This window comes from Prochlorococcus marinus str. MIT 9211, from assembly GCF_000018585.1.
Taxonomy (GTDB): Bacteria; Cyanobacteriota; Cyanobacteriia; order PCC-6307; family Cyanobiaceae; genus Prochlorococcus_D; species Prochlorococcus_D marinus_B.
This window is the reverse complement of record NC_009976.1, coordinates 172,364-229,519: the sequence shown is the minus strand read 5'-3', so window position 1 is coordinate 229,519 and position 57,156 is coordinate 172,364. Positions and strand designations below refer to the sequence as shown.

The window sequence follows — 57,156 nt, the reverse complement described above, 5'->3', positions numbered from 1 at the left end:
TCCTGCAGAATACTCCTTCTTCCTATCCGTAAATCCTGCAAATGACGACGAAGCTGAGAGAGTTGATTGCTTGCTCTATCTGCGACTCTACCTCCTTCTTCTATCCCAAACAAAAGAACTTTTTCAAGTTCATGGTGAGTGGCAAGATCAATGAATAAAGAGGTTGTATAAGGGCGAGATACTGGATCCTCGAAAATTTTTTTTAGGCGTCTCACCGCTCTAAGGGTCTCAGCAATGCTTAACAATTCCTCCCCGGATGCAATTCCACCCTTTGAACAATGCAAAATCACACCATCCAATTCATTGACGCCTTGAAAACTTATGCCCGCTTCAAGATTTTTATCTAAAGTACCGATTTCTAGAGTTTCAGATAATCTTTTTCTTGTTGTTTCAATATCTTGTGGAATCTCAATATTCTTGCACTCACGCTTACCTTTCGCAGTCGGTGCAAAGGTTGAGAGATGATTACACAGTATTCGCCAATCCAATAACTCCAATGTTTCTTCGAAAGCGGTGGCTGAGCTTCGCAATACGGAATTGTTTAACAAATCATCCATTCAAACCATTAACTCGTCTGATTAGAGGGAATCCCTTCAGGGGGCAAATAAAGCATTTCCAACCAGTTTCCCTCAGGGTCTTTCAAGTAAAACGAAGCTGTTCCATCCCGGTGATCATGAAGAGGGCCAACCTCTACTCCCGATTCCTTTAATTGAGTATGAGCAACTTTTACTTCCTGTTTATCCGTAAAATGAAATGCAAAGTGTGGGCCTGCAGCTTTATAGCCGGGTCCCAATAAAGCAAGTCCATCTTTGCCAGGTCCTGCTTCTAAATAACACCAATCAGGATCATCCCACACCAGTTTCATCCCTAGATTACTATAAAATTTTTTTGCACGATCCACATTTTCAACTCTTATAGCTATGTGACCAAGTCTTTGAACATTTGTAGTCATCATTCTTTAGTAGTTATTGAGACTGGTTAGGCGATAACCGATAGGGAATCTACTACTCTGATTAGTCAAATAATCCATCTCTCAACCAATGTGCAGCATCACATGCATGATAAGTAAGTATTAAGTCTGCACCTGCTCTTTTAAAACTCAATAGCGTTTCAAGAACTACCGATTTCTCATCTATCCATGATTTTTCCGCAGCAGCCTTAACCATTGCATACTCTCCACTAACGTTGTAAGCAGCAATTGGCAATTCAGATTCTTGTCGTAAACGATAGATAATGTCCAGATACGCTAAGCCTGGCTTCACCATCAAAATATCAGCCCCTTCTTGCTCATCAAGTTGAGCTTCTGTAATTGCTTCACGTGAGTTAGCAGGATCCATTTGATAACTATTTTTATTTTTAGGAATAGGTTTTTTATTAATTACCTTTGGGGCCGAATCTAATGCCTCACGAAAAGGCCCGTAATAAGCGGAAGAATATTTAGCCGTATAACTAATAATTCCTACATGCTCAAAACCCTCATCATCTAAAGATTCACGAATAGCACCAACACGGCCATCCATCATATCGCTGGGACCAATTAGATCAGCACCTGCTTGAGCCTGTACAATTGCTTGCTTGCAAAGACTATCAACAGTTTCATCATTTAATACAACTCCATCAGAACTAACGATCCCATCGTGGCCATCACTTGAATATGGATCCAGTGCAACATCAGTCATTATCGTCATCTCAGGAAGCTCTTGCTTTAAACGGCTAATCGCTTTGGGGATTAAGCCATTTGCATTAAAACACTCAGCGCCATCCTCAGATTTAAGTTCTTCAGACACTTTTGGGAAAAGCACTACACATTTAACACCTAGTTCCCAAGCCCTTTCTACCTCGCCAACAAGAGCATCTAAACTCCAACGATTGGCTCCTGGCATCGCACCAATTGGCTGAACATCTTGACCTTCATGAATAAATAGAGGGTAGATAAAATCAGATGCAGTTAAAATATTTTCCCTAACCAAGCTTCTTAACGAAGCTGTTCTACGCAGACGTCGAGGACGATAAGTTAACTCCATACTCAGAAGACGTGATAATAAGGATCGTATATGGGCAACGCTATAAGCGTGCCAACCTCAACCAATCCTTACGTGGGTTAGTAGTCCGCTGTTCCTTGAGTTCATTAAAAAGCTCAAGCTCCTTAGGACTCCATTGTTCAGGCAGTTCCATTTTAATAGTAAGCAACAAATCCCCTCGATCATTTTTCACTGGCCACCCCTTACCTTTCAGTTTCAAAGTTTTACCTGGCAAGGTACCTGGCGGTATAAATATTTGAGCTTGTCCATCGGGAGTCATTACTATAACTGTTCCTCCTAACAAAAGTTCATCTAAAGCAAGAGGTAAATCTGCAACAAGTTGATTGTGCTCTAGTTTCCAAATCGGATGCTGTGCAACTTTCAAAGTAATAATCAAATCGCCTCGTCTCCCCATTCCTGGTTGAAAATTCCCTTTGCCTTTAACTCTAAGTTTTGTTCCTGTACAAACACCCCTAGGAATCCTTATCTGAACTCGCTCATCATTAACTTTAAGCCTGCGATCTGTCCCTCTAAAAGCCTCGAGAAAAGTGATTTGCATATTTATTTCAGCATCTAAATTGACAGGAGTATTAGCGCCAGTTCTGTACAAGGGTGATCTTCGTGGGAACCCATTACTTGCTTGAAAACCTCCTAATCTTTCTAAAAGATCATTTATAAAATCATCAAAATTGCCATGCCATTCAAAATCAGCGTGGAATCCAGAGCCTTTGGAACTCATATCTGAAGATTTTTTCCAATTTTGTAAATACTCCTCATAAAGTTTTCTTTTCTTAGCGTCAGAGAGCACTGCATAAGCCTCATTTATTTCCTTAAATTTTGCTTCTGCATTCTTATCTCCAGGATTCACGTCAGGGTGATACTTCCTAGCAAGATTTCTAAAAGCAGCCTTGATTTCACTGGTTTTGGCATTTCGCTCAATACCAAGCAAATTAAAATAATCTCGAAATCCCCCTTTTGTCATATTAAATATTTGATTTGACCTGGAAGGCCCTTCTCTATTAAGTTTCCCAGCTCAGTCTGATTGTTGGGTCACTCCAAATGGAGGGAACTCCGTACGAAAGTACGGTCAACGATCTAATCTGGTTCAACTTGGATCCTAAATGGAGTTTTTCCACAGTGACCCTAATTAATGGTTTTCATCTAAAGAATATTAGAGGTGACATATTAGGTGGCCTCACAGCTGCTGTAGTTGCATTACCACTTGCACTTGCCTTTGGTAATGCAGCCCTAGGCCCTGGAGGGGCAATATATGGCTTATATGGTGCTGTTGTAGTTGGTTTTTTGGCAGCTTTATTCGGCGGTACCCCTGCTCAAGTAAGTGGACCTACTGGACCAATGAGTGTCACTGTGGCAGGAGTAGTCGCTAGCCTGGCTGCTGTAGGTGTTCCTAGGGATCTATCTGCTCAACAAATTCTGCCGCTCGTAATGGCTGCAGTAGTTATTGGCGGTTTATTTCAAGTTTTATTTGGTGTTTTAAAGCTTGGGAAATACATAACTCTTGTTCCCTACTCGGTTGTTTCAGGTTTTATGTCTGGTATTGGTGTAATTATTATTGCATTACAAATTGGACCCCTACTTGGAATTAGTACAAGAGGAGGCGTCGTTGAATCTTTAACAACAGTTGCATCAAATTTTGAACCAAATGGTGCAGCAATAGGGGTTGCAATAATGACTCTTGGAATAGTGTTTTTAACCCCCCGTAAAGTTAGTCAATGGGTCCCATCCCCTCTTATGGCTTTACTAATAGTCACTCCTATTTCTATTATTCTTTTTGGAGATAGTGGTTTAGATCGTATAGGGGAAATACCAAGAGGGGTACCATCTCTTAGCCTTCCAAGTTTTAATCAATACCTTCCAATAATCTTAAAAGCAGGACTGGTACTTGCTGTATTAGGTGCAATTGATTCTCTACTAACATCGCTCGTAGCGGACAATATTTCACAAACCAGACATAACTCTGATAGGGAACTAATTGGTCAAGGAATAGGTAATGCAGTAGCTGGATTGTTTTCTGGTCTGCCAGGAGCAGGCGCAACGATGCGAACAGTCATAAATGTCAAGTCCGGCGGGTCTACTCCTTTATCTGGAATGGTCCATTCAATAGTCCTATTAATAGTTTTAGTTGGTGCTGGGCCGCTTGCTGAGCAAATCCCTACTGCACTTCTTGCAGGCATTCTTATAAAGGTTGGCCTAGATATTATCGATTGGGGATTTTTACGCAGAGCTCATCGTCTTTCACTTAAGACAGCCACTGTTATGTATGGCGTCTTATTAATGACTGTCTTTTGGGATCTAATATGGGCTGTTTTAGTTGGTGTTTTTATAGCAAATATGCTCACAATTGACTCAATTACTCAAACACAATTAGAGGGAATGGAAGCAGATAACCCTCTTCAAGGAAGTGATGACGATCTACCATCATTGCCAGCCGATGAGCAATCATTACTAGAGAGTTGCTCAGGCGAGGTAATGCTTTTTAGGCTCAAAGGTCCTTTGAGTTTTGGTGCTGCAAAAGGAATTACTGAGCGAATGATGCTTGTCAGAAACTATAAAGTCTTAATCTTAGATATCACGGATGTGCCTCGACTTGGTGTGACTGCAACCTTAGCTATAGAGGATATGATTCAAGAAGCAAAAATTAATTCTAGAAAAGCTTATGTAGCTGGAGCAAGTGGCAAAGTACAAGAAAGACTATCCAAATTTGGAGTCGAAGGAGTAGTCTCAACGAGAAAAGAAGCTTTAGAAGCTGCTGTCAGTTTAATCAAAAATTAATACAATCAATACTGAAAAATCATTAAGCCTATGCAAAACCAATAACTCACTTAAGGAGATAAGAAAATTATGGAAACCAATCTGATTCTTCAAAATGTATTAACACCTCCAGTACTATTTTTCTTTTTAGGAATTGTAGCTGTAGTAGTACGTTCTGATCTGGAAATACCTGCACCTTTACCCAAACTTTTTTCTCTATATCTTCTACTAGCAATTGGTTTTAAAGGGGGACTAGCGCTTGAAAAGAGTGGTTTTGGAGGTCAAGTTTTTCCAACACTTATTGCAGCGATATTAATGTCTTTACTTATACCACTAGTATGTTTTGTAATTTTGCGATTAAAGCTTGATGTTTTTAATTCAGCAGCAATTGCAGCTGCCTATGGATCGATAAGTGCAGTAACTTTCATAACAGCAGAAAGTTTTTTAGAGAGTCAAAACATACCATTTGATGGCTTTATGGTTGCGGCTTTAGCATTAATGGAATCGCCCGCAATAATTGTTGGTCTTTTACTTGTAAAGCTAGGCGCTCCAAAAAATCGGCCAAATATACAAGAAATGAAATGGAGGTCTATTTTGCATGAATCAATGCTAAATGGATCAGTCTATTTACTTTTGGGTAGTCTAGTTATTGGATTCCTCACTGCTGCTCATAATCCAGTTGGAGTCGATAAAATGCAACCTTTTACTGGCAAGTTGTTTTATGGAGCGGAATGTTTCTTTCTATTGGATATGGGAATAGTTGCTGCTCAGAGACTGCCTAGTCTTAAGAAAGCAGGGTCATTCCTAATTATTTTTGCGGTACTGATTCCTCTTTTGAATGCATGTTTAGGAATTTTTGTTGCAAAAGCATTATTACTAGGTCCTGGTAATTCACTCTTATTTGCAATTCTATGTGCCAGTGCTTCATATCTTGCAGTTCCAGCTGCAATGAGAATGACGGTGCCTGAAGCTAAATCAAGCTATTACATTTCAACCACCCTAGGGTTAACTTTCCCTTTTAATATTGTAATTGGAATACCTCTATATATGGGTCTGGTAAACAAACTCATTCCTTCTATTGGATAAATAAATGAAACGACTGGATCTCATTTTTGGAGAAAGAGAGCTAGATGCAATACTTACTGCTCTCGAAGCTGCAGAGGTACCTGGGTATACCGTCTTAAAACATGCAACAGGTAAAGGTCCTCAAACGGTTGTTTCAGAAGATATGGAATTTACTGGTCTTGGCGCAAATGCCCACGTAATAGTCTTTTGCGAATTGGAGACTATAGATAAAGTAAGGGAAAATATAAGGTCTATACTTAGTTATTATGGAGGAGTTGCTTATGTATCAGAAGCAACTGAGCTTTAGGTTTTGATGGAATTTAATGAGTTCAATATTAAGAATGAACCCAATCAACTCTAATTGATTTTCTGCTATTTAAATATCTATCAATAGCCATTGCCGCAATACAGCCATCCGAAGCTGCTACAACAGCTTGCTTAAAAGGTGTATTTCGTATATCGCCTATAGCCCAAACACCTTCAGAAGTGGTGGACATAAAATCATCGACAACTACACCTCCATTTTCATTTAATGCAATTTGATCCCCAAGGAAATCGGTAATTGGCTTTGAACCACTCATATATACAAAAACACCTTCTAGAGTCAAAGATTGATTGCTTTCCTGAGAACGATTTTTAACAAGCACACCTGTCACACCACCATCATCACCTTCAATTTGCATTAATCTTGTGCGACTCCAATGCTTCACATTGGGCTGGTTCATTAAATCTTGGGCATGCATATCATCGTCTTTAGGGTCACTAGAGGTTATCCAATGAACCGTTGAAGCAAACTTAGTCAGAACATTTGCTTCTTCTATAGCCTCCTTGTTAGTACCAACTACTGCAACCTCTCGTCCTTTATAAAAAGCCCCATCGCAGGTTGCACAATAACTTACACCCCTTCCCAAGAAATCTGCCTCTCCTTTAAAAGAAGCCGGTCTACCCATAGCACCGCTTGCCAGTACAAGTGCTTTGGCTTTAAAAGTACCTTCAGGAGTAAAAACTGTTTTCCATTCTCCATTAACATCAACTCCAAATACTTGTGCCCTTCGATAATCAGTCCCATATTGAATTGCCTGATCACGCATCAAAGTTAATAAATCATCTCCACTGATATCTGTAGGAACTCCTGGATAATTAGCTATTTGATGGGTAATTGCCAAAGCACCTACAGAAGGATTCTTGTCTAGTATTACTGTTTTCAAATCAGCGCGAGAGGTATATAGAGCACAGCTACATCCTGCAGGCCCACCCCCAACTATTACTACATCAGTTTCAATAGTTTCCAAAATAGCTTTGTCTCCGTTGAGGGTTTAACTTCTGTTATTAGCAGAATATAAAGCTTGTGATGCTGAGAAAGAACATCATCAAGCTAATCATTCGAGAGCTGTGATCTATTGAATGATTATGGATCGCATTGTAGAAATAGAGAGCCTTTTAAATAGAATTGGTAAAAACTGATAAAAGCAAGACCTCCCAAAAGCGAAAGTGCGCGAGAACTCATTTAACTCATCCTCCTTCAAATCATAAATATGGAAAGGAAAGAAAACCTGAGAAAACTTTCACAATTTTGGCTGATTCCACTATTTATAGGAAGCTTATTGGCTACTGGATACAAAATTACTAACCAAGCATTTGTTCATAGAAACCAATTACTGGAAAGCAAAAATAGACTATTGCTTAAAAAAATGATTCCGCAGGAAGACTTAGAAGAGTCTTATCAAGGAATCCACATTAAACAGAACGGCCCTACTCAGAGTCTTGAAAAAGATATCGTCATAAAAAACTCTTCAAACAAAACAAATCTGAAAGCCACTCAAAAAACTCTGCTATTAGATTCGAAAAACCTTGAGTCAAAAGACAAAGTATCTACACCCTTATCCGCGACTGAAGAAATCAACGGGTCTTCAGAAAAGCTAACAAGAAAACATCCGACTTCATTTCTTAAAGATGAAGCTCCTAATATTGAATCAAATTTAGAAAAGGAGAAAAGAATATTCCAAAAACTATTCAAATCACTCCCAGATCCATAATCGAATGCAATCTTATAAAGTCTAGTTTGATGAATTAAGCCATGAGTTCATCCGAGAACCTACTAAAAGCAACCCTTAATCGCCTGACTGTTCGAATAGGGAGCAAAATTGTCAATGCCGCTGCTGAACTTGCAGTTATTGCTCAAGAGGGACCTGAGCGGCTAAAAGAAGAATGGCAAATTTTAAAAGATGAAATTATTACTGAAGCAAATCGATTAGATACTGATTCCAATGGTAAAGATGTCAGCCAAGAATCTGATGCCAAAGATAAAGAACCTAATAGTACAAAAGCAAAAATTGATCTAATTAGAGTCAAGGTCTCTGAACTCACAAGAGAGCTCGAGGACAAAATTTGAGGTATCTAAAAAAATTACTGCAATCTTTTCGCAGAAATTTGCGTGCAGTGAAAATATGGCGATCTGTTCTAGCTTTAATGACATTTCTTTGGTGGGACAACCAAGGGTGGACTTATCTAGGTGGTTATAACAAAAGAAAGAAAGATAGAAGACAAACCCTTAGAGCTAAGTGGCTGACCCAAGAACTCCTTCATCTTGGATCTGCATTTATTAAACTTGGCCAACTGCTTTCAGCCCGTCCAGATGTATTACCAAAAGGTTGGATAGTTGAACTAGCTTCACTCCAAGACAAAGTTCCGCCATTTGACTTTGTAAAAGCTCAAGAAATACTTGAGAAGGAATTAGGCCCTCGTTGCAAAGAAATCATAGATATCCAACAAACCCCTCTAGGAGCAGCTTCCTTAGCACAAGTACATAGAGGATGTCTTAAAAGTGGAAGACAGGTTGTATTCAAGATTCAACGTCCAGGATTAGAAACTTTTTTTCGCCTAGACCTTGAGATAATGCAAGAGGTGGCTTCATTATTTCAAAAAAACAAATCTTGGAGCGAAGGAAGAGATTGGATAGGCATGGCAAAAGAATGTCAAAGAGTATTGCTCCGGGAATTGGACTTTCAAATAGAGGCTGAATTTGCAGCAAGGTTTCGGCAGCAATTTCTAGAAGATCCCGCAATTCAAATACCTGGTGTGGTTTGGGAACTAACAACAAAAAAAGTCATTTGTCTGGACTATTTACCAGGTATAAAAATCAATGATCAAAAAGCACTCGCTCAACAAGGAATCAATCCTTCCAAAATTGCTGAAATAGGGGCTTCCAGTTATTTAAAACAACTTATTGAATTTGGTTTTTTTCATGCAGATCCACACCCTGGAAATCTTGCAGTTAGTGCTGATGGATCTCTTATTTATTATGACTTTGGAATGATGGGGACTATTTCTCAACGCTTGAGAGAAAGGCTTGGTGAAATGGTTCGCTTGGCTGCAATTAAAGATGCATCAGCATTAGTTGAGCAATTACAAGAAGCTGGCTTAATTGCTAAAGGGATAGATGCTGGCCCTGTAAGAAGGTTAGTCAGAGTAATGCTCCAAGAAATGCTAACTCCTCCATTCTCAGCAAATATTATGGACAAACTGTCTGGAGATTTGTATGAATTGGTTTATGGCAAACCTTTCAGACTTCCTGTTGAGTTAATTTTTGTTATGAGAGCTCTCTCAACCTTTGAAGGGGTAGGAAGAACTCTTGATCCTAGCTTTAATTTAATTTCAATAACAAAGCCATACTTAATTTCACTTATGAGCTCAACTAATTCAAATCCAAATGATTTAATCAATGAGATAGGTCGCCAAATGGGAGAGTTAGGTAGTAAAGCAGTTGGACTTCCTAAACGTTTAGATGAAAGTCTAGAAAGGCTTGAGCAAGGTGATCTTCAATTACAAATCAGGCTTGGCGAATCAGATAGACAACTGCGCCGAATGATCAATGCTCAACAATCAATGGGACAATCGATTTTAATTGGTTGCCTTGGTATTGCCGCAGCCTTACTAGGCTCAAGCAATCAACCTAGCTTTGCAATTATTCCAATATTAGGGGCAGTTCCAGTGTCTATGGGATGGATAAAACTGCAACTAAAAATGAGACGGGATGAAAGACTTGAAAGGATACAAGACAGCAATAAATAGTTATCCCAATAGAAATATCCTTATCACTTTTTGCCGCAAAGAGGTCCTAAATCATTAGACCCTGCATAAGTAGCCTCTGATCCCAATTCATCTTCAATTCGAAGTAGTTGATTATATTTTGCTACTCTTTCACTCCTACTTAATGACCCAGTTTTTATTTGACCGGCTCTAGTGGCTACAGAAAGGTCAGCAATAGTCGTATCTTCAGTCTCTCCACTCCTATGACTAATTACTGATGTATATCCTGAACGATTAGCAAGATCTATCGCCTGCAAAGTCTCTGTTAGAGAACCTATCTGATTAACTTTAATCAAGATTGAGTTGGCCACTTTCTGATTTATCCCTCGTTGCAATCTACTGGTATTTGTAACAAACAAATCATCGCCAACCAGTTGGACCTTTTCACCTAATTCTTTAGTTAATAATCCCCAACCTTCCCAATCATCTTCTGCGAGCCCATCTTCAATCGATACTATTGGATAAGCATTAACCAATTTAACTAACTCCTCAATCATTCCTTCGGTCGAATAATTTCTACCTCCAAAGAAATAAGCTCCATCCTTGAAAAACTCTGTACTAGCAACATCTAAAGCTAAAGAAATTTGTTCTCCTGGAATAAACCCTGCCTTCTCTATTGATTTGACAAGCAAATCTCCTGCCGCCTGATTGCTTTGCAAATTTGGTGCGAAACCACCTTCATCTCCAACAGCAGTAGATAAACCTTTTTCAGAAAGAAGTTGCTTAAGAGTATGAAAGACTTCTGCTCCCATGCGAAGAGCCTCCCTAAAAGTATTTGCTCCATGAGGAACAAGCATAAATTCTTGAAAGTCAAGATTATTAGCAGCATGAGCACCACCATTAATCACGTTCATCAATGGCACGGGCAATAGTGAAGCCATAGGGCCACCCAAATACCTATAAAGTGGCATCCCATATCCATTGGCAGCGGATCTCGCAGTAGCAATACTTACCGCCAAAATCGCATTCGCACCTAGTTTAGATTTATTTTCCGTTCCATCCAATTCACTCATTACTCCATCAATTGTTGCCTGATCTGACGCTGACAAACCGCAAATAGTAGGAGCAATCCTCTCCTCAATATTCTCAACCACTTTCAGCACACCTTTACCAAAATACCTATCTCCTGCATCCCTCAACTCGTGTGCTTCATAGGCTCCTGTACTGGCTCCACTTGGGACGATTGCTCGTCCAATAGCTCCTCCCTCAAGTAAAACTTCTGCCTCTACAGTTGGGTTCCCTCTAGAGTCAAGAACCTCTCTAGCTAAAACAGTATCAATAACTAGATCTAGAGAATCAATCACGTTGGTAAGAAATGTTGTTTAGATCTTATGAGTTGCTGGTAGCATTGCCTTTGTAGTTTTTAGTACTTTGTGTAATAGCAAAGCCTTTAAGAAACTCAGTTACCAAGCAAAATAAAGATAACTTCCTTAAAAACATATCACCCAACATGAGAATGCTCCATACGATGCTTCGGGTCGGTGATCTTGAAAAATCACTTTGGTTTTACACCACAATCTTAGGCATGAATCTACTGAGACAAAAAGAATATCCATCAGGTCGTTTCACTCTGGCTTTTGTGGGTTATGGACCAGAAGAAAATAATACGGTTTTAGAATTGACTCATAACTGGGATGTTGACCACTATGAACTTGGCAATGCGTATGGCCACATTGCTTTGGGAGTCAAAAATATCTTTGAAACTTGTGAGTTGATCAAAAAAAATGGTGGAAATATTGTTAGAGAGCCAGGTCCAATGAAACACGGAAAAACTATTATTGCTTTTGTGGAAGATCCTGATGGGTACAAAATTGAATTAATAGATCTCTCATCGAGAACCCTCAAATAATGACTAAATATTTTTTAAAATCCCTGAAATTACAACAATGAAAAAAAGTCTTACAACTAACCCTGATCTCTTTAGCAATTCTGCATGGGAGCTATTAATAGGAAGTGAGCATGAAGCTCGTAGATGGAGACATGAATATCTAGATGTTGAGCATCTTCTTCAAGTGCTATTTACTGATTCTAATTACAAAAATATTGTAGATCCACTGCCAATAAATAATGCCGAACTACTTGATGAAGTGGAAGAATTTCTTGCAAACTTGCCAGCATCTAGTTCAAACAGAATTTTTATAGGTGAAGATCTGGAGGAGTTACTAGACACAGCTGAAAATTTCAGAGCAAGGTGGGGATCTCGTTTAATTGAGATCTCACATATTCTAATTGCCCTAGGTAGAGATAAGCGCATCGGGACGAAGCTATTCACAGAACTCGGACTCCCAAGTGAGATTCTAGAAAGCGAGTTAAGGCGATTACCAAAACCAATAAATAAAAAACGCAGCAGATCCGAAGAATCAATTCTTATAAAAGAATCAATTCCTTATCAGACAACCATTAATGATAAGGAAGAAAACTCTAAAATTTTTGATCAAGAATCTTCTATCCAAAAAACCCAGACAGCCCAAATTCAATTAAAAAATGGTTCAAATATTAATGAAGAAATAAATCCACTGAAGGAATTTGGAAAAGATTTAACCCTAGCAGCCATGAACGGCAAACTAGACCCTGTAATCGGCAGAAATGAAGAAATTCAATTAGTCATCAAAGTCTTATCTCGAAGAGGTAAAAATAATCCTGTGTTAATTGGTGCTCCAGGAGTTGGCAAAACAGCCATTGCTGAATTATTAGCCCAAAAAATAATTTGTAACGAAGTACCAGATTCTTTAAAGGGTCTAAAGCTAATTTCGTTAGATATAGGGGCTTTAATTGCAGGTACAAAGTTTCGTGGTCAATTTGAAGAGCGATTAAGATCGGTATTAGCTAGAGCTAGCAACCCTGATGCGGGGGTCATCTTATTTATTGACGAATTACATACAGTTTTAAGTACAGATCGCTCTAGCGCAGATGCAGGAAGCTTACTAAAGCCTGTTCTTGCAAGCGGTGATCTACGTTGTATTGGTGCTACTACCCCTGAAAGCTTTCAACGCACAATAGAGAAAGACCAGGCTCTTAATCGAAGATTTCAACAAGTCCCAATCAAAGAACCAAATCTTGAAGTAAGCGTAGATATTCTAAGAGGACTTAAAGAGCGCTATGAATTACATCATGGAGTCAAAATTAGTGATGAAGCATTAATTGCTGCCAATCGATTAGCAGATAGATATATTGGTGATCGCTGCCTTCCAGATAAAGCAATTGATCTAATTGATGAAGCTTCTGCTCAGCTAAAGATGGAAGCAACCTCAAAACCATTAGCTTTAGAAGAATTAGAATCAAGCCTTCATAAGTTAAGCGTCGATTTAATTAAAGCCGAAGAAAATTCATTAGAAACAGAAGTAATTAGAATAAAATCGAAACGTGATCTTATAATTCAAGAGTCCAAAAAAATCTCTGCTCAATGGGAAAATGAAAAACTAATGGCTAAAGAACTTAGTGAGTTAGTCAATCAAGAAAATATTATTTGCAATTCAATAGAAGACGCAGAAGAGAAAGGAGATTTAGAAACAGTAGCCAGGTTGAAATATGATGAACTTCACTATTTACATGAAGCAATTAATGACTTAAAAGCTTCGATTGAGAGATTCAAAAGTGATGGAACATCTTTAATAAGAGACCAAGTAGAGCCTGAAGATATAGCTGATGTTGTTTCTAGATGGACTGGGATACCTGTCAATAAAGTTATGGCTGGTGAAAAACAAAAGCTTTTAAATTTAGAAACAGATCTAGGAAATAAAGTAATTGGTCAATCTGAAGCAGTCAAAGCAGTTGCAGAGGCTATAAAACGAGCAAGAGCTGGGATGAAAGATAGTTATAGACCAATTGGATCGTTTCTTTTCTTAGGGCCAACAGGCGTAGGAAAAACAGAGCTTGCAAAAGCCCTTGCTGCTTCACTGTTTGATGAAGAGGAGGCCTTAATCAGATTGGATATGAGTGAATTTATGGAAAGAAATGCAGTTGCAAGATTGCTTGGAGCGCCACCAGGATATGTAGGCTATGAAGAAGGAGGTCAGCTCACTGAGGCAGTAAGACGGCGGCCATATTCAGTACTACTTTTAGACGAAATAGAAAAAGGTCACCCAGATGTATTCAATATTCTTCTTCAAGTTTTGGATGATGGACGTCTTACAGACTCTCAAGGGAGAACAGTAGATTTTCGTCACACAGTTGTTGTTATGACAAGTAATCTTGCAAGTCGCACAATTCTAGAAAACGCTAACTCCTTATCTGCAGAGATAAATGAAACTACTCTTAGCAATGAGAAATTAACCAAAAGTATTGATCAAGCATTAAGGCAGCAGTTCCGACCAGAGTTTCTCAATCGTATAGATGAAATAATCTGTTTCAAGCCACTTTCTATAGATCATCTCCAACGCATTGTGAGATTACAGCTAACTGAGCTGAGAGAATTACTAGCTGAGCAAGGCTTAGAGCTGCGTGTAGATAGTTCAACTATTGAAGCGCTTGCAAAGGAAGGTTATGAGCCTGAATATGGCGCAAGACCTTTAAGACGCATCATCAGAAGGCGCATAGAGAACCCTCTTGCAAACCAATTATTAGAAGATAAATTTTTTGGGGCAAATGCGGTGAGAATAAAAGTTTCTTCAGATAAATCTGAATCATTAGAATTTATTGGAGAGAACTAAAAGAGTGATTATCGATTAATCTAATAACTATAAAGAATTTGAAGGTCAGTGCTGTTGCACAATCTTCAACCTAAAACCCAAAAGTGACAAGCTCATCTTCTAACGAGTCCTCAGATTCCGTTTCACCTCCCAATGAAGAAGACCCTTCACCGAAAAAAGGTTTTCTTGGCTCAACTATTGATGAACTAAAACTAGTTGTTTGGCCAACTCGCCAACAGCTATTTAGTGAATCAATAGCTGTAATATTAATGGTCACCCTATCTGCAGCAGCAATTGCAGCTGTCAGTCGTTTTTATGGTTGGGGTGCATCACATATTTTCCGTTGAAACAGTAATTTTCAACACCCCCTACAAATCTCCTTTACCGATCTATTTCAACAGTGACAGAGCTTGATTCCACACCCCAAGAGTCATCACAATTACTTGACTTGACTTCTCAAAACAGTGGGGAGGAAGGCACTATTCTCGCTAAAACCACCATTGCTCGTTGGTATGCAGTTCAAGTGGCTTCTAGTTGTGAAAAAAAAGTCAAAGCGACCCTTGAGCAAAGAGCGGTGACTCTAGGAGTAAGCAATCGAATCCTGGAAATTGAGATTCCTCAAACTCCTGCAGTCAAATTAAAGAAAGACGGATCCAGACAATCAACAGAAGAAAAAGTATTTCCTGGCTATGTACTTGTACGTATGGTCCTTGATGAAGACACAATGATGGCTGTTAGAAGCACTCCAAATGTAATTAATTTTGTAGGAGCAGAAGATCGTCGCCCTACCGGCAGAGGTAGAGGCCATATCAAGCCAAGGCCATTGAGTCGAGAAGAGGTCAATAGGATCTTTAAACGGACATCAGAGAAGAAAACAGTAGTTAAGCTTGATCTATCTGAAGGGGATCAGATCCTGGTAACTTCTGGACCATTTAAAGACTTCCAAGGAGAGGTGATTGAAGTCTCTGGCGAAAGAAACAAGTTAAAAGCTCTACTATCTATCTTTGGAAGGGAAACTCCTGTTGAGCTTGAATTCTCACAAATCAACAAACAAAACTAACAAACTTCTTTTTCTATTATTAACTTGATAGACCTCAAGGAAGTAAGTTTGCAAAAGCCTTAAAAACCTGTCCTTTAACTCAGAATCAAATTTCCTGAAGATGGCCAAAAAAATTGTAGCTGTGATCAAATTGGCACTCCAAGCTGGTAAAGCCAATCCTGCGCCCCCTGTAGGCCCTGCATTAGGTCAGCATGGTGTAAATATCATGGCGTTCTGCAAGGAATACAACGCAAAGACCCAAGACAAAGCAGGCTTTGTGATTCCTGTTGAAATATCCGTTTTTGAAGATCGAAGTTTTACTTTCATCACAAAAACTCCTCCTGCATCTGTATTAATCACAAAAGCTGCAGGCATTGAAAAAGGCTCTGGTGATTCAGCTAAAGGTCAAGTAGGTACTATTAATCGTGCTCAGCTTGAAGAAATCGCTAAAACGAAATTACCGGATCTCAATTGCAGTAACATTGAGTCGGCAATGCGAGTCATAGAAGGAACAGCCCGAAACATGGGCGTTTCCGTAAAGGACTAAGCTTTGTTTTATCAAATTCAAATTTGAACAATTAACCCATCAAGGGGGAGACCTATTAGTCGCCAGTACCCCAAGTATCTATGACTAAAATTTCAAAAAGAATGGCTAGCCTCTCTTCAAAAATTGAAGACAGAGCATATCCACCACTTGAAGCTATTAATCTTGTAAAAGAAAGCTCAACCGCGAAGTTCGATGAAACTATCGAAGCCCATGTACGTCTAGGAATTGATCCGAAATATACTGATCAGCAAATTAGAACAACAGTCACACTCCCTAATGGGACTGGTCAAACAATACGAATTGCTGTTATAGCAAGGGGCGAAAAAGTTGCTGAAGCCAAATCCGCTGGGGCTGATTTAGCTGGAGAAGAAGAATTAGTAGACTCCATTAGTAAAGGAGAAATGGGCTTTGATCTACTTATTGCCACTCCAGACATGATGCCTAAAGTTGCAAAATTAGGCAGAGTTCTTGGACCTCGTGGTTTAATGCCAAATCCAAAAACTGGAACAGTAACAGCTGACCTTGTAGGAGCCATTAAAGAGTTCAAAGCTGGAAAACTTGAATTCAGGGCAGATAAAGCTGGAATTATTCATGTTCGCTTTGGGAAAGCAAGCTTTAACGCAGACGCGCTATTGGAAAATCTCAAGACACTTCAAGAAACAATTGATAGAAACAAACCCAGTGGGGCAAAAGGTCGTTTCTGGAAAACCCTTTATATAACTTCTACTATGGGGCCTTCGATAGAAGTGGACATCGCTGCATTACAAGATATTTCCCAAGAATAAATAGCCTTTTTGATATTATTTATGTAATTGGCTTATGCCAACGGGCATGCGCCCGGCCAAAGACAGCAGGTTAAATAAACTTTTGCATTTCATGCGAAAGTTTAGATAAATCCTGCCGAGGTAAACGCAACGATTTCCCTTACTTGGATTAATCGATAGCGCCCTCGTCTCTTCAAAGAGATAGTTAGGCCCGTATGTCTAGCTTTTCCCCTGATTGGATCCAATTACTATGGGCCGCACGCTGGAGAGCAAAAAGCAAATTGTCGAAGAGCTCAAAGCTCTCCTCGATCAAGCTGAAATGGCTCTGGTCATTGACTATCAAGGTTTAACCATCAAAGAAATGTCTGATCTGCGGACTCGCTTAGGGCCTAGCAGTGGCATATGCAAGGTGACTAAAAACACCTTAATGCGCAAGGCAATTGATGGTGATACTTCTTGGTCAAGTCTGGAGTCATTATTAAATGGTACCAATGCATTCGTCCTTGTAAAAGGCGATGTAGGTGGTGCCTTGAAAGCAGTTCAAGCTTTCCAAAAGGAAACCAAAAAATCCAAAACAAAAGGCGGTCTTTTTGAAGGCAAGCTCTTATCGCAGGATGAAATCAAGGCAATTGCCAACCTTCCTACAAAAGAAGTTTTAATGGCACAAATTGCAGGTGCATTAAACTCCATAGCCACAAAAATGGCAGTTGGAATTAATGAGGTTCCTTCTGGTCTTGCAAGATCTCTTAAGCAGCATGCTGATAGTGGTGAAAATTAATTTCACCAACTTTTTAATCCTTTTTCTCTCTCAATAATTGATCAATTCAAACCATGTCTAAAAAAACCGACGAAATTCTTGATTCCCTTAAAAGCCTCTCATTGCTTGAAGCTTCTGAGCTTGTCAAGCAAATCGAAGAAGCCTTTGGTGTTTCAGCAGCAGCTTCTGCAGGTGTGGTAATGGCAGCTCCTGGAGCTGGTGGTGGTGCTTCAGCTGCTGGTGAAGCAGCTGAAGAAAAGACTGAATTTGACGTAATACTTGAAAGCTTTGATGCGGCTGCAAAGATCAAAGTTTTAAAGGAAGTACGTAATGCCACAGGGCTAGGTCTTGGAGAAGCAAAAGCAATGGTCGAAGCTGCACCTAAAACAATTAAAGAAGGTGCTAGCAAGGAAGATGCAGAAGCATTGAAAAAAGCTATTGAAGCGGTCGGAGGAAAAGTAACTCTTAAATAATTTTTTTTTCATCACTCCGATCTTTTGGCTATTTTCAAGCCGGTCTCAATGGCCGGCTATTTTTTTCTAATGACTACTAATCATGGGCTGGTTATAGCGGCAGCCACGGATGGTGCCTGTAGTGGCAATCCTGGCCCAGGAGGTTGGGGTGCTCTGATCCGTTTTGAAGATGGCACTACTAAAGAATTTGGTGGATTTGAACAGCAAACCACCAACAATCGAATGGAATTACAAGCAGCTCTTGAAATAATGAGAAGACTAAAAGATCTACCTCTTCACCCAAGGTTAACGATCAGAACAGATAGCAAGTATCTAATAGATGGCCTAGGGAAATGGATTATAGGATGGAAAAAAAAAGGATGGAAAACTTCCTCAGGCAAACCTGTTCTCAACAAAGATCTGTGGGAGACTTTAGACAAAGAGCGTCTCACAGGTGTAAGCCTTGAATATGTTAAAGGTCATAGTGGTGACCATGACAATGACAGAGTAGACAAGATCGCTGTAAGCTTTTCAAAAAATCTTGCGATACAACTCAACTGAGAGAGGTGTGAAAGATGGCACATCCATCAGAGTCTAAATTTCTGTCAATCAAATCCGTATATCAACGATTCCTTTCGCCAATCCTTTCAGAAGATGAAGGGATTGATGCCGAACAACTAACAAACTTTGCACTCAATACGCTTGGACAAGTCTCCATTTATAGACAATGGCCAGGCTTTTCCGGGTTATTAGCTCAAGTAGGCAAAGAACTTCAAAGGAGTGACCCAAGATTAACGCAAAAGTTATTTGGTTGTAATTTTGATAACCCTATAGGCCTAGCAGCAGGTTTTGATAAGAATGCTATTGCAGCGGGTATTTGGCATTATTTTGGTTTTGGGTTTGCAGAACTCGGCACCGTCACTTGGCATCCTCAGCAAGGGAATCCAAAACCACGTTTGTTCCGGCTAGCAAAGGAACAAGCAGCTTTAAATCGCATGGGTTTTAACAATAACGGCGCCATTATCATGCGAAGTACATTAGAAAAGCAAAAGATTTCTGCTCGAGGGCAAAGACCTGCAGTACTTGGAATCAACTTTGGAAAGTCGAAAATCTGCTCACTAGAGCAAGCAGCCGATGACTATGCTGCATCTCTTGAATTACTAGCTCCCTTGGCCGATTATGCTGTCATAAATGTCAGCTCTCCTAATACCCCAGGTCTAAGGAAGTTACAAGACCCGAAACAATTACGACGCTTAATCGAACGTCTACGACGACTACGTAGTTGTCCACCATTACTTGTAAAAATTTCACCGGATCTAGAAGACCATGCAATTAGTGACTTAGCAAAGCTAGCTTACGAAGAAGGTTTAGCAGGGATAATTGCTATCAATACTAGTGTTGATAGATTAGGATTAGGAAATAGAGTTATTTCACAAACTGGATTAACTCTAGGAAATGAAGTCGGTGGTTTGAGTGGGGCTCCACTAAACAAAAGAGCCATAGAGGTTATAAAACTACTTCGAGAGTCAGCTGGTGAAAACCTACCACTTATAGGAGTTGGTGGTATCAACTCTCCACAACATGCTTGGGAACGTATTAGTGCCGGTGCTACTCTTCTTCAGATATATACAGGCTGGATTTTTCAAGGGCCGACACTGGTACCTTTAATTTTAGATGGATTGTCGAGCCAACTAGATCAGCATGGGTTTCGAAATATCACTGAAGCTATAGGGAGTAATGCACCATGGATATAGAAGCTGAGATTGATAATCATCAACAAGTCTCAAATTTCTTTAAACATGGAGGGAATATTGCCCAAGAAGCAAAAAGATTGGGATTCCAGCCAAATGAACTAATAGATGCCAGTGCATCATTAGTTCCCTTCCCTCCTCCTAAAGAAATTAAAAAGTGTATTATCAATGCGCTTAAAGGAATGGATATCACAAGTTATCCAGACCCAAGTCTTACAACTCTAAGAGATGTAATCAGCACTTGGCATGGTATTGATCCCTCCTGTGTATTGCCTGGCAATGGAGCAGCAGAGTTAATTACATGGGCTGCTCGCGATGCTGCGAAGCATGGCCTAAGTATCTTGCCTTCGCCAGGTTTTAGTGACTATAAGCGCGCCTTAAAATGCTGGAACTCCCTTTATAAGCAAACTCCTCTGCCATTGTCATGGGATTCTATCTTCCCTCAATCATTTCCGATTAGTACATCCTCTAACGTGATTTGGGTAACGAATCCACATAATCCAACAGGTCAATTATGGAGTCGAAATTCTCTGGAAAAATTACTTGTATCTAATCGGCTAGTGATCTGTGACGAAGCATTTTTACCGCTAGTTCCTAACGGCGACAAACAATCACTTATACCTCTTATTACTAGTCATTCAAATCTGATTGTCATAAGAAGTCTTACTAAGCTTTTCTCAATAGCTGGTTTAAGAGTTGGGTATGCGATTAGTTCGAGGCACAGATTACATGAATGGGAGAAATGTAGAGATCCATGGCCAATGAATGGCCTTGCAATAGCTGTAGGAACAATGCTAATGAGTAACCAAACATTAATGAACAGGCAAATTCAGAAAGTCCAATCATGGGTATCAAATGAAGGGGCTTGGCTACATTCAAAACTTGAGGGTCTTCATGGCATAAAATCTTACCCATCTTCAACTAACTTCCAATTAATTCATAGTAGCAATTCACTAAGTCTATTACGCGAACAGCTAGCGCAAAGAAAGATTTTACTTAGAGATTGTCAATCTTTTGAAGGTCTAGGAGCTAACTGGCTACGAATTAGCTTAAAAAGTCGACATGAAAATCTGCGCATCTTGGATGCAATGAAGGAAGTAATTAACTAGCTTCCTTTAATAGAGACATCAAATGAATGTGAGCGTCTCTAACTGCCATCTTTGCCATGCCTTTTCTCATCAAATTAAGTAAGTTCTCAACTGTATCTGCTTGAGAAAGATTTTTTTTCAATAGCCTTTCCAGTGCATTTCTTAACGCCTTTCCCTCTGGCTCATGCTGATGCACAATCAATGCAGCACCAAATTGTGATGCATATATAGCATTACATTCTTGATGGTTATCTGCTGCATAGGGATAAGGCACAAGAATCGCTGGGACTTCGCAGACTGCGAATTCACTCAAGGCACCAGCACCAGACCTACTAATGACAAGGTCGGCATTTTGCAACAGCCCTGGGATATCATCAGAAAATGGTTGCTCAACAAGATTCGTATGAATAATTTTTGACTGAGCATTCTTTCCCGTTATATGAACTATTCGACAACCTTGATCAAGTAAAAACGGGAGGACAGCTCTAACCATATCATTTAAACCAACCGCACCCTGACTACCGCCTATTACAACAATTAAAGGTCCAGGTCCAGAAGGAGCCCATGAAGGTAATTTATTTTTCATCAAGAAAGATTTTCTAACTGGAGTTCCAGTCACAGTCACTTTGCACCCTGGCAATTTTTTTTTTGCAGGGGGCCAGCCTAATGCAACTTTGTCGCATAATCGGCCTAACAATCTAGTCGCTTTCCCTGGAATAGCATTTGATTCATGAAGAATAACTTTTTTGCCAGTGAGTTTTGCTGCAAGTACTGCTGGGACAGCAATATAACCACCTGTTGTCAAAACTATTTGAATTCGATTCCTTCTAATCAGGCAAATTACTGATCCAGTTGCTGCGAGTAATTTGAAAATTTGAACGATTCTCTTAATTCCACGACTTTGTACCCCTTCAACCCCAATAGTTGATAATTGATACTTTTTAGGTATCAAACTCGACTCTAGGCGGTCAGAGACTCCTAGCCAACTAACTTTCCACGACTCAGGCAAGGCCTCTGCAACAGCGAGAGCTGGAAAGAGATGACCACCGGTTCCACTTGCTGCGATCAAAAGACAGGACATAGAAATAATTGCTATTCATACCTACGCTTAAAGTTATACGTAATAAGAAAAATTCCTAGGTGGAGCATCTCATCAGATTTTGCGTCAGTTCAGTCATTCTGCTCATGGTCGCATTCACAAGCCAAACATACTCCAGAGAAATAGATATAAAAACACTCAGTCGCGAACTCGAGAAATCTTTCAATAGCCGAAATACCTCGGGTTGGGAAACTCTAATGTCAACAGATATCGCTATCACTTTAAAGCAAGAGTATCAGGATTTTCTCAAAAGATTCCCAAATGCAGAGTGGACTATCAAGCCAGGAAAAAAATTAAAAGATAATCGAGAATCTCTTAATCTATCCATTCGGTCTGAAAAAAAATTAAATAATCAAACATACTTGTTAGAGGCTAAGCAGAAATTGGCTTTTACTAAAGAAGGAAATCGAATTATTAGGAAAGAAATTCTAAGTGAGTACTCAATCTTACGAGCACTAAAAAGTCCTCTGCAGATAAGTCTAAACATTCCAGACATAGTCCTCACAGGCACCAACTATGATATCGACATTATTCTTGAGAAGCCTCTAAAAGATGGAATTATTGCCGGTGGGTTAATAGCCATTGAACCTGGCAGAATAACTAACGAAGAATTCCCTCAGATGCCTCTAATGCCTACCGAGTCAGGAGGATTGTTTAAATCAGCACAATCACCTCTCAATCCTGGTATTCAACAATGGGCAGCTCTAATAGCCCACCCAGATGGGCTTATAGCAATCACTAAAAGAGTAAAGATAGTATCTAATCCAGATGAGCTAATCCCTTAAAGGATTGTTATTTTTTCTATAGAGAATCTCTTTACTGATATTCAATCAATCTAATTCATCTAGAGCTGCAACACCTGGAAGTGTTTTCCCCTCAAGCAACTCAAGACTAGCTCCACCTCCTGTAGAGATATGGGACATTTTATCTGCCAAGCCTGCTTTTTCTACAGCAGCAACTGAATCGCCACCACCAATAATTGTGCAACAACCTTTCTGACTTAATACAGACAAAGTAGTTGCTATAGAGTTTGTACCATTAGCAAACTTATCAAATTCAAAAACACCCATAGGACCATTCCAAATGACTGTCTGACAATCCTCTAAAGCATCTTGAAAGAGTTTTACTGAATCAGGGCCAATGTCTAGCCCCATCCAACCTTCAGGGATAGAATTTATTTGAGCTATTTGACTATTTGCATCTGGAGAGAAATTGTCAGCCAACACAACATCCGTAGGCAAAAGTAACTCAACACCTTTTGATTTAGCCTTTTCTTCAAGTGCTTTCGCAAGTTCAAGCTTGTCATCTTCAACCAAGCTTTTCCCCACAGATAAACCTCTAGCTTTATAGAAAGTAAAGATCATACCTCCACCGATAAGAACCTTGTCACATTTATCAATTAATGATTCCAGTACACCAATCTTGCTACTCACTTTTGACCCACCAACTATTGCAGCCAAGGGTCTCTTTGGTGAATCGATTGCACCTTGTAAATACTGAAGCTCCTTCTCCATCAAATATCCTGCAACATTAGGGCTAAGAAATTTCGTTACTCCTTCAGTAGATGCATGGGCCCTATGAGCAGCTCCAAAAGCATCATTAACGTAAACTTCTGCCAACTCAGATAATTCTTTAGCAAAATCTGGGTCATTTTTTTCCTCGCCTTGAATAAATCGGACATTTTCTAAAAGCATCACATCTCCATTATTTAAGCTTTGAGCCTTTGCTTGAGCATCTGACCCAATACAACTATCTGTTTTAATAACAGTGTGACCTAATAATTCACTCAACCTTTGAGCAACTGGAGTAAGTCGCATAGCATCATTAACTTGGCCTTTGGGACGTCCGAAATGAGCAGAAAGGATAACTCGCGCACCTTTATCTATTAAATCTTTAATTGTTGGTAGAGCAGCACGAATTCTTGTGTCATCAGTTATATCACCTTCAGCATTTACTGGGACATTGAAATCAACTCTCACAAAAACTCGCTTACCGCATAGCTCCTCTGCGCTGAGACTAGAGAGAGAACGCTTTGCCATGGGTACCTTGAAAATTTAAACGTTGTGAGAATAACCTGTTAAATCTATTAATGGCTTTTCTCTCAGCCAGAGAAATCATCTGGCCATAGCAATCAACCATCCAGGTCCCCCTCGAGGGCATTCCTTGTTAAAAAGGTTCAAATGTCCATAGAATGATAAGGCTTGATCATTTTTGAAAGCAATAACTAAAAACTAACTAGCAATTGAAAGGTTGAATTTTTTGAATCTTGTAAAAAAGAAAGTCTTCTTTGCAACAAAGAAAATAAATCAATAATATTAATTGATCCTCATGAGTCCAAGTATTCAATTTCGACAAAGATAAAAACACTACATTCACTACATTGCCTGCCAAACAAGCAATGTCTTCCAATCCCAATCCGGGTAATGCAATGATTTCCCCTCTTATTCAATGGTATCCAGGCCACATTGCTAAGGCAGAAAAGCAGCTAAAGAAGCATATCGATAAAGTAGATCTCGTAATAGAAGTACGAGATGCTCGTATACCAATATCAACTTCACATCCTCATCTTGAAAAATGGATCACCAATAAAAAGCATTTATTAGTGATTAATCGTAGAGACATGATTACAAATAAAGCTATTAAAGAATGGGATCAGTGGTTTAAGTCTGAAGGGAAAACTCCATGGTGGTGTAATGCCAAAAATGGAAATGGCGTAGCCATGATCAAAGAAGCAGCTATTAGACTAGGGGATGAATTGAACGAGCGCCGTAAATCAAGAGGAATGAGAAGTCGTGCAGTAAGAGCTCTTACACTGGGCTTCCCAAATGTTGGCAAATCTGCTCTAATCAATAGGCTAACCATGCAAAAAGTTGTTGAGAGTTCGCGTCGAGCAGGAGTAACAAAATCTCTTCGTTGGGTCAGGCTTGGTCAACAGCTTGATCTATTAGATGCTCCTGGTGTATTGCCACCACGATTAGAGAACCAAAAAGCTGCACTGCTACTTGCTATATGCGATGACATTGGTCAAGCAGCGTATGATGTTGAATCGGTAGGGATAGCCTTTTTAAGGCTCCTAAGTGCTCTTGAAGAAACATATTCTGGTTTCAACAAAGAATCTCTTAAGGAACGCTATGGAATTGCTCTAGAAAACTGTGAGCCCAATGTCCATGACTGGTTGGCTAATTCAGCGAGTGTACACACTTCAGACGACTTGAGAAGAATGGCACAGAAATTATTAGATGACTTCCGCAAATTATTACTTGGCCAAATTTCTCTTGAACTTCCTAAATAATGGAAGATAGTACTAAGCAATGCTTTGGCGAAGGAGAAGGAGAACTAGTAATCCTCCATTATCCCAAGCCACTTCCAATGAGACTTGATCGCTGGCTAGTGAGTCAAAGGTCAGAACAAAGTCGTGCACGTATTCAGAAATTTATTAATGAAGGATTAGTCAAAGTGAATGAAAAAATAGGTAAGGCAAAAACACCTCTTAGGCAAGGAGACGAAATTAAACTATGGCTACCACCACCCGAGCCACTCCCATATCTGAAACCAGAAAAAATTAGCTTGGACATATTATATGAAGACAAATATTTAATCGTAATAAATAAGCAAGCAGGCATAGCCGTCCATCCTGCACCAGGAAATAAATTCGGTACGTTAGTCAATGGCTTACTCCATCATTGCAATGATCTCCCAGGAATTAGTGGAAAACTTAGGCCAGGAATTGTACATCGTCTAGATAAAGACACAACAGGCTGCATTGTGGTTGCAAAGACACAAGAAGCATTAGTGAATCTACAGAAACAAATTCAGACACGAGTCGCATCTAGGATTTACCTTGCTATTGTTCATGGCGTACCCAAGGGAGACAAGGGGACAATCATTGGAGCAATAGGACGGCATCCAGTCGATCGAAAAAAATACGCCGTTGTAACCAATGAGATGGCCAGATATGCTTGTACTCATTGGGAGCTTAAAGAAAGACTTGGCGATTACTCACTCCTAAGCTTCAAATTAGATACAGGGAGAACTCATCAAATCCGTGTACATTGTGCCCATTTTGGTCACCCCATCCTTGGAGACCAAACATATAGTCGCTGCAAAAAATTGCCTAATGGAGTCTCCAGTCAAGTTTTACATGCTGTTAAACTTGGTCTAAAGCATCCACATAACAATGAAACAATGCTTTTTGAAGCACCATTGCCCAATACATTTAAAAATGTTTTGACTCGATTACAAAAGAGACTAATTACTAATGACAATAATTCATAGTCAATATAGTCTACTAATCTCAATTAAAGGATTTAATCCTTGGGCAAGCACTAACTAGTGTTTTAGTAAGTTCATTCTGAGGTTTATTAAATATCTGATGTGACAAACCTTCTTCAACAATTTTTCCCTTATCTAAAACAATCAACCTATGGCAAAAGCTATGGGCAACCGATAAATCATGCGTGATAAAAAGAATTGCTAATCCAAGTTTTTTTTGCAGTGAGCTCAATAAATTTAGGACATCTGCTTGCATTTCAGCATCTAGCATACTCACACTTTCATCACAAATAAGTACCTTGGGAGTCAAAGCAAGAGCACGCGCAATCGCAACTCTTTGTTGCTGACCACCAGAAAGTTCATGAGGTAAACGGTGTTGAAAGTTTTCAGGTGGGCTTAAACCTACTTGATCCAACAGCTTTCTTGATTGCTCTTTTGCACTTGCTTTATTGCATAAATTATGAGCAAGTAGTGGATCGGAGATGGTGTCTAAAACTGTCATCTTGGGATTCATAGAACCAAAAGGATCCTGAAAGATCATCTGTAATGCCTGTCTAGCTTGTTTAACAGAGGACCTATTTAATCTTGCTAAATTTTGCCCAAACAACATCACATCACCTCCTCTGATAGGCAACAAGCCCACGAGGGCTCTACACAAAGTGCTCTTCCCACAGCCTGATACTCCTACTACTCCTAATGTTTCCCCTTGTAGCAAAGAAAAACTAACTTCATCAACAGCTTTAATCCAATTAGTTTGCCAAGGCAACCAACCCCCAGCATGCCAACATCGCAATCGATCAACCTTTAATACAACTTTTCCCTCAATTTGAGACTTTAAAGATTTTTGTTCTCGCGCTTTAACAGCACCAACCAAGCTCTTCCCCAGCAAAGATAATGGCTGCTCTACAACATCTCTACTGAAACCTTCCTCAACTATATTGCCTTCCCCAAGGATTGCCATGCGTTCACACCATCTGGCTGCCAGAGCAAGGTCATGGGTAATTAATAAGAGACTAGTGCCAAGTTCATTGCAAAGGTTGTTCAACTCTCTCATTACCTGGTTTGCCACTGCGACATCCAAGCTAGAAGTAGGCTCATCTGCAATGACTAAAGGTGGATTCAAAGCAATTGCCAAAGCAATGGCTAATCGTTGACGCATGCCACCACTAAATTGATGAGGAAAAGCATTGAAACGAGCAGGATTGATCCCAACTTTTATCAACAATTCTTCAGCCCGAAATCTGCGCCAAGAAGAAGTCTTCTCTGGTCTATGTGCCTTTAATGTATCCAAGATATGATCTCCAATTGTCATTAATGGATTCAGGCGACTCATTGGATCTTGAAAAACCAAACCAACCAACTCTCCTCTAAGTTGAACCAAGCTTTTAGGCTCTAAGTTCATGAGATCTTGTCCAGCAACTAATAGAGAACCTTGACAGATACTCCCTGAAGGAAGAATTTGCATTAAAGCCTTAGCAACAGTACTTTTCCCAGACCCTGAGCTACCAATGAGAGCAACACGTTCTCCAGCTCGAATATTTAAATTGAAGCGATCCAATACCCATTTAGAAGTGTTGGGATAACAAACCCTCAAGTTTTGAATATTTAAAACATCCCCTAAAGAACTAGTCATAAGATGTAGCGAGAGGTGTTAATCCTGAATAATATGTATAAATCCGCTGAGTCGGATGTTAAATGCCACTTCAAAATCAAATAAAGAACAGGTCAACTTGACCTCTAGCTTGACAGTGGATGGTGAACCTCAACTTAGAACTGAACCCATCAGTAGCACAGAGGACTACGGGATTCAATTACCTGATTGGTTAAAAACTTGTATTTTAAAAGTACCTCCAGGGTTGGGGGATAGTTGCCCTAGAGATTCAGAAGCATTAATTGCAAATGCATTTGACTTGGCTTTTCGCCTTCACAAAGGTCAATTCCGTGCAAGTGGTGATCCATACATAGTTCATCCTGTTGCAGTTGCAGACTTGTTACAAGAGATAGGAGCAGGACCGACGGTTATAGCTGCAGGATTACTTCATGATGCAATTGAAGATACAGATCTAACTCTGGAACAATTACAAAGTTTTTTTGGTAATGAAGTAGCTGGATTAGTAGAAGGAGTAACCAAGCTAGGAGGAATTCACGTAACCAATAGAACAGAAGCTCAAGCAGAAAACTTGAGAAAAATGTTTCTTGCTATGGCTAGTGACATCAGAGTTGTACTTGTAAAGCTTGCTGACAGGCTCCACAATATGCGGACCCTAGACTCGCTCCAATCTGATAAACAGCAACGTATTGCGTTAGAAACTCGCGAAATATATGCCCCATTAGCGAACCGTTTAGGGATAGGACGTTTTAAATGGGAATTAGAAGACCTTGCCTTCAAACTCCTTGAACCTGATTCTTATAGAGAAATTCAGCAAGAAGTAGTGACCAAAAGAAGCGAAAGAGAAAAACGCCTGGACAAAACAATAGAGCTACTACGAACCAAGTTACTTGCAGCAGGTCTTACGGAATATGAGATTAATGGTAGACCAAAACATCTATTTGGTATTTGGGGCAAAATGGAACGTCAACAAAAAGAATTTCATGAAATTTACGATATAGCAGCTCTTCGAATCATCGTTCCTAACCTCGAAACATGCTACAGAGCCCTAGCAGTTGTTCATGATACTTTCCGCCCTATCCCTGGTCGTTTTAAAGACTATATTGGCCTACCAAAACCCAATGGCTACCAATCATTGCATACAGCCGTCATTGGACGCCATAGACCAATTGAAGTGCAAATAAGAACGCCAGAAATGCATCAAGTAGCTGAGTTCGGAATAGCAGCTCACTGGAAATATAAAGAAGGTGGCTCCCCAGCATCAGGAAACACAGAACGGTTTAATTGGCTTCGTCAGCTAGTTGAATGGCAACAAGAAGGCGGCAATGATGATCATAATGACTATCTAGCTTCAATAAAGGAAGACTTATTTGATGAAGAGGTGTTTGTATTTACACCAAAAGGTGATGTGGTCGGACTCAGAAAAGGCTCCACAGCAATTGACTTTGCATATCGGATTCATTCTGAAGTTGGTAATCATTGCCACGGAACCCGCATTAACGATAGGTTATGCCCCTTATCAACTTCTTTATGCAATGGAGACTTTGTCGAAATTCTTACCAACAAGACTGCCCATCCTAGTCTTGACTGGCTTAATTTTGTAGCCACTCCGACTGCCCGCAATCGCATAAGGCAATGGTATAAGAAAAGTCATCGGGATGAGACTATAGATCGTGGGAAAAGCTTGCTAGAAAGAGATTTAGGTCGGAAAGGGTTTGATGCATTACTACGTAGTCAGGCGATGCAAAAAGTTGCTGAGCGTTGTAATGTAAAGTCAATAGATGATCTTCTAGCAGCTCTTGGATTTGGCGCAATAACTTTGCAACAAGTACTAAATCGTTTACGAGAAGAAATACGTCTTCAAAATATATCCCCAGAAATACATCCGACAAACTCTGATGTCGCCAAACACTTTTCAAGTCAAGCAGGATCAATACCTTCTAAAAGGTCTATTTTGAATTCTTCTCCAATTCTTGGGATAGAAGGCTTGGACTATCGCTTGGGTGGCTGCTGTAGCCCATTACCTGGAGAAGAAATATTAGGAACTGTTGCCTTAGGTAATCATGGTATTACAGTACATCGAGAAAATTGTGTTAATCTAAATTCAATACCGAATAGTAGGAGATTACCAGTCAAATGGAATCAAAGTTCATATCTACAAGATCAGAAATTCACAACGCAATTAAGGATTGAAGTAATTGATCGGGTGGGGATTTTGAAAGATATTTTACTGCGACTATCTGATAGTGGGATTAATGTAAGTGATGCTCGAGTAAAGACAGCTTTTGGGAAACCTGCATGTATTGATCTAAGAATTGAATTGAAAGATGCAGAGCAATTAAAAAACACAATGCGCCAAATTCGTTCAATGGCCGATGTAATTGATATTGCTCGGACTGGTCTTAATTAAATAAGCTCAAGTGCATTCGTAGAATTAACTTATCCGATTCCACCAAATTATCTATTAGGTTCAGGGGAATGGACTCCTTTCAAAATAACCATCAAGTCTGTTAGTTCAATAATCTAGAAACCCTTCACTGAAAATAACAACAGCAGGAGTTTTTAAAACACCTTGACAAATCAATCCTTTACTAATTAGTTGCAAATAATATCTTAAATCTCTAAGCAAAGATTTCCTCAGAAAGAGTACTTTATCTAGTCAGAGATTTGTGGAGAGCATAAAAACTAAACCCAACGACAATGCCCAACAGTAAACCGACTATTGATGACCCTAACAAAATCCTACTACTAAGGATTAAGCCCTTATCCCATAACTGATCTCTAGTTAACTGCGCTAAACTTTGCGAGTCTCGCCCTTGTCCCAAAAATACTTCTCCAACTTTATAGTTAAACCAATAAAGAGGAACATAAGTGAATGGATTACTTATCCAGGTCCCCGCAGCTGCTAGTAAATGATTCCCTCTAAAGACACTTGCCAAGAAAATCCCAAAAAATGTTTGAAACCCAAAGAAAGGGAAGCATCCACTGAAAACTCCTACAGCCAAGCCACGTGCTCGCTGGGCAGGCGTCCCTTCTTGCCTCCAAGCCCAAAGACAAAATTGACGGGACTTTATGAACAATTTATGGCATATGGGAATCATTTCATGCCCAGCAAGATTTATAAAAGAGACTCAACATGATGCTAAAGAACTGTGCTTAATTCTTAATTAATGAATTTGGCTTTCTCAACAGAAGAAACAATCGCAGCGATTGCTTCGGCAGTGTCACCAGGGCAGGGAGGAGTGGCGGTAATTCGCATTTCAGGACGATCTGCTCAAGAAACTTGCAAACAAATTGTCCACATCCCTGGTGATCAAATTTGGAGTAGTCACAGAATTGTTTATGGGCATGTAATAGAGAAGAAAACTCAAAAGCATATAGACGAAGTATTGATATTAATTATGGAGGCTCCGAGAAGCTTCACTGGGGAAGATGTAGTAGAGATTCACTGTCATGGAGGATTGATCTCAGTTCAAAGAATACTCAACCAAATCCTTGAACAACCAGACGTTAGGAGAGCCTTGCCTGGGGAGTTTAGCCAGCGTGCAGTATTGAATGGACGGCTTGATCTTATACAAGCAGAAGCAATTAATGATTTAATTAGCGCCAAAAGTCAAAAGGCCGCTGAACTTGCCATGGCAGGTGTTGATGGCGATATAACTCAGAGAATTAATTCACTACGAGATAAGCTCTTAGATCAACTCAGTGAAATAGAAGCTCGCATTGACTTTGAAGATGACCTCCCCCCCCTTAATAAGCAAGCATTGTTGGCTGATCTAATTAAAATAAATAACGAGCTGCAGCAACTAGTAATTGATGCAAAGCAAGGATGTATTTTTCGTAATGGGTTAAAAATTGCCCTAATTGGACTGCCAAATGTTGGGAAAAGTTCAGTTCTTAATCGTCTTAGTAAACGTGAAAGAGCAATTGTGACTGCTTTACCAGGCACAACGAGGGATCTACTAGAAAGTGAAATTATTTTAGAAGGAATCCCTATTACGCTTCTTGATACTGCTGGCATACGCTCTACAAATGATGAGGTAGAAAAAATTGGTGTAGCCAAAAGCAAGAATGCATTAATGACAGCCGATATTGTGCTATTTATTTTTGATATGAGCATTGGCTGGACAACAGCTGACCAAGATCTATTTGATCAAATTCCCAAACAAATGCCCACACTACTTATAGGCAATAAAGCTGATATAAAAGTCCAGCAAGATACCAATCAAGCAGAAATCATCTTTAGTGCTTTAACTGGTCAAGGAGAAAATAATTTAATACAAGCCCTATTAAAGATATGTGGGCTACACGAAACTCACGGAATTGAAATCGCTCTGAATGAACGACAGCTTGACCTTGTAAATGCTGCCTCTAAAGCTTTGGGAAAAACTCTGGAAGTGACAACTCAAGAATTACCATGGGATTTTTGGACTATTGATTTACGCGATGCAATTCAAAAATTAGGAGAACTAACAGGTCATGAAATTTCTGAGGCTCTTCTAGATAGGATCTTCTCACGCTTTTGTATAGGTAAATAAAAAGTGCATTTAAACACTCCTACAATTAATCGACTCATTGATATTTGGCTTGATGAGGATTTAGGGAAAGGAGATCTTACACAAAGTGCTATTCATGAACAAATCGTTTCCGCAAATTGGATAGCTAAGAAAACTGGTATTTTTTGTAGTGGTCCATTAGTAAAAAAAGTCTTTCAAAGATTAAATCCTTCTGTACAAGTTCAATTGCTTGTAGAAGAAGGAGAAAGTTTTGAAGCCGGACAAATCATATTAGAACTCAAGGGTCCAACATCAGCCCTTTTGGCAGGTGAGCGTACAGCGTTAAATATTGCCATGCATTTATCTGGAATTGCTACGGCAACAGCGAAACTTGTTTTGGATTTAGAAAACACAGGAATACATCTAGTAGATACTCGGAAAACGACTCCTGGACTTCGTTTGCTGGAGAAATACGCTGTAAGGTGTGGCGGAGGAACAAACCATCGACTGGGCCTAGATGATGCTGCAATGCTGAAGGAAAATCACATCGCATGGAGTGAAGGGATTGGGCAAGCAATCGCAGCTCTAAAATCATCAATTCCATGGACTTCCAAAATTATTGTCGAAGCAGAAACACCTCTCCAAGCAGAAGAAGCTGTGTTATTAGGTGCTGATGCAATATTGCTTGATGAAATGTCTCCAGCCGAAGTACATTTACTTGTCCCGCGTTTAAGAGAATTAGCAGCTAAAAACACCAAAACTCGAACATCTAATCAAGTTGTGATAGAAGTTTCAGGGATAGACCCTGCCAATATCAAAAGCTATGCAAACACAGGTATAGACTTAATCTCAAGTAGTTCGCCAATTACACAAAGCAGTTGGATAGATTTCAGTATGCGTTTTAACATCGACGATACTTGCAAATAATGCGCAATATTTACTTAGCCTTAAATCAACACATTTGCGGTGCATTAGAAGCTGCTTTCCCTCAGGCTTCTTTAGTGGCCAAACAATCTGGGCAATCATTAAATCCACAATTAGTTCCTGCAACCAAGCCTGAGTTTGGTGATTTTCAAGTTAATGGTGCCTTGGCACTCTCAAAAATACTTAAGAAGGCGCCTCGAAAAATTGCAGAAGAAATTATTAAGCAGCTTGTAAAAAATGATGATTTCAACAAACTATGCCTTAAGCCTGAAATCGCCGGGCCAGGCTTTATTAATTTAACTATTCAGAATAGTTGTCTTACTACAGAGATATGTGCTCGACTAAATGACGATCATCTTGGAGTTCCAATTGCTAAGCCTCTAAAAACTCATAAAAGCCTCAAGCCAATAGTCGTTGACTTCTCTAGCCCAAATATTGCCAAAGAAATGCATGTAGGTCATTTACGATCAACAATTATTGGTGATTCGATAGCACGTGTTTTAGAATTTCGAGGGCATCCTGTTCTGCGCCTCAACCATGTTGGAGATTGGGGAACTCAATTTGGGATGTTGATAACATATCTCAAATTAGTTGCTCCAGAAGCACTAACAACTGCCAACGCCATTAATCTCGGAGACCTAGTCAAATTCTATCGACAGGCTAAAAAACTCTTTGATGAAGATGAGACCTTTCAAGACGCTTCAAGAGAAGAAGTCGTAAGGCTACAAAACGGAGACCCACAAAGTCTGAAAGCATGGCAATTATTGTGCGATCAATCTCGTATAGAGTTTGAAAAGATCTATAAGCGTCTTGATATTCATATCACCGAGAGAGGAGAGTCTTTTTATAATCAATATCTACAAGATGTAATAGATGATCTTAAAAGTACAAATCTCTTGGTAACCGACAATGGGGCAAAATGCATTTTCCTAGATGATATTACTGGCAAAGATGGTAAGCCTCTTCCCCTTATTGTTCAAAAGACTGATGGTGGTTTTAATTATGCAACTACTGATCTAGCAGCGATACGATATCGACTCCAGGCCTATCCACAAGGTGATGGTGCATGTAGGTTGATCTACGTCACTGATGCTGGGCAAGCAAGTCACTTCTTTGCTGTATTCCAAGTTGCAAGGCGTGCAAACTGGATCCCCAATGATTGCCGTATTGAACATGTTCCCTTTGGCTTGGTTCAAGGAGAGGACGGCAAAAAACTTAAAACACGTTCTGGGGATACCGTTCGGCTAAAAGACCTATTAGATGAAGCAATTATTCGTGCAAAAAATGATCTCGAAGAACGTCTTAATGCCGAAGGTCGTAAAGAGGATCAAGAGTTTATCAATAAAGTCTCAAGAGTAATTGGTATCGCGGCAGTAAAGTATGCCGACTTAAGTCAAAATCGAATTACTAATTATCAGTTTAGTTTTAATCGGATGCTTGCCTTGCAAGGAAATACTGCGCCATATCTTTTATATGCCCTAGTTCGTATTGCCGGAATAAATCGTAAGGGGGGGAGTCTCAATGCGACTATCAATAAGCTCACATTTAATGAACCCCAAGAATGGATGTTAGCTCGAGAATTATTGAAATTTGATGAAGTGATACTTCAAGTTGAAGAGGAATTGCTACCAAATCGTCTCTGCAATTATTTATTTGAACTTAGCCAAGTCTTCAATAGGTTCTATGACCAAGTTCCTGTATTAAAAGCTAATGATTCATTAAAAGCATCACGCTTAGCTCTATGTCAACTTACCGCAGACACTATTAAACTAGGTTTAAAGCTCCTTGGTATTCCAACTTTAGACAGGATGTAATGGAATCATTCAAGACATCCCAATTTGTAAAACTCCCTCAAGCTCGACAAGAGGTAGAAAAAATGACTCCTTACTCTGCTCCATTAGAAGGTCGTCGAGAGCTTCTAAGGCTGGACTTTAATGAAAATACTATTGGTCCTAGCCCTAAAGTTATACAGGCCATTCAGAATATCCCTGCAGATCAAATCTCTATTTATCCGGAATACAATGGGTTAAAAGAGGCAATTGCTAATCATTTAAATTCTTCCGAGATTGCAAATCCAATTAAATCTAACCAAATAGGATTATTCAATGGAGTAGATGCTGCGCTCCATGCGATATTCCATGCATATGGAAATCGAAAAGATGCCTTTTTAACAACCACCCCAACCTTTGGTTACTACCACCCTTGTGCCTGCATGCAAGGAATGGAGATCATTGAAATACCTTATGAGCAAAATAGCTTTGAATTCCCATTCAATAGAATTTATAAAGCATTAATTGAAAAAAACCCAAAACTACTAATTATTTGTAACCCCAATAATCCTACCGGTACAAATCTTTCAGCAGAGAGAATCATTCAATTAGCAAAGGCCTCTCCTGAGACGTTAATAGTTATTGACGAACTTTATGAGGCTTTCTTGGGAGATAGTGTAATTCCCATCGTTAACTATGAAAAAACACCAAATATTGTTGTCCTGAGATCACTTTCTAAAACATATGGATTGGCAGGATTGCGAATCGGCTTTGCTATTGGGCATATGGCGGTAGTTAATCGAATTCAACGAGTAACTGGTCCGTATGATATCAATAGCTTTGCCGTAACAGCCGCCTTCGCAGCACTTAAGGACCAAGCTTACATAGATGAATATATAAGAGAAGTTTTGAGAGCACGAGAGTGGATTAAAACAAAGTTAAAGGAACATGACGTCAGGCACGTTATACAAAGTGGTAATTATTTCCTACTCTGGCCAAAATCTAATGTCTCAATAGTAGAGCAATCTCTTAAGAAGCACGGAGTCTTAGTTAGAAATATGAACAATAAGCCACTACTAGAAGGTGCTTTAAGAGTTAGTATTGGTGTATCTACACAGATGGAACAGTTCTGGGAAGCGTTTAAGAAAAGTGATGAGGTTAAGGCATTAGCTTAATGACAAGCTCGTCAGAAATCTTACCTCTAACATTAAAAGTTTTACCTACATCCCTTACCTGAATCCCTTCCATTGCTTCCAAAAAGGGTTCAATACCAGTTTGATCACAACTACTTGGATTGGTACCCCTTACATATTGAACAGGAATAACAATTTTCGGATTTAAATACTTCACCACAGCTGCTGCTTCCCTAGCGTTATATACCTTCGCTCCTCCACCAACAGCAATGACTAAAACATCTGGTCTACCTACAAGCAATTTTTCTTGGAATCTAATTGGAGACACACTGCCTCCCAGGTGAACAAAGTTGACTCCTCCTTGAACCCATTGCCAAGCAGTAGCCAAGCCATACCTACGGCCTCCAAACCGATCATGTGGTGCTGTAAAACCTTCTAAAGCCAGATCTCGTATCCGATATGAGCCTGGTTCTGAAAGAAATAGTCCTCTCACGTTTCTATTCCCCTCATCAGCCAACTCAGAACTGGCAAGAACAACATCTGCTGAAACATTCTTTGGCTCACTTAAGCCTTCAGCGCATCCAACAGCCTTAAAAGGATTCAACAGAACTGAATGTCCACCACCCTTTATTAGCAAGGAGCTATGGCCAAAGCTTGTAATCTGGACACGCTCTGCCTTAACTGATGAAATCGAAGCAAAGGCTAAGACAATTCCTAGACATGCTTTTTTAAATATGTCTCTAGTAAGCAAGCGATTAAAAATCATGGTTTTTTTCTAGATTCAGCCAAAGCTATGAAATTACTTAGTAGTAAAGGCCCAGCTTCAGTCAGAACACTTTCAGGGTGAAACTGAACTCCATGAAGATAAGGGTAATCCTTATGTTGAAGTCCCATAATTGTGCCATCTTTAAGCCAGGCTGTAATTTCAAAACAATCAGGCAAAGTCTCTCTTTGAGCTATAAGGCTGTGGTATCTAGTTGCGACAAGGGGATTTGGTAAATCAAAAAATACACCTTTACTATTATGAAAAACTTGTGATGTCTTCCCGTGCATAAGTTCCTTAGCTTGTACAATTTTTCCTCCAAATACTTGAGCTATTGCTTGGTGACCTAAACAAACACCAAGAATTGGTATCTGCGCAGAAAAATTCCTTAAAACTTCTAGGCAGATGCCAGACTGATCAGGATCTCCAGGTCCTGGAGATAAGACAATAGCCTCAGGGCCTAATTCTTGAATTTCCTTAATTGTTAGAGCATCATTGCGTTCTACTCGTATATCTCGAGCCGAAGGATGGCTTTCTGCCAACTCGCCCAAATATTGAACAAGGTTGAAGGTGAAGCTGTCGTAATTGTCAATAACTAAAAGCATTTAAACTTTCTCAACGGGTCAAGCGCATTAGAAGTGGAGGAGCAATTAAAAGCAAAGCAATAACTAAAGAACTGAGAGATGCCACCAGTACTGCTGCTGCAGAGCAATCTTTTGCTATTCGCGCCAAAGGATGAAAGCGCCTACCAATAGCAAGGTCTACCACTGCTTCTATAGAAGTATTGATTAATTCCAAAACTAATACAGCCATAATTGTAAGAACAAGTATCGCAAGTTCTGAAAAGGGTAATTTCAACCAAATGCTTAAAGCACTAACTAACGAACCAATGACCAAATGAATTCTAAAGTTCCTTTGACTTACAAAACTATAAGCAATCCCTTGAGCTGCATATTTAAAACTAGAAGGCAAATCTTTAGCTATTTGCCATGACCCTCTTTTAGAAGACCATTGCGCATGAGTCGCTAGGTCAGCAATATTGTCTGCTTCAGAATGAGTGTTATCTGTATTTATCAAGGTTGTAAGCCTCTAGAAACAGCAATTTGAGAATCATGGTTGATCTGGAGAAGCTTATCTTGAAAACTCAACATCTGATCAAGACTATGTTCATTTAAATGATCCCATCCCAACAAATGTAAGAGTCCATGGCTAACAAGCCAACACAATTCCTTGTCTAAAGAATGGTTATTTTCATCCGCTTGTTTTTGAGCTGTTTGCACAGAAACGATAATATCTCCTAACTCAAGGAAATGATTGGGTGGTGGAGCAATACTATCTTGATCAATCACAGGAAAAGAAAGTACATCAGTAGGCTCTTCTTTTGCTCTCCATTGCTGATTAATTTTCATTATGCTCTTATCATCAGTAAATTGAAGTCCAATACTTAAACAATTCACTGACCTAACTATTGCTGGGCATAGGTAATTATCATTTCTACGAACATAGTCAATCCAAACCTTCAAATTACTTCGCCATAACGCTTCATTATTAAAAAAAATATTATTAATAAGATGAGCATCTTGATAGCTATGAAAAACAAGATCCAAATCTATTTCAAATCTATTTTCACTAGCTGAAAGCATGAGGAAAATTACTGTGGAAGGTTTGGTCTGCCGAGGGCAGCAATCACTAAAATAAATCCTATAAACCCAATGGCTGTCAACCCAAAATGAAAAAGGCTCTGACTTCCCTTCCTTACCATATTTTTCATAGCCAATTTGACAAAGCTTGGTGGTGGGGTCTTCTTTGCAGAAGAAGTCTTTGAAAAAGAGTTTTCAGTCATTAACTAATTCTCATGATCATTCTGTTTATTGTCTATACCTTTTAAGAGCAAAGCCTGAATAAAAGGGTCTAGATCTCCATTCATAACTCCCTCAACATCAGTTGATTCCTTGCCAGTGCGTAGATCTTTAACCATCTGATATGGATGAAACACATAATTTCTAATTTGATTGCCCCATGCTGCTTCGACAATGTCACCTCTTATATCTGCTATCTGAGAGGCTCGTTGTTCTTGCGCAATAATCATCAATTTTGCTTTAAGCAATGCCATAGCTTTTTCTTTATTTTGCAATTGAGAGCGTTCTTGTGTACAACGAACTGCCAAACCTGATGGAAGGTGAACAATGCGTACCGCCGTTTCTACTTTATTAACATTTTGGCCACCCGCTCCTCCAGAGCGACTAGTAGTAATCTCCAAATCCTTTTCAGGAATATCTAACTCAACTTCTTCTTCAAGTTTAGGCATAATCTCTACACCGGCAAAACTTGTCTGACGTTTACCATTTGCATTAAAAGGAGAAATTCTCACTAAACGATGCGTCCCCTTCTCGTTTTGTAAATATCCATAGGCATAGCGGCCGTCAATCTCCAAGGTCGCACTTTTAATCCCTGCTTCTTCTCCTTCAGAGAGCTCATCTACAGTTACTTTCATACCATGATCATCTGCCCAGCGGGTATACATCCTTAAAAGCATTTGTGCCCAATCTTGTGCATCAGTCCCACCTGCTCCTGCATTAATCGATAAAACGACTCCCTCTTTATCGTATTGACCACTCAAAAGACGTTCAAGCTCCCAAAGATCAAGATCAGATTTCAAGTTATCTAACCCTTTAATCGCCTCAGCAAGCATCTCATCATCTGGCTCAAGCTCATATAACTCCAGTGAAACTTGTGCATCTTCTATAGCCGCATCCCAGTCAACCAATTTCTTTAACTGCGCTTTGACTTCATCAAGCCTTCTCATCTCTTTCTTCGCCTTCTGCTGATCATTCCAAAATTCAGGTTGAGAAGCAATCTGTTCCAGATCTTTCCTTAGTGCATTTAATGCTGGAACGTCAAAGACAGTCCTGAGCATTGCCCAGGCGCTTAGTAAGTACAGAGAGGTCTCGTTTGAAATCTGACAGATCTTGCAATTCTTAAAAGTCAAAAGTCACTTAAGAAACTATAAGCAAAGTTGACGCACATGGGATGATCTTCAAAGAATCATGCTCACATGGCACAAGTTGAGATTTACACCTGGCAATTTTGCCCTTTCTGTATACGCGCAAAAAATCTTCTTAACAAGAAAGGCGTGGATTACAAAGAATACCCAATTGATGGGGACCCAGAAGGACGTTTAAAGATGTCCGAACGAGCAGGTGGACGTACAACTGTCCCCCAAATATTTATTAATGAAAAAGGTATTGGAGGCTGTGATGAGCTTTATGCCCTGGAAGACAGCCATCAATTAGACAGTCTTTTGAACTAATCCAATTAACACTATGAAGCAACTCTTTGTGCTTGATCCTATTAAGCACATAAATCCGATCAAAGATTCTTCTGCCGCTTTGATGGAAGCTGCACATAAGGCTGCAATTGAAGTTTGGATATGCACTCCATCAGATTTGCAGGCCAAAGGGAATAAAGCAGGTGTTTGTGCAAGTCATGTTGACCCAGAGCCATGGATCACTGTGCAAGAGCCTCAGAATCTTGCTCTCAATGAATTTCAATGTATTTGGATGCGTAAGGACCCTCCAGTGGATGAAGCCTTTTTATATGCAACTCACTTACTCGAAGTTGCTGAACGTGAAGGAGTCCTAGTTCTGAATAAACCTGCCTCTCTCAGAGCATGGAATGAAAAGCTTGGAGCACTAAGGTTTAGCAAATTAATGGCTCCTACACTAGTCGCAAGCAGAGTTCAAGAATTGAAAGACTTTGCACAAGAACAAGGGGAAGTAGTTCTAAAACCACTTGGAGGAAAAGGTGGTCAAGGGGTTATTCGAATCGCAACAGGAGCACCTGGCCTTGAAGCATTACTTGAATTGGTAACGTTGCAAGAAAATCTACCTGTAATGGTTCAAAAATTTCTTCCAAAAGTATTAGAAGGAGATAAACGCATATTATTAGTCAATGGTCAACCATTTGGAGCCATCAACCGACGACCTAAAGATGGAGATTTTCGAAGCAATCTTGCCCTAGGAGGTAAAGCAGAAGCTACAGAGTTATCATTACGCGAGAAAGAGATTTGTGAAGAGCTTGCTCCTGCACTAAAAAAGGAAGGACTCTTTTTTGTTGGTATTGATGTTATTGGCGGCATGTTAAGTGAAATTAATGTCACCAGTCCTACAGGTATCCGAGAAGTGGAGCAGCTTATGGGAATCCCACTCTCCGAACAAATTATCAGTCAATTACTTGACAAGTTTAGTTAATGATTCAGATGAAACATGATCAGCCATAACACCAAGTTTCAACTTAACTTCTTGCAACTCTTTTTCTACTACTGATCCCTTTACAAGTCCTGCTCCAGCTATTAATTCGAGACTTGTACCTCTAGCATAAGCACATCGAATAGCGACTCTAAACTCTGCATTGCCAAGATTATCTATCCATCCTATAGGGGCGGCATAATTCCCTCGATCAAAAGATTCAAGTGTTCTCAACCACTTAAAGGCCTTAGGCCTTGGTAGTCCAGCGACTGCTGGTGTTGGATGCAAAGCATCTGCAAGTTGAAGCGGCGAAAGACCTTTATTCATTGCAGTAATTGGTGTATGTAAGTGAACTAAATGGCCATGCTTAGCCAAACGTGGACTCCTTGATCTATACGGTTCTAACCCTTGTTGAATCATTTGATTATGAATCGAACTAACAACTAGTTCATGTTCTCGCAGGTCCTTATCTGAACGAAGTAAATCGTAGCCATCATCATCTTTACTAGCAGTTCCAGCAAGTGCATCAGTTCTAATTAGGCCGTTCCTACAACTTAGTAGACGTTCTGGAGAAGCTCCAAAGAAAGACTCATCACTAGCTCTCTTCCATAAGAAGCGACAACTTCCTTGTTGACGAATGCGAAGATTAGACAAAACAACGAGAGGGTTTAATGGTTCTTTAAGTACAATTGACTCTTTGACAGCAAGAACTAATTTTTTAAGTTCACCAGAATTAACCAAATCAATACCCTTTGCGAGAGCTAGCCGATAATTGTTTTGCCAATTTTGAGATATTGAAACCCCCAACATATTGATCGATGTAAGCCAGACCTGCTTAGAACTTGTAACCAGTTTTTCACGCATTAACCAAAGCTGTTCGACAAAATCCCTAACATCTGCTTCATGAGCAACAACAGCGTTCAAACGCAACCAACTTTGACCGGTCTGACGGGTTAATTGCCAAGAAGGCAAAATAGCTTGAACAGCAGGAATGTTTTTTGTACCAATTTTAATTTCAGTGGTTTGTTCAAAAAATGTAAAGGCAAGCAAGACTCTAGGTTTTGCATGGCTTGGTGCCTCTGGAGTTCCATCTATAAGCCTATTAAGTGTCTCATCACTGAATCTTTGAGCTAATTCAAATCTTCTTTGACCAACTAATTCAAAATTCTGACATTTGCCCGCAGCTGCAAGAGTTAATCCTGGAGAACTATCCCAAAGGAAACTAAAATGGTGCCTATCAGCAATTACAGGTAATTGAGTTAACGGGTCAACACTTTCTAAAGGCAAGGCCAGGCTCAAAACACAGTCTTCAATTCGCCTTAAAGCCCAAGCTCGTAAAGACGCTTGCAAAAATTCACTAAAAGTTGGGCCACATTTCATACCTAATTAGGCACTGATCAACGAGACTGATCAAATGTATAAACCATAATTCAGATTAAAGGGAGGCATTCAAAAACCCATGCAAGACAAAAATGCTGTTGCATCACTTCACGCCTCCAAAGTCAATACAAACAGACTTTGGGAAAAAGCAATTAAATGGCCTTTATATTCAGTAGCTGTCATGCCAGTACTTTTGGCCGGTGGCTGGAAGCAAGGTACTGGTGAAATTATTCGTATTGACCAATTAATTGGTTTTCTAGTGGCATCAATACTACTTTTGATTTGGGAAAATCTGACTAATGATCTTTTTGATGCAGAAACCGGTGTTGATGAATTCAAGTTTCACTCTGTAGTTACCCTGACTGGGAAAAAACAATTAGTTCGATATTTGGCTTACCTGATGCTTCTACTAGGCATGCTAGTAATGCTAATGCTTGCTTTAAAAAGTAGTTCTGCAGTCTTTTTCTTAGTTGTGGGAAGCTGTGTCCTGGGCTATTTATATCAAGGTCCCCCATTTAGATTGGGATATCAAGGACTAGGAGAGCCTTTATGCTGGCTAGCTTTTGGCCCGCTAGCAACAGCGGCAGCATTATTAGTCCTCTCTCCTAGGGCTATAGATGAAACCACAATTCCATGGACAACAGCAACCATGCTTGGTGCAGGCCCTGCTCTTGCAACAACCTTAGTCCTTTTTTGCGCGCAATTTCATCAAGTAAATGAAGATGCAGCCCATGGAAAGCAAACCTTGCTAGTTCGACTTGGCACAAAACGTGCTGCCTTGCTTGTCCCATGGTTTGTATCTATCAGTTTTGCATTAGAACTTTTACCAATCTTGTTTGGTTACTGGCCAAAATCAGCTCTTTTAGGCGCAATTGGAATCCCTCCAGCAATTGCTCTAATACGTCTGCTTAAAAGACACCACAACAATCCGCGTCTGACTAGTGAAAGCAAGTTTTTAGCATTACGGTTTCAAACTCTCAATGGCTTAGGCCTAAGTGCAGGTTTTGCACTTGCACCTGTTATAGGAATGGACTTTTTGCATCATTTTTAGAAAATATGTCCCTATTCCTACAAATTAAGCCTTTTGCTTTCCAACTATTGATGCCTCTCAGAACTTCTCAGGGGATTCTCCGTGACAAAAAAGGTTTTCTTATACATCTACAGAATGAAGACAAAGAATCTGGCTGGGGAGAAGTAGCACCTATGAAAAACGCAGAATTAAACTTGTGCGCAGCAATACTTAAGAGTCTTGGGAGCACTCCCTCTAGGGAAAAACTAGAAAGAAATTTAGCAACTTGGCCAGGGTCATTAAGCTTTGGTATAGGCGCAGCACTTGCAGAATTAGATTCTCTTGTGGGACATAAATCAAGCCAAGATTGGTTGAAAACCTCTCAATCAGCACTTCTCTTACCTACAGATAAATCTCCTGTCCTATTTCTTGAATCAATATTAAAAGACTCACAGATAAAGAATGAGAACCTAACTATCAAGTGGAAAGTTGGAAATTCACCTATGGAAGTTGAAAAAAAATTGCTAGGAGAAATTTTAAGGCGACTACCGCAAAATGCCCATCTCAGACTCGATGCGAATGGTGGCTGGGATCGCAAACAAGCAATGGATTGGGCAAATCATTTATCCACTGAACCAAAACTTGAGTGGATTGAACAACCACTTCCTGCTAATGATATTTCAGGCCTTGAGGAATTATCTACTAAAATTCCAGTAGCACTTGATGAATCTCTTCTACTCAATCCTGTATTGAAAGAAACTTGGCAAAGTTGGCAAATTCGGAAGCCATTGCTTGAAGGGGACCCAAGAGTCTTATTAAAAGAGTTAACTAACAATGTCGGCTATAGAGTTATAAGCACCTCGTTCGAAACTGGTATAGGACGTCGTTGGATTCATCATCTGGCAGCATTACAACAAAAAGGGCCAACGCCTACAGCTCCTGGTCTGGCACCTGGATGGTGTCCAGACAGTGCAATGTTTAGCGCTAATCCAGAGTCAGTATGGGACGCCGCATGACACAGCTCATAACTCTTACTTGCAAACCGGAAGAAGCAGAAAAATATATAACAATGATTGATGCTGCAATCGACAATGGTGCATGGGTACAATTAAAACCTATAGATAGAGTTGCAAGTTTAATCCACAAAAACTCACTCCCAAAAGGTCCAGGGGTGCTCATCTTCAGTGGCGGTAGTACAAACAAATCCCAACAATGTCTACTTCCTTATAGTCATCTTAATAAATCAGCTATAGCAACTGGTCAATGGCTAAAGGATCAAGGGCTAGAGCCAAGAGAATGCAATATTTTCAATGCATTGCCAATACATCATGTCAGTGGATTAATGCCTTGGTGGCGTAGTCGATGTTGGTCCTCCAGGCATATTTTCATCAAGCCTGCATTAATACACAATCCCAAGGAACTTAACCGAGTCTCCAGCGATTTCATGAAAGGGAACCAAGGACCACGTATTACATCTTTAGTTCCCACTCAACTCAAGCGTTTACTAGAGGATCAAGCAGGAAAAAGTTGGCTGCGATCCTTCGCTGTTATCTGGATAGGCGGATCTCCTATACCAGAAGCTCTACTTACAAAAGCAAGAGATTTGGGTATTCGCCTATCTCCTAGCTATGGATCTACAGAAACAACTGCCATGATTACAGCACAAAGTCCTGAAGATTTTCTTGCTGGCGAAATCAATTCTGGCACCCCTTTAAAAGATATCGAATTACGACTTGGCTCAAACAATAGACTGCAAGTCCGTACGACAAGGTTAGCTATAGCATCTTGGCAGAGTGGAAAACTTAAGCCACTCATTGTGAATGATGATGGTTGGTGGGATTCTGCAGATATTGCTGAATTAAATAGCCATCAAGGTATAGTTCATCTAAAAATCATAGGAAGAGTCGACACGGCAATCATTTCAGGAGGAGAGACTGTTTACCCTGAATACCTACAATCCCAATTACTAAAGTTGGCACGTCAGGAGGAAATACCTATCCAAGAAGTATTGTTTATACCAATTCAGAGCAAGGATTGGGGGCAAAGGTTAGTTGCTTTAATCCGTTTCAAGCATGCAATGAATAGGAATCAATCATTAGAGGCAAAGTCTCAGCTTGAAACCCTTGTAAAAAAATGGGTTCCAGCTGAGCGACCAGTTGCTTGGTACCAATGCCCCGAACTTCAAATGAATGAATGTGGGAAGTGGGAGTTCGCAAAATGGCAAACGTGGCTCAAAGGGAGAGAAACAGGTATTTAGTTATAATTTAAGACATCACAGTAATACAGTTTTCATTTAATCAATGCAAAGCGACTCTGCTAGCCAAGAATTGATTTTCGTTGATAACTCGCAGCAAGATCTTGTTTGAGAGTTAATTGCTTGGTGTTGAATTAAAGCCTGGGCAACATAATTGTCACCCCGTTTAAATTTAAATGTTACTTGAAAACTACCTGCTGAAATTTTTTTAGGAAGTAATTCAATAGAGATATGATCTCCTGTTTGTAGAGGTTTCCAAAAGTCTGCTTCACAATGAATAATTGGTAACGCAACCAATGGTTGTTTCTCTTTATTTAAGATATTTGGAAAGACATCAGCGGCTTTTAAACCATATCTCTCTAGACTTTCCTCCCAAGATTCATGACACCATCGAAGAAGTTGATAAAAATGTATTACACCTGCTGAATCTGTCTCACCAAAACGAACAATGCGTTCCAAATAAAGCCAATCTGCAGGAAGCAAGGAGTTCAACAAATTAACGGTCCACTGAACCCATAATGACGTCTATTGAGCCAAGAATCGCCATTATGTCAGCAACTTTGGCACCTTTAAGAATATGAGGAAGAATCTGGAGATTATTTAAATCTGCAGCTCGTATTTTAAATCTCCAAGGTGTTACATCATTGTTGCCTTGAATAAAAACACCAATCTCACCTTTACCAGATTCTAATCTCGTATATAGCTCGCCATCTGGAATTTTAAAAGTTGGAGCTACTTTCTTGGCTACATATTGATAGTCAAAGCCTGCAAATTTACTTCCTTTTCCTTCTAACATTCGAGATGCTTCAAGGTTTTCAGTAGGACCACCAGGAATCATCTCACAGGCTTGTAACAAAATTTTGAGAGATTGTCTCATTTCCTCTATGCGAACTCGGTATCTAGCAAAGCAATCTCCTTCAGTTGCAGTGGATATAGACCAGTCGAAATCGTCATAGCACTCATAATGATCCACTTTACGTAAATCCCATGACACTCCTGAAGCACGTAGCATTGGTCCAGAAAGACTCCAATTAATAGCTTCTTCACGTGAGATAGCACCTAAGCCTTCAATTCGTCTACGAAAAATTGGATTATTAGTGATCAATTTTTCATATTCATCAATCTTGGGTCCAAACCATTTACAAAAATCCGTACATTTTTCAAGCCAGCCCGATGGTAAATCACATGCAACTCCGCCTATACGAAAATAATTGTTGTTAATCAATCTTTGTCCTGTTGCAGCTTCCCACAAGTCATAAATCATTTCGCGCTCTCTAAAAATATAGAAAAAAGGTGTCTGGGCTCCTACATCAGCCAAAAAAGGTCCTAACCAAAGCAGATGATTAGCAATGCGATTGAGTTCTAGCATTAAGACTCTTATATAACTAGCTCGCTTTGGTACAGAGATCTTTGCTAGGCGCTCAGGAGCATTAACAACAATTGCTTCATAAAACATGCCAGCCGCATAATCCATACGACTGACATAGGGAACAAACATTACATTTGTTCTGTTTTCAGCAATTTTCTCCATCCCTCGATGAAGGTATCCAATAACTGGCTCACAATCCACGACATCCTCACCATCTAGTGTGACAACTAAACGCAACACACCATGCATTGAAGGATGATGGGGACCAAAATTGACCACCATTGGCTCCGTTCGCGTTTCAAGTTGCGACATGGGGCCTGCTCTCAAAAAGTAATACCTCAATATTAGGAAGGTCTCATGAAAGATAAAGTTAACGTTGCCACTTCTACGTTCAACCACACACCTGTTCTGGCAAATGAGCTCATTGAAATCATCAAAAAACTACCTGAAGATCTCATAAAAAATTGCTTAATAATTGATGCAACAATTGGCGGGGGCGGCCATTCTTCTTTAGTTCTAGAAACATTTCCAGGTATTAGCGTTATTGGTCTTGATCAAGATCCAAAAGCTGTAGCTGCTGCCTCAGAGCATCTGAAAATATTTGGAGACAGAGCAAAAATTGAAACTACCAATTTCTCAAATTTCACTCCTTCCAAAAAAGTGGCTATGGTTTTTGCAGATCTGGGAGTCAGCAGCCCCCAATTAGATGAAGGGTCAAGAGGCTTTAGTTTTAGGTTGAATGGTCCATTAGATATGAGAATGAACCAAATAGATGGAACCAATGCTGCAGAGTTAATCGACAGGCTAAGTGAGAATGAATTAGCAAACCTAATCTTTAAATATGGAGAAGAAAGGTTTTCTAGACGAATCGCAAAAAGAATAAAACATGATTTAGCTAAACAAGGTCCTTATTCAGGAACAATTGCCTTGGCATACGCAATTGCAGGATGTTACCCCCCTAAATTACGTAATCGTAGAGTTCATCCAGCCACTAAAACTTTTCAAGCATTGCGAATTGCTATTAATCATGAATTAGATGTATTAAGTGTGTTGCTAAAAAAGGCTCCAGAATGGCTTTTAGATGATGGTTTATTTGCTGTTATTAGTTTCCATTCTCTAGAAGATAGACTGGTTAAAAAATCTTTTTTGACAGACACACGCTTAGAAAGAATTACCCGAAAACCATTAATAGCCACCACAAATGAAATCTCAATTAATCCCAGAAGTAGAAGTGCGAAAATGCGAGTTGCTCGAAGAATAGAAGCTATTAAGTAAATGCTAACAAGTAGACCCTTCTCTTAATTGGCTGATAACTTGCGAAATACAATATATTGCTTCTTTAATATCTTCAATATTCGTGTCTCTGCCTAAACTTAATCTTAAAGAGGCTTCTGCCTCTTTAAGAGACAATCCTATCGATTGCAAAACATGTGAAGGGGAACCATTACTACAGGCAGATCCACTACTACAGGATATAAAAGGCTTTAAAAGTTTATGTAAGCGACCACCGCTGACATTTAAAACAGTAAAGTTAAGATTGTGAGGAAGACGAGCAATCATTGATCCATTAATCTTCAAACCCTGGTTGCTTTTTTGCAAACCATCCCAAAGTTGATTACGAAGATCTTGGGATCTAAAGAACTGTTCATCTAATTGACTTATTGCAATTTCAGCAGCTTTGGCTAAGCCAATAATCAATGGTACAGGCATAGTCCCTGGACGAATACCATTCTGTTGACCGCCTCCCCATTGCAAAGGTTGAATAGGTAGATCTTCATTAATAATTAATGCACCTATGCCTTTTGGCCCATAAATCTTATGACCACTAATACTTAAAAAATCAATCCCTAAGCTATTAAAATCTATAGGTATATATCCAAATCCCTGAGCAATATCACTATGCATAATGATTCCTCTTTTCTTACACATTGAGGAAATTTTTTCAATAGGTTGGATAACACCAATTTCATTATTGGCAAACATTATGCTTACCATAAAAGTATCATCTTCAAATGCATTCTCTAATCTATCTAATGAAATTATTCCATCCAAGTTAGGCGATAATTTTGTAACTCTGAATCCCTCTCTTTGGAGCTGTTTAAGAGGATCAAGAACCGCATAATGCTCAGTCGAAAGTGTTATTAAGTGTCCAGGCTTTCCAACTTCAATCGCTTTCGCGCGAGCATAACCAAGCAAAGCTAAATTATTAGCTTCTGTAGCTCCACTTGTAAAAATCAACTTTTCTGGCTTAATCCCTATAAGAGAAGCTAATTTTTCTCGTGCATTGCTTATTGCAGCCGAAGCATACAAACCAGAACGATTTTGCCGATTGGATGGATTGCCCCATAGGTCTTGCCAATATGGACTCATGGCATCCAAAACCATTTGCGAACAAGGTGTTGTCGATTGATAGTCAAAATCCAGTGGTTTTTCCGGCATCACCCCAGTCATGAAAATCACTACAACCTCAATATCCTGAGTGATATTGCTTCTAGATTCTCTACAAGTCTTAATTCTTGAATTATATGACTGAATCCAAAACCCCTGATTTAGAAATTCTTAAACTTCCTCGAATTTTATTAGTGGATGATGAACCTGGTATCAGAACTGCTGTCCAGGCGTACCTGGAAGATGAAGGTTTTGCGGTTACAACTGCAATCGATGGTGAAGAAGGATGGCAAAAAGCTCAACAAATTGTCCCGGACGTAGTGATTAGTGACGTAATGATGCCTCGCTGTGATGGATATGGTCTACTCAAAAGACTGCGTGAAGACGAAAGGCTAGGAGGTACCCCAGTAATTTTCTTAACCGCCAAAGGAATGACTATTGATCGTACTCAAGGCTATCAAGCTGGAGTGGATGATTACATCCCTAAGCCATTTGACCCAGATGAATTGATTGCAAGAGTAAGAAATGTCGTTAAGCGTCAAGAGAGACTTTTAACAGAAGCCGCACGTTTTGCCGATACGGATGTAAGTCAAATGGCCAAGCAAATAACTGAAATTCGTTCAATGCTTACGCAAGGCGATAAAAACAACTCCAAAAAAGATTTGATAATCCCAAACTTTACCCCCAGGGAAGAAAGTGTTCTTCAATTAGTTGCAGAAGGTTTGATGAACAAAGAAATTGCTAGAAAACTAGAAACTTCTATTCGAAATGTAGAAAAATATGTGAGTAGGTTATTTATCAAAACTGGAACCTCTAGTAGAACAGAACTAGTAAGATATGCACTGGAAAATAATCTAGTGACCTAAACAAGACTAGAAGAAATTTGTTTTAATCTATTTTTAGATTTGAGAAAACCTAAGTATTTGACTTAATTCTTTCTGAATTCAATTAATTGTGAAAAATAAAAAGGTGCTTGATTAAGTTTACGACGAAAAACATTAAATCCCTTCCGTTTTGCAGCATCTACAATTCCAGATTCTCGAAGAATATAAGCCCGTGTTGTCTTGCTTGGTCCAGGGAAAAATTGTCCAATGGTTTTTAATAATGCCAGAAATGGTGTGTAAGGAGCAAAACTCACAATCAACTTTTCTCTACTCAAGCTACAAAGATGCTCAACCATTTCTTCTGCAGCTTTTTGTTGATAATGAATAAAAACATCGAGACAAACAACTGTATGAAAAGAGCCTCGTAAACTTTCAAGGTCTGAAGTATTAAAAGTCATACGGTCAAGATCCAATCCTGCTAATTCAGCTCGACGACGAGTCTCCTCAACCATTGCTTGAGAAATATCACTTGCAGCCACTGAAGCTGCACCTAATGAAGCTAATGGCAAAGAAAGACTTCCAACACCACAACCTGCATCACAAAAACTCATTTCACTCACACGACCAGATTCCTTAATCCAAAGCAAAACATCATCAACCGTTTTTTGATGGCCTATGCGAATATTCCGTTGAACCTTATTTACATCATCACTATTGCTATATATCCGATTCCACCTTTCGAAGCCAGTGCCATTGAAGTATTTAACAACATCTGCTTTTTCGGCCTGCTTAAGCTGATTCTGGCTTTCACTTGTCATCGAAATTAAGCTTTAACGATGAAGATACTACTTAGCATGATTCCAAGTTAACTCTTCAGACTCAATATCTAGGTTCCATCTCAACAATTGATTTAATGATTTTCCAACAAGAAAATCTTGAACAGTATCTCCTTTATTCAAAGCAATGCGCGGAGCAACCGTTGCAGACCAAATGGCAGCGGAATTCTGATTTGTCCACTTAGCAAAACGCTTACAAGCAGCCAATAATGACAAAGTCGTTCCTACTAAAGTGCCATCCTCAAGCGAGCAAAAATTGTTTTTTACTATTAATGATCGATCATTCCATTGAAATTTTTCTTGAGCAAGACCATATGGACTTAGAGCATCGCTAACTAAAACAATCTTTTCTGGAGCAAGTTTCTGCAATATTTTTAAGACCTTTGGGTGAACATGTATACCATCGGCGATTAAACCAATTGAAATATCACCATTTGCGATGGCTTCACCTAAAGGTCCGGGAGATCTATGATGAATACCCGGCATAGCATTAAAAGCATGAGTAATCATGCTGACCCCATGGTCAAATGCTAATGAACTCAATTCAGCATCAGCCCCCGAGTGGCCTAAAGAAACCACAACCCCAAGATCTATTAATTTTTGAACAACTTCGAAAGACCCCAAAAGTTCTGGAGCAAGCGTAACAATCGCTATTTCAGTCTCAAACTCTTGAATTCGCTCATGTAAAGAAGAAAGCGTAGGATTGATGAGGAAATCCGAGTCATGAGCTCCAACATAATCCCTTGATAAGAAAGGGCCTTCTAGATGAGCACCAATGAGCCTGCATGACTTATCTGAGACTCTTTTACGGGCCTGGTGTAATACTCCCAAGGACTTCCTTAATGAAGAAAGACTGCATGTCACTATTGTCGGACATATCTCATCAACACCTTCCATCCATAGGCGATCAAGTAACTTATTAATATTTGGCAAATCCTCGCGATCAAGAGCATTAAACGAAACCCCTAGCCCCCCATTGATTTGAAGATCGAGACCCATTGGACTCAACCAATCTCCATGCCAATTCTCCTCCTTATCAATTGAGCTAGAGCTTGGCTCAATTGATCGAACAATATCCCTTGAATCTAATAAAACAGACCAACAGCAATCTGCATTAGCCGTGAAAGGAGTTGGTAAACGAATATTATTAATCCAATGCATAAAATTTCACTCCTCTATAAAAGCTAGTGCGCAATTAATGAAGTCGCGTCATTATTAATAATGATCCCTGCTTCTAGAAACTTGCCTTCAGCAGATGCTGAACAAACACCAGTTGTAGCTGTTGTAATGGGCAGTGACTCTGATTTACCTACTCTAAAGCCAGCCATCGAAGCTTTAGAAGATTTCCAAATCAAAGTAGAAGTACGCGTGCTCTCGGCTCATAGAACACCTAGAGAAATGATTTGCTTCGCCCAAGAAGCCGAAGCAAAATGTCTTAAAGTCATTATTGCTGGAGCAGGTGGAGCAGCCCACCTACCAGGGATGATTGCATCACTAACTACTCTTCCAGTAATTGGAGTACCTGTAAAAACAAAATCTCTTTCTGGAGTTGATTCCCTACACTCAATTGTGCAAATGCCTGGAGGAATTCCCGTGGCAACTGTGGCCATAGGAGGGGGGTTAAATGCAGGCTTACTAGCAGCTCAAATTTTAGCTCTATCTGATCAGAATCTTCAAATTCAGCTCGTAAGTTATAGAAAAAAAATGCATGACCAAGTCATTAATAAAGATCAAAAACTTAATGAAATGGGGGCCAATGATTATTTATCAAAAATGTAATTATGCTTTTTCAAGATTTTGCATTATTCCTCAATGATATTTAGTTCACTTAACTTGCAAAGAACATCTTGAACACATTTATCTAAATCCCTAGAACCAGTTTCTATGTTTAATTCAGGAGAATCAGGCTCCTCATAGGGACTTGAAATCCCTGTAAAATCTTTGATTTCGCCTTTACGAGCCTTTGCATAAAGTCCTTTTGTATCTCGCTCTTCGCAAGTTTTTAAATCAGCTGAACAAAAAACTTCAATAAAATCTCCTTTGTCGACAAGTTGCCTCGCGGCATTTCTATCAGATCGGAATGGAGAGACAAATGCCGTTAAAACAATAATTCCTGCATCAAGAAATAATTTCGCAACTTCACTGATACGTCTAATATTCTCCTCTCTATCTACATCAGAAAAGCCCAAATCTTTACATAGTCCATGCCTAACATTGTCACCATCTAAAACATATGTGGAAAATCCTTTTTTAAACAAAGCAGCATTGACTGCATTTGCCAAAGTACTTTTCCCAGAACCTGACAAGCCTGTAAACCAAAGAATTACACTTTTATGAGATCTTTGTCGGGAAATGTCGGCACGGGTTACCGAGGCTTCATGCCAAACAATATTTTTAGATCTTGAGGTTGCTCCTCCTGCAGAAGCTTTATTCATGAGATTTGTAAATTTGATCATCCATTCTCCCTTTCGATGGACCAAAAAGTATGAAATTTAACTTCCAGATTTTTTTGGGTGGTAACCCTCTTCTTTTAAAAGTTCTAAAACAACTGAAACCTGATCACCTTGTAATTCGAACAAGTCTCCTTTGATAGTTCCGCCAGTTCCACAACGAGATTTCAAAAGTTTTAAAAGTTTTTTGGCTTGATCATTATCCCGAGTCGTAAGTCCACTAATGACAGTTACGGTCTTGCCACCCTTACCCACTCTTGTCTTTTGCACACGAACGGGAAGTTGGGATTTAGATTCAATTTGAAATGAGCTTTGAAGTGTCTGTTTTACTGCAGTATCCTCAAATTCACGCCAGCTTCCTTTAGGCATTTGGCTAATTCCTAATCTTTTAATCTATCTTCGGTCCTTTTAAGGTGACAAGCACGCTACCCTCGCAACCAAAGGATATGGAACTCGCAAACAGTTCCCGACCATCGGTCCATGGACGATTTGGTCGATTTGGAGGTCAATATGTGCCTGAAACTCTTATGCCAGCTCTTGCTGAACTAGAGAAAAAAGCTGCCGAAGCATGGCAAGATTCTTCATTCACAAATGAACTATCTCATTTATTAAAAACCTACGTCGGTCGAGCAACCCCTTTATATGAAGCAAAGAGATTAAGCCAGCACTACATGAGCAGAGAAGGAGGGCCAAGAATTTGGCTAAAGCGAGAAGATCTCAATCACACCGGGGCTCACAAAATCAATAATGCTCTAGGACAAGCTCTTCTAGCAATAAGAATGGGCAAAAAAAGAATCATTGCAGAGACAGGTGCTGGCCAGCATGGAGTTGCAACAGCAACGGTATGTGCACGATTTGGACTGGAATGCGTCATATATATGGGTCAAGAAGATATGGAAAGACAAGCTCTAAATGTATTTAGAATGAAACTACTAGGAGCAAAAGTTCAATCGGTCACAGCTGGTACAGCCACTTTAAAAGATGCAACAAGTGAGGCAATTCGCGATTGGGTTACTAATGTCGAATCAACTCATTACATCCTTGGATCAGTAGCAGGCCCACATCCTTATCCAATGTTGGTTAGAGATTTTCATTCAGTCATTGGAGAAGAGACTAAACAACAATGCAAAGAGGCTTTTGGCCGATCACCTGATGTACTACTGGCATGCGTCGGAGGAGGTTCAAATGCGATGGGATTATTCCATTCATTCATAGAAGATCTTTCAGTAAAAATGATTGGTGTTGAAGCTGCTGGAGATGGGGTAAATACCAAACGCCATGCTGCAACAATCACCCAAGGGAGTGTAGGAGTACTTCATGGGGCTATGAGCCTTCTTCTTCAAGACAGTGATGGACAAGTTCAAGAAGCCCATTCAATTAGTGCTGGGCTTGATTACCCAGGCGTAGGACCTGAACATAGCTATCTGAATGAAATAGGTCGGGCAGAATATGTAGCTGTTACAGATAAAGAAGCTTTAAATGCCCTTGAACTAGTCAGCAAATTAGAAGGAATTATTCCTGCCTTAGAAACAGCCCATGCTTTTGCATGGCTAGACACACTTTGCCCTTCTCTTGCCCCAGGTACTGAAATAGTTATTAATTGCTCTGGTCGAGGAGATAAAGATGTCAATACTGTTGCAAAAAAAATGGGCTTTGAAATTTAATTTGCAAACTAATTCCTAATCAATATCTTGGTACCGATGGGTCAACATCCAAGCTCCAGGAATCAATGCCTCCTGAAAGATTCCAAACCTCACAGCCACATTTCTGCTCGATCAACCAAATCCCAAAATTCCAACTACGAATTCCAGAATGACAAATGACGACAATAGATTGATCATCGGATATTTGTCCCAAAAAATCATCGGCCCACTCAACAGCCTCACTTAAAGGAATGTTTAAGACTTTATGGGAGAAAGGAGCTATTAAAAGTTCTTGTTTCTCCCGAACATCTACTAAAAGTGGTTTTGACGAATCATTTTGCAGCCATCTATCCAGTGCTCTAGCAGATATTTCTTTTGGATTGTTCTGAGTCATTTCTTTATTTTGGCTAACTTAAAAGAGATTAAATGCAGATAAGAAATAAGATCTAAATATCTCTTTATTTGGCAATGAAGGCACGCACCTTCCTAATTGCATTAAGTGTCACAATAGGGTTATTGCTCATCATCTCTTTTGGTATTTGGAGGGGCGCTGCAGCTCAAAGCCCATTAAACCTAAAAAATGAACCAATAACACTACCCTCAACAGCAAAGTTTTTTCCTAAAGAAGCACTTTTAACAATTCATTTAAAACTTGATGTAAATCGTTTCCCTAGATATATCGAGGCTGTTGTTCCTGAGAAGAAAAGAAATAAAGCACGAAGTGAAACTGTAAAGATAAGAAATGGTTTCTTTGCACTTGCAGGCCTAGACTTTGAAAGGGACTTATCGTCATGGGTTAATCCTAAATTTAGTTTATCAATTATTAAAGTTAATGGAGAGCAAGAACATTTTGGCTGGCTATTAGCTATTCAAGGTGATGACAAAGAAGGTCCTTCATCATTTATGAAAAGTTTTTGGGATAAAAAAGTTTTAGATGGGGAAGATGTGTTGCAAGAAAATTACAATAATTTTGAGATTTATTCTTATAACGACCCTTTATTTCCTAAAAAGAGAAAAGAGATCTCAACTACAATTGTAGAAGATAAAGTGGTTTTAGCTTCATCGGAAAAGGTAATCCTGAAAAAAGCAATAGATACTTCAAAAGATCCACAATTAAGTCAACTAAATGATCAAGAGCTTATTCAATCAATTGAAAAAATGAATACTGGCATAGGTCTCATTAATGCTTCTGAAGAAGCACTTGAAACCTTGCTTGATTTACCAAAATCTCTGACTCAGAAAAATTCCTTAGAAAGGCTTGTAGCGTCAATTAAGGCTGAAGGTCCTGAATTATTATTAGATGGGTTATTTAAATTTAAAGAGAGCGGAACGGAGATTAAAAGTCAAAGAGAATCTGCAATAAGCTTAGTCAATGGTTCAGGAGGACCTATTCAAGATATAGCTATCTTAAGTGAACCCTTTAAATTAATAGATAGTGCTAGTGAAGACCCAGAAGCAAAGTTATTAGGCCCTATATTAAGGCAATACATCAATGATCTAGATTCTACTGCTATAAATAGAATAACTAATTCTGAAAAAGGTCCATTAGTCTGGATTAATGAGGATGCTGGATGGATTATAGGGACTAAAGACAATTCTCAGGATTTAGAAATAGATAAATCTCTAAGAAGTAATGGATTCTCTAAAAGTTCACTTGCTTTAAAGGAAAAGAAAATAGATGTCTGGTCAAAACTAGCAATAAATAAATCTGGTAAATA

Annotated in this window: 60 protein-coding genes (2 of these 60 only partly in view); 35 read left to right on the top strand and 25 right to left on the bottom strand. The window is 39.5% G+C overall.

The window, feature by feature from the left end; genetic code table 11:
• The 4 genes in view from P9211_RS01170 to P9211_RS01155 are tightly spaced (at most 58 nt apart) and all read right to left on the bottom strand, a layout consistent with a single transcriptional unit that may run on beyond the window.
• Positions 1-557 carry the 5' end (the start) of an endonuclease MutS2 gene (locus tag P9211_RS01170; protein WP_012194794.1) on the bottom strand. It extends 1,861 nt beyond the left edge of the window, so the window shows 557 of its 2,418 coding nt (coding positions 1-557); the start codon lies at positions 555-557; its stop codon lies beyond the left edge, outside the window.
• Between the two features lie 8 nt (positions 558-565).
• The gene (locus tag P9211_RS01165) at positions 566-955 is read right to left on the bottom strand and encodes a VOC family protein (protein ID WP_012194793.1); all 390 of its coding nucleotides are present in this window, start codon (positions 953-955) and stop codon (positions 566-568) included.
• 58 nt (positions 956-1,013) lie between these two features.
• Positions 1,014-2,024 (bottom strand): porphobilinogen synthase, encoded by a 1,011-nt coding sequence (hemB, locus tag P9211_RS01160; RefSeq protein ID WP_012194792.1) that lies wholly within the window; start codon positions 2,022-2,024, stop codon positions 1,014-1,016.
• Positions 2,025-2,064: 40 nt separating this feature from the next.
• Positions 2,065-3,003, bottom strand: a complete 939-nt coding sequence (locus tag P9211_RS01155; protein WP_012194791.1) for a DnaJ C-terminal domain-containing protein — start codon at positions 3,001-3,003, stop codon at positions 2,065-2,067.
• Positions 3,004-3,158: 155 nt separating this feature from the next.
• Between P9211_RS01155 and P9211_RS01150 the strand changes: the two genes are divergently transcribed.
• The 3 genes from P9211_RS01150 to P9211_RS01140 all read left to right on the top strand — a co-directional run bounded on the left by P9211_RS01150 (position 3,159) and on the right by P9211_RS01140 (position 6,165).
• Positions 3,159-4,814 (top strand): SulP family inorganic anion transporter, encoded by a 1,656-nt coding sequence (locus tag P9211_RS01150; protein ID WP_041391345.1) that lies wholly within the window; start codon positions 3,159-3,161, stop codon positions 4,812-4,814.
• 69 nt (positions 4,815-4,883) lie between these two features.
• Positions 4,884-5,879, top strand: coding sequence for a sodium-dependent bicarbonate transport family permease (locus P9211_RS01145; RefSeq protein ID WP_012194789.1), 996 nt, complete (start codon positions 4,884-4,886; stop codon positions 5,877-5,879).
• A 4-nt stretch (positions 5,880-5,883) separates the two neighbouring features.
• Positions 5,884-6,165, top strand: coding sequence for a P-II family nitrogen regulator (locus tag P9211_RS01140; protein WP_012194788.1), 282 nt, complete (start codon positions 5,884-5,886; stop codon positions 6,163-6,165).
• A 28-nt stretch (positions 6,166-6,193) separates the two neighbouring features.
• On the opposite strand, the gene P9211_RS01135 is transcribed toward P9211_RS01140, so the two are convergent.
• A complete protein-coding gene (locus tag P9211_RS01135; RefSeq protein WP_012194787.1) occupies positions 6,194-7,150 on the bottom strand; it encodes an NAD(P)/FAD-dependent oxidoreductase in 957 nt (318 codons plus the stop codon).
• A gap of 243 nt (positions 7,151-7,393) precedes the next feature.
• On the opposite strand from P9211_RS01135, the gene P9211_RS01130 reads away from it, so the two are divergent.
• From P9211_RS01130 to P9211_RS01120, 3 genes are all read left to right on the top strand, one after another.
• Positions 7,394-7,894 carry a hypothetical protein gene (locus tag P9211_RS01130; protein WP_012194786.1) on the top strand — a complete coding sequence of 167 codons (501 nt, stop codon included), beginning with the start codon at positions 7,394-7,396 and terminating at the stop codon, positions 7,892-7,894.
• A 41-nt stretch (positions 7,895-7,935) separates the two neighbouring features.
• Positions 7,936-8,250: a hypothetical protein gene (locus tag P9211_RS01125; protein WP_012194785.1), complete on the top strand. Its 315-nt coding sequence runs from the start codon at positions 7,936-7,938 to the stop codon at positions 8,248-8,250.
• Between the two features lie 77 nt (positions 8,251-8,327).
• A complete protein-coding gene (locus P9211_RS01120) occupies positions 8,328-9,929 on the top strand; it encodes an ABC1 kinase family protein (RefSeq protein WP_143703361.1) in 1,602 nt (533 codons plus the stop codon).
• Positions 9,930-9,952: 23 nt separating this feature from the next.
• On the opposite strand, the gene eno is transcribed toward P9211_RS01120, so the two are convergent.
• Complete coding sequence (gene eno / locus P9211_RS01115) at positions 9,953-11,251, bottom strand: phosphopyruvate hydratase (RefSeq protein ID WP_012194783.1); 1,299 nt, start codon at positions 11,249-11,251, stop codon at positions 9,953-9,955.
• A gap of 146 nt (positions 11,252-11,397) precedes the next feature.
• Here eno and gloA point away from each other — a divergent pair, with 146 nt between their 5' ends.
• From gloA to P9211_RS01060, 11 genes are all read left to right on the top strand, one after another.
• Entirely contained in the window at positions 11,398-11,796 is a 399-nt protein-coding gene (gene gloA, locus P9211_RS01110) for a lactoylglutathione lyase (RefSeq protein ID WP_012194782.1), read from the top strand.
• 37 nt (positions 11,797-11,833) lie between these two features.
• Positions 11,834-14,596 (top strand): ATP-dependent Clp protease ATP-binding subunit, encoded by a 2,763-nt coding sequence (locus tag P9211_RS01105; RefSeq protein WP_012194781.1) that lies wholly within the window; start codon positions 11,834-11,836, stop codon positions 14,594-14,596.
• An 83-nt stretch (positions 14,597-14,679) separates the two neighbouring features.
• Positions 14,680-14,922: a preprotein translocase subunit SecE gene (secE, locus tag P9211_RS01100; protein ID WP_012194780.1), complete on the top strand. Its 243-nt coding sequence runs from the start codon at positions 14,680-14,682 to the stop codon at positions 14,920-14,922.
• A 53-nt stretch (positions 14,923-14,975) separates the two neighbouring features.
• Positions 14,976-15,635 (top strand): transcription termination/antitermination protein NusG, encoded by a 660-nt coding sequence (nusG, locus tag P9211_RS01095; protein ID WP_012194779.1) that lies wholly within the window; start codon positions 14,976-14,978, stop codon positions 15,633-15,635.
• Positions 15,636-15,735: 100 nt separating this feature from the next.
• Complete coding sequence (gene rplK / locus P9211_RS01090) at positions 15,736-16,161, top strand: 50S ribosomal protein L11 (protein ID WP_012194778.1); 426 nt, start codon at positions 15,736-15,738, stop codon at positions 16,159-16,161.
• Positions 16,162-16,241: 80 nt separating this feature from the next.
• Positions 16,242-16,946 carry a 50S ribosomal protein L1 gene (gene rplA, locus P9211_RS01085; protein ID WP_012194777.1) on the top strand — a complete coding sequence of 235 codons (705 nt, stop codon included), beginning with the start codon at positions 16,242-16,244 and terminating at the stop codon, positions 16,944-16,946.
• A 229-nt stretch (positions 16,947-17,175) separates the two neighbouring features.
• Positions 17,176-17,703: a 50S ribosomal protein L10 gene (rplJ, locus tag P9211_RS01080; RefSeq protein ID WP_012194776.1), complete on the top strand. Its 528-nt coding sequence runs from the start codon at positions 17,176-17,178 to the stop codon at positions 17,701-17,703.
• A gap of 53 nt (positions 17,704-17,756) precedes the next feature.
• Positions 17,757-18,155: a 50S ribosomal protein L7/L12 gene (gene rplL, locus P9211_RS01075; RefSeq protein WP_012194775.1), complete on the top strand. Its 399-nt coding sequence runs from the start codon at positions 17,757-17,759 to the stop codon at positions 18,153-18,155.
• Between the two features lie 69 nt (positions 18,156-18,224).
• Entirely contained in the window at positions 18,225-18,695 is a 471-nt protein-coding gene (locus P9211_RS01070) for a ribonuclease H family protein (RefSeq protein ID WP_041391343.1), read from the top strand.
• Between the two features lie 14 nt (positions 18,696-18,709).
• On the top strand, positions 18,710-19,888 hold the full coding sequence (locus P9211_RS01065; RefSeq protein WP_012194773.1) for a quinone-dependent dihydroorotate dehydrogenase: 1,179 nt from the start codon (positions 18,710-18,712) through the stop codon (positions 19,886-19,888).
• Complete coding sequence (locus P9211_RS01060) at positions 19,879-20,994, top strand: pyridoxal phosphate-dependent aminotransferase (protein ID WP_012194772.1); 1,116 nt, start codon at positions 19,879-19,881, stop codon at positions 20,992-20,994. The genes P9211_RS01065 and P9211_RS01060 overlap by 10 nt, the downstream gene beginning before the upstream one ends.
• On the opposite strand, the gene murG is transcribed toward P9211_RS01060, so the two are convergent.
• The gene (gene murG, locus P9211_RS01055) at positions 20,987-22,054 is read right to left on the bottom strand and encodes an undecaprenyldiphospho-muramoylpentapeptide beta-N-acetylglucosaminyltransferase (RefSeq protein ID WP_012194771.1); all 1,068 of its coding nucleotides are present in this window, start codon (positions 22,052-22,054) and stop codon (positions 20,987-20,989) included. The genes P9211_RS01060 and murG overlap by 8 nt on opposite strands.
• Positions 22,055-22,269: 215 nt before the next feature.
• Between murG and P9211_RS01050 the strand changes: the two genes are divergently transcribed.
• Positions 22,270-22,857 (top strand): hypothetical protein, encoded by a 588-nt coding sequence (locus P9211_RS01050; protein ID WP_012194770.1) that lies wholly within the window; start codon positions 22,270-22,272, stop codon positions 22,855-22,857.
• A 45-nt stretch (positions 22,858-22,902) separates the two neighbouring features.
• On the opposite strand, the gene P9211_RS01045 is transcribed toward P9211_RS01050, so the two are convergent.
• The gene (locus P9211_RS01045) at positions 22,903-24,111 is read right to left on the bottom strand and encodes a phosphoglycerate kinase (RefSeq protein WP_012194769.1); all 1,209 of its coding nucleotides are present in this window, start codon (positions 24,109-24,111) and stop codon (positions 22,903-22,905) included.
• A gap of 389 nt (positions 24,112-24,500) precedes the next feature.
• Here P9211_RS01045 and ylqF point away from each other — a divergent pair, with 389 nt between their 5' ends.
• Positions 24,501-25,364: a ribosome biogenesis GTPase YlqF gene (gene ylqF / locus P9211_RS01040; RefSeq protein WP_012194768.1), complete on the top strand. Its 864-nt coding sequence runs from the start codon at positions 24,501-24,503 to the stop codon at positions 25,362-25,364.
• On the top strand, positions 25,364-26,347 hold the full coding sequence (locus P9211_RS01035; RefSeq protein WP_012194767.1) for an RluA family pseudouridine synthase: 984 nt from the start codon (positions 25,364-25,366) through the stop codon (positions 26,345-26,347). The genes ylqF and P9211_RS01035 overlap by 1 nt, the downstream gene beginning before the upstream one ends.
• 19 nt (positions 26,348-26,366) lie before the next feature.
• On the opposite strand, the gene P9211_RS01030 is transcribed toward P9211_RS01035, so the two are convergent.
• On the bottom strand, positions 26,367-27,977 hold the full coding sequence (locus P9211_RS01030) for an ABC transporter ATP-binding protein (protein ID WP_012194766.1): 1,611 nt from the start codon (positions 27,975-27,977) through the stop codon (positions 26,367-26,369).
• Positions 27,978-28,032: 55 nt separating this feature from the next.
• Here P9211_RS01030 and P9211_RS01025 point away from each other — a divergent pair, with 55 nt between their 5' ends.
• Positions 28,033-30,363, top strand: coding sequence for a RelA/SpoT family protein (locus P9211_RS01025; RefSeq protein ID WP_012194765.1), 2,331 nt, complete (start codon positions 28,033-28,035; stop codon positions 30,361-30,363).
• A 241-nt stretch (positions 30,364-30,604) separates the two neighbouring features.
• Here P9211_RS01025 and P9211_RS01020 read toward each other — a convergent pair whose 3' ends face one another.
• Positions 30,605-31,054, bottom strand: coding sequence for a DUF2062 domain-containing protein (locus P9211_RS01020; protein ID WP_012194764.1), 450 nt, complete (start codon positions 31,052-31,054; stop codon positions 30,605-30,607).
• 69 nt (positions 31,055-31,123) lie between these two features.
• On the opposite strand from P9211_RS01020, the gene mnmE reads away from it, so the two are divergent.
• The 4 genes from mnmE to P9211_RS01000 are packed head-to-tail and all read left to right on the top strand — an operon-like array spanning position 31,124 to position 36,317.
• A complete protein-coding gene (gene mnmE, locus P9211_RS01015; RefSeq protein WP_012194763.1) occupies positions 31,124-32,491 on the top strand; it encodes a tRNA uridine-5-carboxymethylaminomethyl(34) synthesis GTPase MnmE in 1,368 nt (455 codons plus the stop codon).
• A gap of 3 nt (positions 32,492-32,494) precedes the next feature.
• Positions 32,495-33,376, top strand: a complete 882-nt coding sequence (nadC, locus tag P9211_RS01010; RefSeq protein WP_012194762.1) for a carboxylating nicotinate-nucleotide diphosphorylase — start codon at positions 32,495-32,497, stop codon at positions 33,374-33,376.
• Positions 33,376-35,187 (top strand): arginine--tRNA ligase, encoded by a 1,812-nt coding sequence (gene argS, locus P9211_RS01005; protein WP_012194761.1) that lies wholly within the window; start codon positions 33,376-33,378, stop codon positions 35,185-35,187. Before nadC ends, argS begins: the two co-directional genes overlap by 1 nt.
• Positions 35,187-36,317, top strand: coding sequence for a pyridoxal phosphate-dependent aminotransferase (locus P9211_RS01000; RefSeq protein ID WP_012194760.1), 1,131 nt, complete (start codon positions 35,187-35,189; stop codon positions 36,315-36,317). The genes argS and P9211_RS01000 overlap by 1 nt, the downstream gene beginning before the upstream one ends.
• Here the strand turns inward: P9211_RS01000 and P9211_RS00995 are convergent.
• The 6 genes from P9211_RS00995 to prfB all read right to left on the bottom strand — a co-directional run bounded on the left by P9211_RS00995 (position 36,301) and on the right by prfB (position 40,013).
• Positions 36,301-37,041 (bottom strand): MBL fold metallo-hydrolase, encoded by a 741-nt coding sequence (locus tag P9211_RS00995; protein ID WP_012194759.1) that lies wholly within the window; start codon positions 37,039-37,041, stop codon positions 36,301-36,303. The genes P9211_RS01000 and P9211_RS00995 overlap by 17 nt on opposite strands.
• Positions 37,038-37,643 (bottom strand): anthranilate synthase component II, encoded by a 606-nt coding sequence (locus P9211_RS00990; RefSeq protein WP_012194758.1) that lies wholly within the window; start codon positions 37,641-37,643, stop codon positions 37,038-37,040. The genes P9211_RS00995 and P9211_RS00990 overlap by 4 nt, the downstream gene beginning before the upstream one ends.
• Positions 37,644-37,653: 10 nt before the next feature.
• Positions 37,654-38,076, bottom strand: coding sequence for a diacylglycerol kinase family protein (locus tag P9211_RS00985; protein ID WP_225866222.1), 423 nt, complete (start codon positions 38,074-38,076; stop codon positions 37,654-37,656).
• 35 nt (positions 38,077-38,111) lie between these two features.
• On the bottom strand, positions 38,112-38,681 hold the full coding sequence (gene ybeY / locus P9211_RS00980) for an rRNA maturation RNase YbeY (protein WP_012194756.1): 570 nt from the start codon (positions 38,679-38,681) through the stop codon (positions 38,112-38,114).
• Positions 38,682-38,689: 8 nt separating this feature from the next.
• Positions 38,690-38,881 (bottom strand): DUF3285 domain-containing protein, encoded by a 192-nt coding sequence (locus tag P9211_RS00975; protein ID WP_012194755.1) that lies wholly within the window; start codon positions 38,879-38,881, stop codon positions 38,690-38,692.
• Between the two features lie 3 nt (positions 38,882-38,884).
• Positions 38,885-40,013, bottom strand: a protein-coding gene (gene prfB / locus P9211_RS00970) for a peptide chain release factor 2 (protein WP_143703319.1) whose coding sequence is annotated in 2 segments (ribosomal slippage) — positions 38,885-39,937 and positions 39,939-40,013 — 1,128 coding nt in all. Because the reading frame shifts where the segments join, the coding sequence is not laid out codon by codon here.
• Between the two features lie 80 nt (positions 40,014-40,093).
• Here prfB and grxC point away from each other — a divergent pair.
• Together grxC and gshB are read left to right on the top strand one after the other, a co-directional pair.
• Positions 40,094-40,348, top strand: coding sequence for a glutaredoxin 3 (gene grxC, locus P9211_RS00965; RefSeq protein WP_012194753.1), 255 nt, complete (start codon positions 40,094-40,096; stop codon positions 40,346-40,348).
• 13 nt (positions 40,349-40,361) lie between these two features.
• Positions 40,362-41,288 (top strand): glutathione synthase, encoded by a 927-nt coding sequence (gene gshB, locus P9211_RS00960; protein ID WP_012194752.1) that lies wholly within the window; start codon positions 40,362-40,364, stop codon positions 41,286-41,288.
• Here gshB and P9211_RS00955 read toward each other — a convergent pair.
• Positions 41,268-42,665 carry an isochorismate synthase gene (locus tag P9211_RS00955; protein WP_012194751.1) on the bottom strand — a complete coding sequence of 466 codons (1,398 nt, stop codon included), beginning with the start codon at positions 42,663-42,665 and terminating at the stop codon, positions 41,268-41,270. The two genes, gshB and P9211_RS00955, sit on opposite strands and share 21 nt — an antisense overlap.
• Positions 42,666-42,744: 79 nt before the next feature.
• On the opposite strand from P9211_RS00955, the gene menA reads away from it, so the two are divergent.
• The 3 genes from menA to P9211_RS00940 are packed head-to-tail and all read left to right on the top strand — an operon-like array spanning position 42,745 to position 45,931.
• Complete coding sequence (gene menA, locus P9211_RS00950) at positions 42,745-43,716, top strand: 2-carboxy-1,4-naphthoquinone phytyltransferase (protein ID WP_012194750.1); 972 nt, start codon at positions 42,745-42,747, stop codon at positions 43,714-43,716.
• A gap of 5 nt (positions 43,717-43,721) precedes the next feature.
• Positions 43,722-44,690, top strand: a complete 969-nt coding sequence (locus P9211_RS00945) for an o-succinylbenzoate synthase (RefSeq protein ID WP_012194749.1) — start codon at positions 43,722-43,724, stop codon at positions 44,688-44,690.
• Entirely contained in the window at positions 44,687-45,931 is a 1,245-nt protein-coding gene (locus P9211_RS00940) for an AMP-binding protein (RefSeq protein ID WP_012194748.1), read from the top strand. The genes P9211_RS00945 and P9211_RS00940 overlap by 4 nt, the downstream gene beginning before the upstream one ends.
• Before the next feature lie 36 nt (positions 45,932-45,967).
• Here the strand turns inward: P9211_RS00940 and P9211_RS00935 are convergent, their stop codons facing one another.
• Positions 45,968-46,411, bottom strand: a complete 444-nt coding sequence (locus tag P9211_RS00935; RefSeq protein ID WP_041391335.1) for an acyl-CoA thioesterase — start codon at positions 46,409-46,411, stop codon at positions 45,968-45,970.
• Positions 46,412-46,424: 13 nt separating this feature from the next.
• Positions 46,425-47,609, bottom strand: a complete 1,185-nt coding sequence (locus P9211_RS00930) for an NAD(P)H-quinone oxidoreductase subunit H (RefSeq protein WP_012194746.1) — start codon at positions 47,607-47,609, stop codon at positions 46,425-46,427.
• A gap of 45 nt (positions 47,610-47,654) precedes the next feature.
• On the opposite strand from P9211_RS00930, the gene rsmH reads away from it, so the two are divergent.
• Positions 47,655-48,572 carry a 16S rRNA (cytosine(1402)-N(4))-methyltransferase RsmH gene (gene rsmH, locus P9211_RS00925; protein WP_012194745.1) on the top strand — a complete coding sequence of 306 codons (918 nt, stop codon included), beginning with the start codon at positions 47,655-47,657 and terminating at the stop codon, positions 48,570-48,572.
• A 3-nt stretch (positions 48,573-48,575) separates the two neighbouring features.
• Here the strand turns inward: rsmH and P9211_RS00920 are convergent, their stop codons facing one another.
• Entirely contained in the window at positions 48,576-49,748 is a 1,173-nt protein-coding gene (locus tag P9211_RS00920) for a cysteine desulfurase family protein (protein ID WP_012194744.1), read from the bottom strand.
• 74 nt (positions 49,749-49,822) lie between these two features.
• On the opposite strand from P9211_RS00920, the gene P9211_RS00915 reads away from it, so the two are divergent.
• Entirely contained in the window at positions 49,823-50,551 is a 729-nt protein-coding gene (locus P9211_RS00915; RefSeq protein WP_012194743.1) for a response regulator transcription factor, read from the top strand.
• A 62-nt stretch (positions 50,552-50,613) separates the two neighbouring features.
• Here the strand turns inward: P9211_RS00915 and bchM are convergent, their stop codons facing one another.
• Positions 50,614-51,327 (bottom strand): magnesium protoporphyrin IX methyltransferase, encoded by a 714-nt coding sequence (bchM, locus tag P9211_RS00910; RefSeq protein WP_012194742.1) that lies wholly within the window; start codon positions 51,325-51,327, stop codon positions 50,614-50,616.
• 27 nt (positions 51,328-51,354) lie between these two features.
• On the bottom strand, positions 51,355-52,506 hold the full coding sequence (locus P9211_RS00905; RefSeq protein WP_012194741.1) for an N-acetylglucosamine-6-phosphate deacetylase: 1,152 nt from the start codon (positions 52,504-52,506) through the stop codon (positions 51,355-51,357).
• 60 nt (positions 52,507-52,566) lie between these two features.
• On the opposite strand from P9211_RS00905, the gene purE reads away from it, so the two are divergent.
• Positions 52,567-53,124: a 5-(carboxyamino)imidazole ribonucleotide mutase gene (gene purE, locus P9211_RS00900; RefSeq protein ID WP_012194740.1), complete on the top strand. Its 558-nt coding sequence runs from the start codon at positions 52,567-52,569 to the stop codon at positions 53,122-53,124.
• 23 nt (positions 53,125-53,147) lie between these two features.
• Here purE and cysC read toward each other — a convergent pair whose 3' ends face one another.
• Both cysC and P9211_RS00890 read right to left on the bottom strand, forming a co-directional pair.
• Complete coding sequence (gene cysC / locus P9211_RS00895; protein WP_041391329.1) at positions 53,148-53,780, bottom strand: adenylyl-sulfate kinase; 633 nt, start codon at positions 53,778-53,780, stop codon at positions 53,148-53,150.
• Positions 53,781-53,837: 57 nt separating this feature from the next.
• Positions 53,838-54,164 (bottom strand): translation initiation factor, encoded by a 327-nt coding sequence (locus tag P9211_RS00890; RefSeq protein ID WP_012194738.1) that lies wholly within the window; start codon positions 54,162-54,164, stop codon positions 53,838-53,840.
• A 44-nt stretch (positions 54,165-54,208) separates the two neighbouring features.
• Here P9211_RS00890 and trpB point away from each other — a divergent pair, with 44 nt between their 5' ends.
• Complete coding sequence (gene trpB / locus P9211_RS00885) at positions 54,209-55,459, top strand: tryptophan synthase subunit beta (RefSeq protein ID WP_012194737.1); 1,251 nt, start codon at positions 54,209-54,211, stop codon at positions 55,457-55,459.
• Between the two features lie 19 nt (positions 55,460-55,478).
• On the opposite strand, the gene P9211_RS00880 is transcribed toward trpB, so the two are convergent.
• Positions 55,479-55,832 carry a rhodanese-like domain-containing protein gene (locus P9211_RS00880; protein WP_012194736.1) on the bottom strand — a complete coding sequence of 118 codons (354 nt, stop codon included), beginning with the start codon at positions 55,830-55,832 and terminating at the stop codon, positions 55,479-55,481.
• 74 nt (positions 55,833-55,906) lie between these two features.
• Here P9211_RS00880 and P9211_RS00875 point away from each other — a divergent pair, with 74 nt between their 5' ends.
• A protein-coding gene (locus P9211_RS00875) for a DUF3352 domain-containing protein (protein WP_012194735.1) crosses the window boundary here: on the top strand, positions 55,907-57,156 show its 5' portion. 355 nt of this gene lie beyond the right edge of the window; 1,250 of the gene's 1,605 nt are visible here — the first part of the coding sequence; its start codon is at positions 55,907-55,909; its stop codon lies off the right edge, out of view.

What these genes read in the sequence shown, in the direction of transcription:
- P9211_RS01165 (WP_012194793.1), bottom strand. Translation starts at nt 955, where the DNA reads ATGATGACTACAAATGTTCAAAGACTTGGTCACATAGCTATAAGAGTT.
- hemB (WP_012194792.1), bottom strand. Translation starts at nt 2,024, where the DNA reads ATGGAGTTAACTTATCGTCCTCGACGTCTGCGTAGAACAGCTTCGTTA.
- P9211_RS01155 (WP_012194791.1), bottom strand. Translation starts at nt 3,003, where the DNA reads ATGACAAAAGGGGGATTTCGAGATTATTTTAATTTGCTTGGTATTGAG.
- P9211_RS01145 (WP_012194789.1), top strand. Translation starts at nt 4,884, where the DNA reads ATGGAAACCAATCTGATTCTTCAAAATGTATTAACACCTCCAGTACTA.
- P9211_RS01140 (WP_012194788.1), top strand. Translation starts at nt 5,884, where the DNA reads ATGAAACGACTGGATCTCATTTTTGGAGAAAGAGAGCTAGATGCAATA.
- P9211_RS01130 (WP_012194786.1), top strand. Translation starts at nt 7,394, where the DNA reads ATGGAAAGGAAAGAAAACCTGAGAAAACTTTCACAATTTTGGCTGATT.
- P9211_RS01125 (WP_012194785.1), top strand. Translation starts at nt 7,936, where the DNA reads ATGAGTTCATCCGAGAACCTACTAAAAGCAACCCTTAATCGCCTGACT.
- P9211_RS01120 (WP_143703361.1), top strand. Translation starts at nt 8,328, where the DNA reads ATGACATTTCTTTGGTGGGACAACCAAGGGTGGACTTATCTAGGTGGT.
- gloA (WP_012194782.1), top strand. Translation starts at nt 11,398, where the DNA reads ATGAGAATGCTCCATACGATGCTTCGGGTCGGTGATCTTGAAAAATCA.
- P9211_RS01105 (WP_012194781.1), top strand. Translation starts at nt 11,834, where the DNA reads ATGAAAAAAAGTCTTACAACTAACCCTGATCTCTTTAGCAATTCTGCA.
- rplK (WP_012194778.1), top strand. Translation starts at nt 15,736, where the DNA reads ATGGCCAAAAAAATTGTAGCTGTGATCAAATTGGCACTCCAAGCTGGT.
- rplA (WP_012194777.1), top strand. Translation starts at nt 16,242, where the DNA reads ATGACTAAAATTTCAAAAAGAATGGCTAGCCTCTCTTCAAAAATTGAA.
- rplJ (WP_012194776.1), top strand. Translation starts at nt 17,176, where the DNA reads ATGGGCCGCACGCTGGAGAGCAAAAAGCAAATTGTCGAAGAGCTCAAA.
- rplL (WP_012194775.1), top strand. Translation starts at nt 17,757, where the DNA reads ATGTCTAAAAAAACCGACGAAATTCTTGATTCCCTTAAAAGCCTCTCA.
- P9211_RS01070 (WP_041391343.1), top strand. Translation starts at nt 18,225, where the DNA reads ATGACTACTAATCATGGGCTGGTTATAGCGGCAGCCACGGATGGTGCC.
- P9211_RS01065 (WP_012194773.1), top strand. Translation starts at nt 18,710, where the DNA reads ATGGCACATCCATCAGAGTCTAAATTTCTGTCAATCAAATCCGTATAT.
- P9211_RS01060 (WP_012194772.1), top strand. Translation starts at nt 19,879, where the DNA reads ATGGATATAGAAGCTGAGATTGATAATCATCAACAAGTCTCAAATTTC.
- murG (WP_012194771.1), bottom strand. Translation starts at nt 22,054, where the DNA reads ATGTCCTGTCTTTTGATCGCAGCAAGTGGAACCGGTGGTCATCTCTTT.
- P9211_RS01050 (WP_012194770.1), top strand. Translation starts at nt 22,270, where the DNA reads ATGTCAACAGATATCGCTATCACTTTAAAGCAAGAGTATCAGGATTTT.
- P9211_RS01045 (WP_012194769.1), bottom strand. Translation starts at nt 24,111, where the DNA reads ATGGCAAAGCGTTCTCTCTCTAGTCTCAGCGCAGAGGAGCTATGCGGT.
- ylqF (WP_012194768.1), top strand. Translation starts at nt 24,501, where the DNA reads ATGATTTCCCCTCTTATTCAATGGTATCCAGGCCACATTGCTAAGGCA.
- P9211_RS01035 (WP_012194767.1), top strand. Translation starts at nt 25,364, where the DNA reads ATGGAAGATAGTACTAAGCAATGCTTTGGCGAAGGAGAAGGAGAACTA.
- P9211_RS01030 (WP_012194766.1), bottom strand. Translation starts at nt 27,977, where the DNA reads ATGACTAGTTCTTTAGGGGATGTTTTAAATATTCAAAACTTGAGGGTT.
- P9211_RS01025 (WP_012194765.1), top strand. Translation starts at nt 28,033, where the DNA reads ATGTTAAATGCCACTTCAAAATCAAATAAAGAACAGGTCAACTTGACC.
- P9211_RS01020 (WP_012194764.1), bottom strand. Translation starts at nt 31,054, where the DNA reads ATGATTCCCATATGCCATAAATTGTTCATAAAGTCCCGTCAATTTTGT.
- mnmE (WP_012194763.1), top strand. Translation starts at nt 31,124, where the DNA reads ATGAATTTGGCTTTCTCAACAGAAGAAACAATCGCAGCGATTGCTTCG.
- argS (WP_012194761.1), top strand. Translation starts at nt 33,376, where the DNA reads ATGCGCAATATTTACTTAGCCTTAAATCAACACATTTGCGGTGCATTA.
- P9211_RS01000 (WP_012194760.1), top strand. Translation starts at nt 35,187, where the DNA reads ATGGAATCATTCAAGACATCCCAATTTGTAAAACTCCCTCAAGCTCGA.
- P9211_RS00995 (WP_012194759.1), bottom strand. Translation starts at nt 37,041, where the DNA reads ATGATTTTTAATCGCTTGCTTACTAGAGACATATTTAAAAAAGCATGT.
- P9211_RS00990 (WP_012194758.1), bottom strand. Translation starts at nt 37,643, where the DNA reads ATGCTTTTAGTTATTGACAATTACGACAGCTTCACCTTCAACCTTGTT.
- ybeY (WP_012194756.1), bottom strand. Translation starts at nt 38,681, where the DNA reads ATGCTTTCAGCTAGTGAAAATAGATTTGAAATAGATTTGGATCTTGTT.
- P9211_RS00975 (WP_012194755.1), bottom strand. Translation starts at nt 38,881, where the DNA reads ATGACTGAAAACTCTTTTTCAAAGACTTCTTCTGCAAAGAAGACCCCA.
- grxC (WP_012194753.1), top strand. Translation starts at nt 40,094, where the DNA reads ATGGCACAAGTTGAGATTTACACCTGGCAATTTTGCCCTTTCTGTATA.
- gshB (WP_012194752.1), top strand. Translation starts at nt 40,362, where the DNA reads ATGAAGCAACTCTTTGTGCTTGATCCTATTAAGCACATAAATCCGATC.
- P9211_RS00955 (WP_012194751.1), bottom strand. Translation starts at nt 42,665, where the DNA reads ATGAAATGTGGCCCAACTTTTAGTGAATTTTTGCAAGCGTCTTTACGA.
- menA (WP_012194750.1), top strand. Translation starts at nt 42,745, where the DNA reads ATGCAAGACAAAAATGCTGTTGCATCACTTCACGCCTCCAAAGTCAAT.
- P9211_RS00945 (WP_012194749.1), top strand. Translation starts at nt 43,722, where the DNA reads ATGTCCCTATTCCTACAAATTAAGCCTTTTGCTTTCCAACTATTGATG.
- P9211_RS00940 (WP_012194748.1), top strand. Translation starts at nt 44,687, where the DNA reads ATGACACAGCTCATAACTCTTACTTGCAAACCGGAAGAAGCAGAAAAA.
- P9211_RS00930 (WP_012194746.1), bottom strand. Translation starts at nt 47,609, where the DNA reads ATGTCGCAACTTGAAACGCGAACGGAGCCAATGGTGGTCAATTTTGGT.
- rsmH (WP_012194745.1), top strand. Translation starts at nt 47,655, where the DNA reads ATGAAAGATAAAGTTAACGTTGCCACTTCTACGTTCAACCACACACCT.
- P9211_RS00920 (WP_012194744.1), bottom strand. Translation starts at nt 49,748, where the DNA reads ATGACTGGGGTGATGCCGGAAAAACCACTGGATTTTGACTATCAATCG.
- P9211_RS00915 (WP_012194743.1), top strand. Translation starts at nt 49,823, where the DNA reads ATGACTGAATCCAAAACCCCTGATTTAGAAATTCTTAAACTTCCTCGA.
- bchM (WP_012194742.1), bottom strand. Translation starts at nt 51,327, where the DNA reads ATGACAAGTGAAAGCCAGAATCAGCTTAAGCAGGCCGAAAAAGCAGAT.
- P9211_RS00905 (WP_012194741.1), bottom strand. Translation starts at nt 52,506, where the DNA reads ATGCATTGGATTAATAATATTCGTTTACCAACTCCTTTCACGGCTAAT.
- purE (WP_012194740.1), top strand. Translation starts at nt 52,567, where the DNA reads ATGATCCCTGCTTCTAGAAACTTGCCTTCAGCAGATGCTGAACAAACA.
- cysC (WP_041391329.1), bottom strand. Translation starts at nt 53,780, where the DNA reads ATGAATAAAGCTTCTGCAGGAGGAGCAACCTCAAGATCTAAAAATATT.
- P9211_RS00890 (WP_012194738.1), bottom strand. Translation starts at nt 54,164, where the DNA reads ATGCCTAAAGGAAGCTGGCGTGAATTTGAGGATACTGCAGTAAAACAG.
- P9211_RS00880 (WP_012194736.1), bottom strand. Translation starts at nt 55,832, where the DNA reads ATGACTCAGAACAATCCAAAAGAAATATCTGCTAGAGCACTGGATAGA.